The organism is Rhodococcus sp. YH3-3 (assembly GCF_001653035.1).
GTDB classification, from domain to species: domain Bacteria; phylum Actinomycetota; class Actinomycetes; order Mycobacteriales; family Mycobacteriaceae; genus Rhodococcus_F; species Rhodococcus_F qingshengii.
This window is the reverse complement of sequence record NZ_BCWH01000001.1, coordinates 652888-710101: the sequence shown is the minus strand read 5'-3', so window position 1 is coordinate 710101 and position 57214 is coordinate 652888. Positions and strand designations below refer to the sequence as shown.

Here is a 57214-nt window from a genome sequence, read left to right as displayed (position 1 = left end):
CCTTGCCGCTCTTGGCCCGTGTGCGCGAGCAGCACCCGAATATCTTGTTGCACATCAACGAGAACTTCGGTGGCGTGCTCAGCGAAGCGATGATGACCGGTCGCATGGATCTGGCGTTGTTGTACGACGCCGGCCCGATCAAGGGTGTGACGTTCGAACGCTTGCTCACCGAGGAGCTGGTGGTGGTTGCGCCGTTCGGTACCGGACTGGCAGGCGAATCGGGATCCGACATCTCCCTGCCCGAGATCGCCGAACTGCCACTATTGCTTCCGGGTCGGATGCACACCATCCGCAAGGTGGTGGAGCAGGCTTTCGACCGTGCAGAGCAGCAACCGAACGTCGTGGCCGAAGTGGAATCGGTGATGACGCTGTCCGAGGCCGTACGCACCGGATTGGGCGCGACGGTTCTGCCGTGGTCGGTGGCCCGCAGGGTCATGGACGTCGAAGCGCTCGAGCTACGACGCATCGAGCCGGGCATCGAAGTGCATGTCTCCCTTGGCACCCCGGCCAATCAGCCCCTCTCCAAACCGGCCGAGGCGGTGCGCGATGTTCTGCGCACCGTCGTTGCCGATTACGTGAAGGGAACCAACGCGAGCGGTCAGTAGCCCGCCGACGGATCGATCACGGCGGCGAGGTCCTCACCTGCGGCGAATCGGGCGACGTTGGCTGCAACGTGATCTGCCAGGACGCGGGTGAGCGTCGTAGCCGGGTTGGCGACGTGTGGAGTGATGATCGCGTTGGGCAGCTTCCACAACCGATGCCCGTCCGGCAACGGCTCGGGATCGGTGACGTCCAGTGCCGCCCCGCCGATCGAACCGGCTTCCAGTGCGTCGACCAATGCGTCCGTGTCGACGAGGGTGCCACGCGCGATGTTCACGATCCAGCTCGACTCCGACATCTGGTCCAGTTCGGCCTTGCCGACCAGATGCCGCGTCGCGGATGTCGACGGTGCTGCGATCACGAAGTGATCTGCCTTGGACCAGATTTCGCCGGTGCGGTCGGCCGAGAGCGTTTCGGAAGCACCCTCGACAGGGGTCCCGGAGCGGGTGATCGCGATGACCTTGACTTTGGACGCGGCGAGGTACGGGATCAACGCACGGCCGATTCCGCCGCAACCGATGATCGCCACTGTCGAGCCCTGCAAAGTGCCCACCCGCGGGTCGAACTCTTCCTTGCGCCACGACTGCGCCGCCAATTGTTCGGGGAGAGAACGAACTCCGGCGAGGAGAAGCATCATCGTATGTTCGGCAACATTGCCCGCGTACGCTCCGGCAGCAGACGTCCAGACCCGCTTGTCGTCGATCACCTTGGCGTCGAACCAGGGCTCGATGCCGGCGAACGGCAACTGCACCCAGCGAACCGAATCGGGTAGCGACGACGGGAACGTCTCCGGCCCGTGTACCCACACGACGCCCTCGGCGTCTGCCAGTGGAACGAGAACTCCACCGGCTCGGCGTATTCCGTCGGCGACGTGAGGATCCTCGACGGGACCGAGGTGGATGCGAGGGGCGCTGGCGTCTGTCATGTGGGTGCTTTCTGTTCGAGTAGCGGACGATCTAACAGCGGACAATCAGACGACGGCCGTCATTCCGCCGTCGACGTAGAGGATCTGACCGTTGACGAAATCCGAAGCCGGGGAGGCCAAGAACAGTAGCGACCCGATCAGCTCCTCCGTACGGCCCCAACGTCCGGCGGGTGTCCGCTTGGCGAGCCACGCGGTGAACTCCGGATCGTTGACCAGCGCAGAGGTCAGTTCGGTGTCGAAGTATCCCGGTGCGATCGCGTTGATCTGCAAACCGAAGGGTGCCCAGTCGGCGCACATCCCGCGGGTGAGCATCTTGAGCCCGCCCTTGCTGGCTGCGTACGGTGCGATTCCCGCTCGGCCGAGTTCGCTCTGCACCGAGCAGATGTTGACGATCTTCCCGTGTCCGCGCTCGACCATGCCGCGGGCGAATTCACGTCCGACGTAGAACGCACTGGTCAGGTTGGTGTCCATGACACGCCGGAAGTCGTCGTCGCCGAACTCGAGAAGCGGGGCGCGGTGCTGCACGCCGGTGTTGTTGACAACGATCTCGACCGGGCCGACCTCCGCCTCGATGCGTGTCGCCGCATCCCGGACGGCGGCCGAATCGGTGACGTCGAACGCGTATGCGTGCACCGTTGCGCCGGTCGCGTCGGCGATGCGTCGACGCTCGGCTTCGAGCACGTCGGAATTTCGGCTGTTGAGCACCACCACCGCACCCGCCTCGGCGAGACCAGTCGCGAGGGCCGAGCCGATGCCTCGGCTCGAACCCGTCACCAGCGCGACCTTCCCGGAAATGTCGAACGGGCCGGGGCTTGCGGTGCTACTCACGCTGTGACGCTCCTCTGAGATGTATGGATGTAGTCGACTGCCTCGCCCACCAGTGTGCTCGGTTCGGAGACGACATTCAGCGTGATGCCGCGCTCGTCGTCTGTAAGCGGTTCGAGAGCCTCGAACTGGGAGATGAGCAGACTCTCCGGCATGAAGTGCCCGGCGCGGGAACGCATACGTGCGGAGATAGTCTCGAAATCACCGGCCAGGTGGACGAACTGCACGTCGAGACCGTCCGGGCGCAACCGGCCCCGATAGTCCTTTCGCAGAGCCGAACAGGCAACGACGCCTGTTCGTCCCGCATCGGCACGCTCGGAAAGCCAGGCCGCGATCGCGTCGAGCCACGGCACACGGTCTTCGTCGGTCAACGGTGTCCCCGAACGCATTTTGGCGACATTGGACTCGGGGTGCAGATCGTCACCGTCGACGAAGTCTGCCCCGAGAGACGTGGCGAGACCCACTGCCACGGTGCTTTTTCCAGCACCGGCCACACCCATCACAACTACCTGCACGGTCATGCTTCGACCATGCCCGACTACCGAAGGCCAGACAATACTCGAGTGATACCGGTTCGCGAGGGTGCCATAGCGGAACGATCTAGGAACTTCTGCCCGTCCGAGCCCTATCCGTTCGCCTTTGCGATCGAATCCTTGCCCTCGGCCGCTCCACCCTCGATGGTGTCGTGCTGGATGGGAACGAACTTCTTCTTCGGCAGCAGGAACAGCCACGTCGCGAAGACGAACGGGCCCGTTCCGGCCGGCAGGCTGATCGGAGCAAAGGCAGACACCAGCGTGCCGTGGATGACAACAGTCACCAGTACTCCGAAGACGGTGTAGACGAACACACGCCACGACGGGTTGTAGAACACCGATCCGAGAGCAATTGCCGTCAGCACCGAACTGAGCCCGTAGAGACCATTGCCGATGTCGACGGTGTTTGCGCCCAGCGCCAGTACCGAACCCATCGCTATCGCGGAACCGATGAGCGCGAACAACGCCGCCCAACGCGACGCGACCAGCAGCGCGATCACGAAGATAATGCCGGTGACGGTGTTGTTGATCAGAAAGATCTGGGAGACGTTGCGGAACAGCGTGTCCCACAGGAAGCTGAAAGTGATGTCGGCATGAACTGACGCCTCCCCGATGTGCTGGGGAAACTGGCCCGCGCTGAGGTCTGACGTTTCGATCCGCAGGAACTGGAACGCCGCAAGAAGGAAGAACCAGTTGACGAGGTTGAACGGAAAGGTCAGCGCCGGTACGCCCCACGTCTTGAAGACATTGGCAACGGCCAGGAACGCGATCGTCGACGCGGCAGCTCCCACCACGAGGTAGATCCACAGCATCACGCCGCCGGCAAGGAACGTCGGAAAGGCAGCTCCCACAAGAACTCCGTTGTATCCGTACAGGCCGATACGCATCGAATCGTCGTCGGAGTGCAGCATCATGCCGGTGACGGTGGATACCACCAGACCCACCACGGCACCAATTGCGACGGTGATCGTGTCCGCGGCTATCGCTCCCCAGAAGATACCGACCAGAAACAGCAGGCCCGTCAGCGCATTGCCCTGGAACATCACCTGCCCGGAGCCTTTGAGATTGGTGTCGATGAATCTGAGCACGACGTTCTTGTCCGCGACGTCGTCCCAGGGTTTGGTGATGGTGGTCATCGCACGTCCCTCGATCCTTCTCCGACGATCCGCGTCATCCCCACAGCGGGACGGGCGGAATGGTGGTGTCCAGAACTGCCTTTCGCACCAGAGCCCAGAAATCACGAACCTTCGCCTTGACGGGTTCGCTCTCCGGACCGAGGACTTTGAAGATGAGACCGGCGTCGTTCGGTAGCCGACTCGCTCCGGAAACGACCTTGCCGTCACGGCCCGGAACTACCTCTTCGAGAATCGCGTCGGCGTGCTCCTTCGGTGTCAGCAGGATGACATTGCCGAACACGTCGTGGTCGCCCATGATTCCGCCGTATCGCACGGGGAAGCGTGCCGGTTCGATCACCAATTTCTCGGTGAAGAGGTTCTTCCCGTCCGGACGCTCCGCCTTGATCATTGTGGAGTACAGGTCGTAGACGAACATCTCTCCGCCGTCGTGGTACTTGCGACCCGACATCACGATCTCCGAGAACAACAGCGTTGCAGTCGGATCCACCGTGATGTCGGTGCGCGCGTAGTACCTCGCGTTGCGGTGTGGGATCGTCACCCCGGGCATCAGTTCGAGATACGAATTCTCCGCGAGCACCACTTTCTGGAGTTGCGACGCGTGATTGGCATCCATCCGGTGAACCTTGGTGGCCGACTGAGTGGTCACGTGCGCGAGGGAACCCGGTTCCATCTCGATGGTCAGGAACAGTCGATCGCCTTGCAACACACTGCCGGACGTCGAGATCATGTAGACGCACGGCATGGTCGGCAACGCTTCGTCCCAGTACAGCGCCTGCTGAACGAGCAGCGGTGTCTTGCGGTACATGTCCCGCAGAATCGTCTTGTCGCCACGGTCGACAAATCGCATCTCGAGAACGCCGGTCTTCCCGACCTTGCCGGCCGGGGCCTGCTTCGGCTGGTCCTGGTACTGGTCGAGTTCCGGGATGGTCGGGATCGGCCCCGGGAGCGACCGCGATGCTCCCGGGACGGACGTTGCGCTCACGGTGCGCTCGCTCCCACTTCCTCTTCGTCGAAGAGGACTCCGTGCACGATGAGGTCCACCACTTCCTTGATGCCTTCCCCGGTCATGCAATTGGTGAAGACGAACGGCTTGTCGCCGCGCATCCCCTTGGAGTCGCGATCCATGACTCCGAGATCGGCGTTGACGTACGGTGCGAGATCGGTCTTGTTGATGACCAGGATGTCGGACTGCGAGATTCCCGGACCGTTCTTGCGCGGAATCTTGTCGCCTGCGGCTACGTCGATGACGTAGATGAAGAAGTCGACCAGAGCTGGACTGAACGTCAGTGTGAGGTTGTCGCCACCACTTTCGATGAACACCACGTCGGTGTCCGGGAACGTTTTCTCCATGTCCTCGACCGCCGCGAGATTCATACTCGGGTCTTCGCGGACGGCGGTGTGTGGGCAGGCTCCCGTCTCCACGCCGACGATACGTTCCTCCACGAGAACACCTTTGAGAGCCTTGCGCACATGCTTGGCATCTTCGGTGGTGACCACGTCGTTGGTGATGATCAGAACGCTGGTGCCCCGCTTGATGAACTCCGGCGTGATCGCCTCGATGAGTGCGGTCTTACCCGAACCCACGGGTCCGCCGATTCCGATGCGCGTTGTCTTCTTCATCGTTCTCCTTCTAGTTCATGAACATTCGGACGTGCGCCTTGACGTGAACCGCAGCCAGAATGTCGATCATCGGGGCGAAATTGGACATGTCGTCGAGTCCGTAGTCACGCACTGCGGCGTACTCACGGCCGGCGCTCTGATTGACCTCGAACAGAATCTCTTGCGTCGTGAGGTGATCGACTCGGACGATACGAAGGGCAGCGCCGAGCAACGTCATCGCGACACCGTACTGATTGACCGTGAAAGCGTCCTCTTCCGGAGAACCCATCTCCGCGAAAGCAATTCCGAGGCCGACGGGGTAGGTACCCGGCGTCTCCCCCGATGCGATCGCGGCCAACCACTTGTTGAACAGGGTCTCACCGGCCAAGCGCCCGCCGAGTTCGGCCAACTTCTTACCCATGCGGGTACTCATCGTGCGTGCTTCTTCGTTGAGTTTGCGTTCGATCACTGCATGATCAGCGGCGAGGATCGCCGAGAAATCACCGGCTGCCGCACCCCGGTGCGCCGCGAGTACGGCGATACCGTCGCACGTCGCGCCCTGATGGGCGGCCGAGAGCACAAACTCCCGCAGCGACGGACCACCCGTGACAATTCCCTGCGCCACGGCCGATTCCAAACCGTTGGAGAACGAGAAGGAACCGACCGGGAACATGGAATCGGAAAACTGCATCATCCGCATCGCGCGGTTGATGCTGAGCCCGGATCCCTCAGACGAGAGGGTCATGGGTATGCCCCTCGCCCTCACGCGCGGCCGCACCGAACAAACGGCGTGCCTCGTGTGGAGCGATGTAGGGAATTACCTCGGCGCCCGGGATGAAGGTGTACTCGATGCCCTCGAAAGCATGTGTCCGCATCACCGAGCCCATGACCGCCTTGTCGACCGTCAACGGAACGTAGACCTTCATTCCCTTCACCACCGCAGGCCAGTGCTGGTTACCCACGGCATGTCCCAACTCCAAGCACGTCTGAATCATCTTCTCGGGCGTCACCTCGACCAGTGCGCTCAGGTCGATCTCCAACACGTCCTTGAGGTTGATCCTCGCCACGACGACGGTGTTCGCCTGCTCGTCCCACAGCAGAATGTCGCCGTCCTGCAACTGAATACCCCGATCGAGCGAGACGGCCAATTCACGGCCACCGATCGTGGTGCGTCGTAACCGACTCTTCTGCGCTTCCCACTGATCGAGCGACAAGACGTCGACTACCGCATTGTCGAGTCGACCGGCCCACTCCTCGTCGGTCTCCTTCCCGAGCAGCGCGTCGACTCGCGTCGGCTTTCCGCTCGGCGCGGTCATCTCGCCGTGCGTGTGTGGCGTCGCATCGGCGCCGTGCGTGTGTGTGATTGTTCCCGACACTGGAGACCCCTAACTGAAGAAGTAAAGTTGGTTCAAGCGAATGGATTCGGCAGGTTCGACGTATGCGTGGACGCCGTCCGCAGTCACCGCGAAGGTCTCCGGGTCCACCTTGATTTCCGGAGTGGCCGAGTTGCGAACCAGATCACGCTTGGTGACTGTTCTGGTCCCCTCGACAGCAACAACCTGACGTTCGAGACCGAGCCGGTCCTTGATGCCGTCGTCGAGTGCCGCTCGCGAGACGAACGAGACCGAACTCTGCGGCAACGCCTTGCCGAATCCACCGAACATCGGCCGGTAGATCACCGGTTGTGGTGTCGGGAGTGAAGCATTCGGATCTCCCATGGCATGCCAACTGATCAGACCGTTCTTGATGATCGTCTTCGGCTTCGCACCGAAAAATGCGGGCTCCCAGAGAACAAGATCCGCCATCTTCCCGACACCGATCGACCCGACCACATGCGAAAGACCAAACGTCAACGCGGGATTGATCGTGACCTTCGCGACGTAGCGCAACACGCGGAAGTTGTCGTGCGTCGGTGAATCCTCGGGCAGCTTTCCGCGGGACCGCTTCATGCAGTCCGCTGTTTGGATCGCGCGTAGCCAGTTTTCTCCAACCCGGCCCATCGCCTGTGAGTCACTCGAGAACATCGAGATGACGCCCATGTCCTGCAGTACGTTCTCGGCACCGATCGTCTCGGCGCGAACGCGGGACTCGGCAAACGAAACATCCGAGGGCACTTTGGGATTGAGGTTGTGACAGACCATGATCATGTCGAAGAGCTCGGCCTGAGTGTTGATGCCGTACGGCAACGTCGGATTGGTCGACGCCGGAAGTACGTTGTCCTCGCCCGTCACTCGCAGGATGTCGGGTGCGTGACCGCCGCCCGCACCCTCGCTGTGATAGGTGTGAATCGTACGGCCTTCGAAGGCCGCGATGGTGTCCTCGACGTATCCGGCCTCGTTGAGGGTATCCGTGTGAATGGCGACCTGAACGTCCATTTCGTCTGCCACCCGCAGAGACTCACGAATTGTGGCCGGTGTCGCGCCCCAGTCCTCGTGGACCTTCAGACCGGCCGCACCGGCCTTGATCTGTTCGACCAGCGACTGATGCCCGGACGAGTTCCCCTTGCCCAACATGCAGACGTTGACCGGCAAACCCTCGTTGGCCTTGAGCATCATCTCCATGTTCCAGATACCGGAAGTGATGGTGGTGCCGTTGGTTCCGTCGGTCGGGCCGATACCACCACCGATCAGCGTCGTCACTCCCCCACTGAGTGCGTGGTACGCCTGCTGTGGTGACACGAGGTGAACGTGTGGATCGATGCCGGCGGCAGTGAGGATCATCTGCTCACCGGAAATCGCGTCGGTCGCCGGACCGGTGGTCAGCCCCGGGGTGACACCTTCCATCGTGCTGGAGTTTCCCGCCTTGCCCCAGCCGACGATCTTGCCGTCCTTGATTCCCACGTCTGCCTTGACGACGCCGATGGTTGCATCGACGATGACCACGTTGGTGATCACGAGGTCGAGGGCACCGTCGATGCTGCATGACTCCGGATCCTGGCCCATGCCGTCGCGCAGCGTCTTGCCGCCGCCGTAGATCGACTCGTCGCCGATCGTTCGAAGATCTTCCTCGACCTCGATGTACAGGTCGGTATTGCCCAGTCTGATCTGGTCACCCGTGGTGACCCCGAACAGACCCGAATACTCTTGTCTCGAAATGCTTGTCATGGGTGTTGCTCTCCTTCGTCCGCCGTGAACGAGAATCAGTCGGTTTGAGGTTCGGACAGAAAGCCGAGTTCTTCGGCACGCTGGACGGCTCCGGGAAGCCGAGGCCGGTAGGCGGCGTGGGTCGGCGCCCAACCGTCGACAAGTCCGTTGAAGCCTTGCACTCGTTGCTTGCCGCCGAACGGCACCAACGTCACTTCCTTCTCGTCGCCCGGCTCGAACCTGACCGCCGTGCCCGCGGGAATGTCGAGGCGCCAGCCGAAGGACTGTTCACGATCGAAGGACAACGCGCGATTGACTTCCATGAAGTGGTAGTGCGAACCCACCTGGATGGGACGGTCACCGGTGTTTCGGACTCGCAACTTCAAACGTGGACGGCCCTCGTTGAGTTCGATCGGCTCGTCCCGCAACACGTATCCGCCGACCGGCACTTTCTTCTCGCCGCCGGAATCCTTCTTCGTCGATTTGCTTGCCATCTTGGAGTGCTCCTGACATCTCGGTCGGGCTACTGGATCGGAGAGTGCACGGTGACGAGCCGGCTACCGTCGAGGAACACCGCCTCGACCTGCACACGTGGAATCATCTCCGCGACACCGTCCATCACGTCGTCGACCGTCAAGGCGTGCGATGCGTCGGCCATGACCTCCTCGAGAGTCTTGCCCTCCCGAGCTCCCTCCAGGGCGGCTGCAGTGATAACTGCGACGGACTCCGGGTGATTGAGTTTGAGCCCCTTTGCCTTTCGCCTCAGTGCGACATCCGCCAACATGAGGATTGTCAGCTTGTCGAGTTCTCGCGGTGTCAGATGCATTCTGAACGCTCCTTGTCGATCATGCGGTAACTCCCTGTCGTCGAATACATGTCAGCTCCCCTGTTCCGTCGCTTCGGTGAGAGGTTCGGCCGCTTGCTGGACGAAACCGCTCCTCCTGCCGCCCGAGTACTCGTTGATCGCGTCCAGAACCGCCTGTGCATGTTCCGAGGCGACCAGCACCTCGACACGCAACCGCTCGGTGAACACGACGTCGTTGCGTTGTCCGCGGAACTTGAGCGAGGCCGAGTCACTCGCGGAGACATGCGCTTCCGATACGACTATCGACTCCGCTCCGGCGGCCAGCAGCGCCTCCCGTAGCTTCTCAGACTCGATGGTCTGCAATACCGCGGTGATGAGTTCGTGCTTCGGGGCGCCGAGGTTCGGAACAAGTTTTGCCCCCTCGACCAGGACCCCCGAGTCGAACCCGCTGGTCTGCGGCGCACCACCTGCGTCGACGAATGCGGCGTTGTAGCGGTATGCGTCCATGCCTTGCTGACGACGGTCGATGTCCACCTGGTCTTTTGGGGCCAGCTTGAGACCGATGGTCTTCTCGATGCCCGTGGCGATCAGCCAGGTCACCACGAACGAGAAAGCGATGACGACGATCAACGCCAGCGCCTGCTCGCCGAGTAGTCCTGCCCCGCCGCCGAAGAAGAGTCCGTCGCGGCCGATCGAATTGATGGCTTTTTCGCCGAACAAACCGAGAAGGAGTGAACCGAGGATGCCGCCGATGAAGTGGACCGCGATGACGTCGAGCGCGTCGTCGAACTTGAAGATCGACTTGAGCGCGAGCGCGAAGTGGCAGACCAGTCCGGCAAGCGCGCCGATCGCCAACGCGGAGAAGGTGCTGACGAAGCCGGCGCAAGGGGTGACGGTCGCGAGACCGGCTACCGCGCCGGTGATTCCGCCGATCGCCGTGGCCTTGCCCTCGGTGTACCTTTCGATGACGAGCCAGACGACCATACCGCCCGCTGCGGCGATGTGAGTGTTCATCAAGGCCTGTGCCGCAACACCATCGGCAGCCAATCCGTCGCCCGCGTTGAATCCGAACCAGCCGAACCACAGGATGCCTGCGCCGATCAACGCCAGAGGCACCGAGTGCGGGACTGCCTCGGCGTTGGGCCATCCCGGACGTTTACCTACCACCAGCAAGATTGCCAGGGCGGCGGCGCCGGCGGATGCGTGGACGACAATTCCGCCGGCCCAGTCCTGAGCTCCGCGGAGCGCCAACCAGCCTTCGGGATTGAAGAGCCAGTGCGCAATCGGGGGGTAGACGATGATCGACCACAGCACGAGCAGAACGGCCCAGCCCAAGGGCTTGAGCCGGTTTGCGGTCGCACCGGTGATCAGCGCGGGCGTGATGATCGCGAACATCATCTGATAGACCACGAACGCCAGAGTCGGTACCGCGACTGCACCTTCGATCAGGTGGAAGCCCGGGGCGGCGGCTGTGTGTATGTCCTGCAAGCCGAACAATTTGAGGTCACCGAGGAAGCCGGAACCCCAGTCTCCACTGAACGCGAAGCTGTATCCGAACACGACCCAGGTAATCGAGACGAGTCCGAGTGGGACGAGGTTCTGCTGCAACATGACGAGCGCACTGCTACCACGCACCAGACCGGCGTAGAAGAAGGCGAGTCCGGGAACCATGAAGAGAACCAGACCCGCGGAGATCAGCACCCACGCCGTGTCCCCACTGTCTATCACTGCTTCGGCTAACACCATTTCCATCGACATCGACGACCTCCGAGCATTATTCGGACCTGAACAAAGTCATTGGTTAGAGCAGCAATTCGCGATGTTCCGGTTCGCTGCGACAGTTACGCTACGCCCCATAGTTGCACCTTCTCAGCAAAATCGGGGGAACATCCGGTTTTCACGTTTAGTAGAGCATTGTTCTGGGAAAAGATGGGACTTTGCCTAAACATTGCGGACGCTCCACAACCTGCAATTGCGAGACTAAATCTCGCCGAAAGTGGTTTAAGTCCTGCAAAATGGGGAACGTAGCCGCAGGTGAGCGCCACTTTCGGAGCAGAAATGCCGTTTCCAGCTCGGGACTTAGCTCCCTAACCAAGACAATCGCGAGCACCTTATGCGATTACCAACGTCGGTGACCCGCCTATCCAATCGGGTAGGTAATTTCACCGAACATCTTCTCACCTGTTCAGATGATTAACCTTCACCGCACTGAGGGCAATCCTGTCGTTAATATGTTCTTAATCCGTACTGGATATTTCGACTGGAAGATCAAAGATCACCTTTCGATAACCTTTGAAGGTGAAATGACTTTCGCTGTAACTCTTTTGTTATGCAGAACCCTAGAGGGGAGGATTGATCCCACCAGGCGAGCACTCGGATGCCGGACAAAGTCAGCCACTTCGACGGCTCCCCCGCCTTTGTGTCGACCTCGAACCACACCCGCCCCGGTTGGCGACCGGCCTGGAGCCACGTCCCATCCGAGGCTCGAGCGGCCCGGATCATCTCGATCGCGTCCGCCATTCGCGGATCAGGCTCATTTCCATCCGACAACGACGCTTCGCGGAAGTAGTCGGCTGCGTTGAGCACGTTGTAACGCCACCGGAACGGGTACGCGAACCGGCCGATCCAGTCCCCCACCGGTTCCCCGGTCGAGAGTCTCCGGAACAGACCGCGCTGCAGCAAGAATTCCTCACCGGATCGTCGAGCCGCGCGCGTCTCATCTGTTCCCCCGGTCGCGATCTCGTACGCGAGAAGCCCTTTGAGTGAATTGAGCGTCGAATGGAACGACGATCGGGTCGAACCTTCGATCCACTCACAGTTCCACCCACCATCCGGAAGTTGATGCCGCACAAACCAATCAGCCAGTTCATCAACGGGCATGCCGAGCCAAACACCGTTTGCCACCGTCCAGGCGTTGATGCAGCAATCGACCTCACCGTCCCAGTACGGCCGGCCCTCGTACTCCCAGCGACAGTTCTCCGCGAGCAGTTCTGCAGTACGACGCTCCCGCAGAACACTGGCGTCGAGGCCCCACTCACGCAAGGAGTTGAGCGTCCAAGTAGTTGCCGTCCAGGGTTGCGAACCTTCTTCTGCTGCTTCGGGTCCCACGAAGTCGAATTCTGCCGGGAAGAACGCCCCACCCGCCCATTGGCCGTCTCGATCCTGCAATGAAAGCAGGCGTGCACCAAATCCTTTGGTAGCGATCGACGCGCGCGTCGCCGCCCACACAGTGGGCGCTTCGTTCAGCAGGTCGCGCTCCACCTGCCACCGAATCGCCGGATCCGAATCGAGGAGCCACGCGAGCAAGTCGGCTCGGGGTGCCATCTGGCAATACTATCGAAAGGCGAAGCAGGCCATCCGGTTAACACATTTCTCGACGTCTGATGCAATGGTGAACTCCGGACCCGTTGCGTGGCCTACACCGGATAACCCAACGCCGCCCGCACCGCCACGATGTCGGCGGCAGCGACCTGCATAGGCTTGTCCCCCAACCGAATCAACGTGCCAGTGGGCAGTTCCTCTACCACCGCAGATTGGGGCAGCGCGCTGCGATCGAACGTAACTCCTGAATGGAAGTATGTTTCCCATCCCACCTCGACCTCAGCTTTCGACCGCTTCTGAAGATCTATGTAGTCGCCGATGCTCCACCGAGCTCGATCCGGTTTCCAATGCTTGACGATAACTTTCATGATCGCGTCTCCGATGTCAGGGCCGAGCAGCTGCCGGGTGCTGTCGGTGAGCTGCGTCTCCGTCGGCAACGACACCCGGACACTGTTGGGGGCGCTGGTTTCTAAGCCGCCGACCCCGGCGATAATCCGCCGCGCGGTCCCGTCCTCGGGCGACAAACCGATGCTGTACCCCGGTCCGGGGGTGTCCGAATACCCCATCTCCTTCGAGCGGGAATGCTCGAAGATTTTCACCAACCCGTCCACACTGAGATCCGCGGGGCCTTTGTCCAGTTTTTTGGTGTACACCCACGGCAACGCCAACTCCGGGTCGATCTCTTCCAGATCGTCGAGGAAGGCCCGCATCGTCTGCGCCACTTCCTGACTCGACTGCACCCGCGTGCCCCAATATCCGATCACGGTCGGCCATCGCCCGACTATGCTCATCGCCCCGTCCTTTCCAACCACTGCGTAATAGTCTCCGTCCGACTACGTGTCGCGACATGAGCAAGGGTCGGCGGTCACGCGGCGTCTTAGACCGGGTAACCCAGTGCTTCCCGCACGGCCAGGATGTCGTCGAAGTTGACGTCTAACGGTTTCTCGCCCAACCGAATCAGCGTTCCGTTGGGGAGTTCCTCCAGTACGGCGACGACGGGCAGTTTGCTGTGATCAAGATCGATCCCGGACTGGATGTATGTCTCCCAACCGACTTCGATTTCGCTGACCTCATTTCCCTGCGCATTGCGGTACTCCCGCGTCCCCCACCGCGCAGACTCCGGCGACCAATGCTCGATGATCGCTTTCATGATCGCGTCCCCGACGCGTGCAGTCAGCAACTGCGACGCCTCCCCGATTGCTTGTTTCTCCGGGGGGGAGGGTGACGTTGACGAGATTCGGAACCCTCGGAACATTCCGGCCGAGAGAGAATTGGATTCTCAAGAACTGATATCTGTCCGGGTGCAACAAACTCACGATGTAGCCAAGGTCGAAGGCAGCAACGGATTGCCCTTCGACATCCTTCGCTGCCCGGAAGATTTTCGCTAGGCCTTCCACGCTTAGATCGGTCGACTCGAAGGCAGTCTCGGGCGAAAACACCCAAGCTTGTCCAAGTGCTGGATCAATGTTCCTCAGACTATGAAGAAACGAGAACACCTCCGCTGCAATGCCTTCTACCGGTTGCGTCCGAGGGCCCCAATACCCGATCACTGTCGCGCCACGATCCGAATTCATCGACCTTTCCTTTCCAGCAACTCTGCGATCGTCATAGTCGTTCTCGGCAAATCATTGTCATTGAACAGTTGTGGTCCGGGTTGCTGCGGAGCGCCGGGGGCATCCGGATTCACCGGCACCTGACCGACATCAGGCAGAGTCGGCACACTCGGTTCCTCGGCACGACCTGGCGAGGGAGCCTCCGGGGTGGAGTTCTCGGGTCTCGGGTTCGACCCCGGATCGCCAATCCCACCGGGCGAGAATGATTCCCACTCGCCACGATCGGGAACGCCGGGAAAGTGGGTTGCGAGGGTTCCGGAATCGCGGGATCCGGGCGTGCAGGTTTCATTCACGGACGGAACAGAGGGTTGATCATGCTCGGCAGGTTGAACTGTGCCGTCGATGGCGGGTATGCCGCGCGGTGGCACTCCACCCGGAGCGTCGATCAGCTGGTGCGTAGCCGGATCGGGATCGCGGCGCGGTAATTGCGGGCAGGCTGGTCGGTCCGCGCCATCCCTACCTGCAGGCAGCCCCGAGTGCGCCCAATGTAGGGCTCACAGCCGTCTGAAACCTTTGGGTAGAGGAATCTCCGGTCGTTCGGTCGGCAGTCCTGCTGCTGCGCGGATGCTTCGGATGTCCTCGACGGTTAACGGCGTGGACAGATTCTTCTGGATGACGATTGTGCCGTCCTGGTAGGGAAACGCCTCCACGCTGGGCGGGAGCTGCGTTTCCTTGATCGGCAACTCAGGACCGAAGTAGGTGCAACTGCCCACGATCGCGTCACCCGGTACGTTGAACTGAGGCGATGATTCGGTTCGGCGGTAGAGCACGGTGACACGCGAGTCCCAGATGTCGGCTAGTCCCTGTACGAGCTTCAATGCCAGCGAAATCAGTGATTCGTCGGCAAAGGCACATGCGAATGCGCCGGACCCTGAGGTGCCCCCGAAACTGACAACGACTTTGACGTCTCCAGCGGGTGAATACAGGGTCATATGTCGTCCCAATGAGAGGGGATACATACCGCCGGTGGCATCGGGGGATCGTCTGCGCTCGATCAATGCGGCTTCGATCGATTTTTCCGTCGGAGGTACAAGGATCTGACGGAGATTCGACGCCAAGGCCTGCTCGACTCCGGCGCCGTCGGGGAGTGCATCGCCTACTGTTTGGTACAAGTCGACGTCGAAGACAGGATCGATGTCGCGAAGCAATCGTAGCGAACGTGCAACGAGCGCGGCCGTGACGGCCTCGCTTTCAGGCGAACCCTTTCGTGGAATGACCTTCACTGTCAAGCCCGCCGTAGGATTGCGGCGCAGTGATGACGTAGGCACTTTCACTCCCCTCCAAATACGATGATGTTGATGTTCTCCATCCCGATGACCTCGTCGAACGCATCCTCCATTATCTGAGCAGCTTGTTCTTAAGAACACCATCACCTGCGGACGTGAGCTTGGCCGTAACTTCTGGTGTCACAGCCGGCGCGAGCCTTTCGGTAGGCGAACCTCCGGTCGTTCGGTCAGCAGGCCGACTGCTGCACGGATGCTTCGGCTTCCGTCGGCAACCAACGGGGCGCGTGGATCACGCTGGATGACGATCGTTCCTTTCTTGTACGGAAAAGCTTCGACAGTGGGTGGGATCTGCGTTTCGTTGATCGGCATCTCAGGGCCGAAGTAGGTGCAACGTGCCCACCGTTGCGTCGCCGGGCACGTTGTACTGAGGTGTGAGCTCCGCATCCCGGTAGAGCACGGCCGTGGGAGCGTCCCAGATATCGGCCATGCCCTGGACGAGTTTCAATGACAGTGAGATCAGAGATTCATCGGCGAAGCCCCCTGGGTACGGCCAGATGAAGGTGCAAAGTAAGGAACCTGCTCCTGCCGTACCCCCGAATCCGATGAGAATTTCGATGTTTCCGTTGTCGGTGAACAACCTGAGTTGATGCCCGAATGAGAGTGGGTAAATCCCGCCTGCGGCATCAGGAGACTTTCTGCTCTCGATCATTGCGGCCTCGAGGGAGTCCTCTGCCTGAAGCGTGAGGATCCGTCCACCATTCGATGCCAGAGCCTGCTCGACCGTAACGCCGTCGGGAAGGTCATTCCTCACGGCGCGGTACATGTCGACGTCAAAGACTGGGTCAAGCTCTCGAAGGAACTGCAGTGACCGCGCTGCCAGCGCCGCGGTGACCGATTCGGCTTCCGGCGGTCCCTTTCGCGCCATGACTTTCAAGGTCAACCCGGAGGTCGGATCACGACGTAAAGATAAGGCAGACAACGTCACTCCTGTTCGAAGACGATCGACCAATTGGAACAGGCTCTGGCGCTACACCGGGTAACCCATCGCCGCCCGCACCGCCACGATGTCGGCGGCAGCGACCTCCATTGGCTTGTCCCCCAACCGAACCAACGTGCCAATGGGCAGTTCCTCCACCACCGCAGATTGGGGGAGTTTGCTGCGATCGAACGTAACTCCTGAATGGAAGTATGTTTCCCATCCCACCTCCACCTCACCTTTCGACCGATTCTGAAGGTGCCGGTAGTCGCCGATGCTCCACCGAGCCCGAACTGCCCACGATCGCGTCGCCGGGTACGTTGCGCTGAGGCGATGATTCGGTCCGGTGGTAGAGCACGGTGACACGAGAGGCCCAGATATCGGCCTGCCCCCGTACGACCCTTAACGCCAGCGCAATCAGCGATTCGTCGGCAATGGTGCAGGAAAACGAGTCGATGCGTGAGGTACCCCCGAAACCGATCATGACCTCGAGATCCCTTTTGGTCAGACAAATTGATCATCTGCTCTTTGGAGACTGGATCCGAGGCACGTGCCACGTGGGGCAAGACCGCACACAAATTGCTTAGACTGTCTCCAGTCTGGCTATCCAAGGCGCAGGCTCTAGGCACCGAGTCCGACGTTGGTCCAGATATCAAGGTAAGTGGAGTAATCGACCAGTTCAGGGGGTTCCGTCAATGACCACACAACACCCCTTGTCGATTCCTCACCAAAGTACAAGCAAAGATAACCGCCGCCGCCCGATCTGAATGTCGCGATGCAACGAGCCGGATCTGGGTACTCTTCAGGGGACAGCCCGTCCAGAATAGACCATTCAAAGCTGTCAATTCGAAACATATCTTCAAGAGGCAGTGGCCCGACAGTCTTACCGGCAATATAGTACCAACCGTTGTGCAAATTTGAATAGAAATTCTTTAGACTGGAGGGGAATTTACTCCAATACCCTGAAAGTTCATCACCATCCACTACCGGTGGCGTACCCAAATAGTAGAGATCGGTCCCGTCTGCCATTTTAATTTTATATAGAAGAAAGAACCTATTTTCAGACCTGAGCAACCGCACATCAGATAGATTATCTTTAATGTTTCTGTAAGTGTCGCCCAATATCGGTCGCCCAAATACGTCCCATTGGTCCAATATCCCAGAAATTCGAGCTGCAACGTCACCATTTAGTGCATCCAACCAATAATTCGGAAGCGCCATACGTTCAAGTGGTGTCAAGTCGTCAATCTCCGCAAGCACGGGCGAGTCGACACACCGCGAAATCTTGACCAGATCCACTACTGAACTCCATTCAATATATTAGATATCATTAACTATCCAGACGAGGCGGATGCTCGAAAAATGGGATGAGCTGCAGGGACTAGGGGAAGAGGACTACCGCTCGCGATGGCGCTGACAGCTACTGAATTGGGCTGCGCGAAGAGCAGCTTCGAGCCATCGATCATCCTGGTTACTGTACAGCTTGCGCAAACCGGGCAGGTGTACGCCGCCATGTGGAAAGTACTGTTTCCCACGGCATCTCACTACAAGCTGTTCGGGTACGCGCGAGGGTGGTATCAAGGACAAAGCGCTCTACGCGCCGGCTCAGGTGTTGACCTGATTTCCGTCAGAATCGGTATCTCGTGCTTGGCGGTCAGTGTCTTTGTAGTGCAATTTGTCGTACCTGTTTACCGGAGGTGCATCCTTCTGCTCGCGGTAGAGCGCCCGTGTCAGCCAAGCACCGAAAACATCGTTGAATCCGGTGGGATGCCTTCGCGTGAGGAAGGGGGTCCACCACCACGCCACGAACACAGCAGCGAAACCGCACAAGAGGACAGGTCCGAGAATCGACCGCTGTGGAGCGGTGAGCCAAGCGAAAACGATGGTAAGGATCGACGAACTCCAGTAAATCGTTCTCGCATGACTGCGGTACATCACGTAGGGCGTAGATACGATCAACGCCACAGCCCCTGCAGCAATCGCACAAATCGCATAAAAGGTGGTCATGGTGCCGGTTCCGCTTGAGGAACGGTGTGTCGTCGGTATATGGAACTCTTCGGGAGAAAACGCAAAACGAGGACCGCCGCAGTGCCCGCGACAGCGCCGATCCGGGTGGTCGAATTGTCAGTCACGAGGAACACCATCCCACTCGCAGCCGTCAACGAAACGGCCAAGGTTATCGCGCCCCGCATCGGATTGCCTGCTGCGGCATCAAGCGCCGACAGCACCCCCGAGGCTAGGCAGAATGCAATGGCAGCGATCAGCAGGTAATGCACGGTCTCAGTCCCTTCTCTTGGAGCGATCGATCATTGTCTAAGGCTTCAATCAAATGATCGGCCTGCCCGGGTACCCAAGTATGCCCCGAGTAGCGATCCTCCGATTGCACCGATTCCGCCCCCGACTGCGGCACCTATCGGGCCGCCGAGAAACCCGCCGAGTGCGGCGCCACCTTTGCCGCCTGCCCATCCCAATGCGATTGCGCCACCGGAATTTCCCACAGTTTCGCCACGTGGCGCGCCTTCGCGCCACTTGATGACACCCGAGGCAACCTCAACTGCCACCGATAATCTGCTTAAAACAGTACCCACTGCCGCCGACCGAGCGGCCTGCGCAGCGCTCGGGAGCGAACCAGCATGATGCACACCGGTGTTCGCAAGGGCGCCCGCAGATTGCAAGCCCGAGGCGGGGCCACCGAGCGCGGTGCTGCCTTTACTCAAGACAGTTGCGATCTCGGAATCTGTATAGCCGCGGTCTCGCATCTGATCCACCTGCCATTGCAGGTCGTCAAGTTGTTGCTGTGCGGTCAGAGGGACGTTGCCAGTGAAGTCAGCAGGTACGTCGCCATGGGCGAGCGCCCGTTGGTTCGCGGCCCTCTGCGCGGGGCCGATCAAACCGTTGTTGGGATCAGAGTCAAAGATCCCGAATGGTAATTCCATTGGAGGATCTGGCTGCGTCTGCGTTTCCATGTCGAGGTTGTCGAGTGGGTTCCACGGAGGCTCGCTCGCTGTACCCCCGGGTGTATCGGTGCCCGAGTCGGTCGGCGATCCGATATCGAACGGCAGTGGTGTTGTCGGTGCCGGCTGCGTCGGGGCGTCCATGTCGAGGTTGTCGAGTGGGTTCCACGGAGGCTCGCTCGTATCGGTGCCCGAGTCGGTCGGCGATCCGATATCGAACGGCAGAGGCGTTGTCGGTGCCGGCTGCGTCGGCGGATCCATGTCGAGATTGCCCAGTGGGTCGATCCCGCCGACGTCGTTGTAGGGGGAGTCTGTCGGGACGTTGACCATGACCGGTCCGCCGGACTGGTTGACGACCTCACCGCCGCCTTGAAGGGGTGTAGCGGTGACGTCTCGTCCGGTGACCGGGTCGCTGCCGCCGTAGGGGCCGTCAGCAGTGACCGGGTAGATGACGCCCGGGGTCGGGATAACGACTTGGTAGAGCTTGCCGTCACGGATCTCGTAGTAGGTGGGAACCGGATCGCCGTTGACGTCGTACGCCCACGCAGCGGCAACGGTGCCCTGCAAGTCTCCGTTCGCGTCGTAGACACCGACGGACCCGTCGTCGTTGATGCTCATGTGTCCGCCGGGTGGTAGGTCGACCACCATTTCAGCTTCATGCGAGGAGGTTTCGTCGTGAATGAGGAAGATGGTGCGTTGTCCGCCACCTGGGTCGGGGATGACCACGACGTCCTGACCGCCGACGAAATACGGCATGAACGGTTTCGCGACCGTACCGACTACCTGGGAGAGAACCGACTCCCACGGACGCGCGCTCACACGCGCACTGAACGGTCCCGGCCGCCCCCTCACTCTCATACCCGCAGCGGTGAACGCCGCGGCCCCGACGAGGACCAGTTCGAGATACCGGTCACGGCCCGAGTCCTCCCCGGCGGTGGAAACATCTGCTGCCGGGTCCGGAACCGTTTGGGCCGGTGCGATATTCGAATCCGAATCCGCGGGGATCGGTCCGGGACCACGATCGGTGGTGGTTCCCTCACCCGGGGTGGGTGTGGGTGAGGGAACCGCTGATGCCGATGCATTGGGGAATGCACCGACACCAGTTTCCGAGGCCGGGGACTCGGAAGTAATGGGCGGAACCTCGATCGTCGGCACAGGGACGATGGGGGTGCCGTTGTAGGTGGGAAAGTTCGTCGGAGCATTCGCGCCGACATTCGGGCCACCGCCTGGAGCCTGCGCACCGGGGAGCCCGACCGTGGTCGTCGGCGCAACTGTCGCCGTCGTGGACGGCGCACTCAGGCACGGGTTGATGATCTCTGGCGGGATGGGTGCACCAGGTGGCAGCGACGCAATGAGATTCAGGTAGATCTGATGATCACGTGCCCGCACCGCCGCGCAGTCTTCTTCCGGCGTCGCGTTCGCCGGAGCGGCGGAGAGTGCAATTCCCGCACCGATCGCTCCGGCCGCTCCGGTCAACAGCGCCCCAGCGGCAAGCACTCCCGCGAGAGTCCGGCGAAGTCGTCTACCGGACTTCACCGGTGCGCACCACGATTGTCACTCTTCTTCGTTCGGAGTAGCGCGATGAGTTTGTCTGCGCCCCACCAGAACAACCGTCCGGAGATCGACATCCACAAGAAGAACGCCAGGTAAACCAGGATCGTCCCGTAGTCGTTCGCCCAGCCGGCGAGCTTCCCGATCACCGCGAATGCCGCGATCAGCAACCCCAGTCCAACTGCCGTAGCGATCACAGCCTTGGAGAGTGGACTGAGTTCACTGTCCGGATCCCAGTCATCAACGTCTGCAACGCCTTTGCTGACGAGGGCAGCGGGTTCCGTTTGGACACTGCGACGTTCGGCGTTGTTGACGGTCATGGCTGGAACTCCAAACAGGAAGGGAGAGCGGGGACAACGGGTCGCCGACGTTCGGCCTGGTATCAGTTCCAGTACTGCTCCGTCAGCACTATGTGCCCCTCACTGGCGGGGTGATTCGGGTCGGAGACAAAGACATTGGCATGCCCACCACGCGCGGCTGCTTCACCGAGCACAGTTCCTTCGAGGGCGTCGACCTTGCCATCGGTAACAGTTATCGCGGAACCAGGCGCCAACCAGACCCCCCTCAGCGAACCTGGAACGATGTTCGCAATCGCATCAGGAATCGGGCTCGCCGCCAGCGCCGCCGTTTCGGCGTTCGAAAGCGAAAGTCCGATCCGGCCATGTTCCGGTTGCACGATCGGAGTTGCAGCAGATGCCATGCCGGCGCCGAGAACACCGAACAGGGCGATACCTGCGGTGAGAGTTCCGGCAGTGGCCAAGGTACGAATCTTCATGATTTCTCCTTTGTGGGCGTGATGAGTAACCACCCCTGGACGGGACGGATCGGGAATAGTCGCCAGCAGCGCTGACGACGGCTGCGTGGGTTAGAGCCAGGTGGGATCGGAGTACACGAACAATGTGTTGTCGGACGTCGCCGTCGACACCGAGAGTTGTGCGTACGAGCGGATCGTCACCGGCCCCATGCACGCATCAACCTTCACGTGCACGTTCTCTGCCGTGATCGACGCCTTCGACGACTCGAGATCCTTCTTCCCCAACGGAATCGTCGTGATCGTGCCCGGCGCAATCGTCGACTGAATACTCGGATTCACCGACGCATTCACACCCACGTTCGCCGACGGGACACCCGAAATACTCACACCGACAGACGGGCCGAGCGAAAAGCCAAGCCCCAAGCCAAGTCCGGAGGAGACATCGATCTGGCAGCCGATCTGCAATCCCTGCTCGACATAACCGGTCTTCACTGCCGAATCGCCCTGACCACCGATCGTGCCGGTCACCTTCGCCGACACGAACCCCTCACGAGTGAACGCCGTCGTCGCCAAATTCGGCACCGGATTCGCCGACAGTTTGGTGGCGGCAAGATCCAACGTCCAGCCGTCATCGGTGACCGTGCTCGCGAATTTGTCCGCCAACGCCGTCGGCGTTGCCGATGCGCTCCCTGCGAAGACCACCCCAGACGACAGTGTGGCAACCGCACACGCCGCGAGCCCCACTGCGGCCCTCGATCGACGATGGGATATGCCGTTTTGCGATTCGATCGACATGAACTGCTCCTCCACGTGACACAGCAACCAGAGCGGTAGCCGACAACTAACTGAATTAGTTACCGGACGGTACCAATCGTCCTGTTTGCCCGCCAGCGCGCCGATTCCGCCATCTTGGATTTAGGGTGAACTTTCGGTAACAGGTATATATCGACAGGCTTATCAGCAGCAAAAAGGACCTAGGTCCCGCTATGAGCAAGGTCACCGTTTACGGACGAGAAGATCCCTCAGGAACAGTGCGGCAAATCGAATTCAACCCGCATTTCGCGGGCCTCAGAGCAGCTGAAGGCAGAAAGTGCGGGCATCAGCCAGTGCGCGTACTTGAATATGTAACTAACAGGCATTACTTGGCAATCGATCGCAAATCAAGGCCGAGCGGGGCCTGGGAGCGCAACTCTGCACAGCTCACGCGGAGATACTCACTTCGTGGTCGGCGCGAACTCGTCGGACCCACCGGCATCGCATCGTTAGCTTGTCAATCACTGATTCGCGCAGGCGACGCACACAAGTAGTACGCAAGTACGAGAAAAGGCTCTGACCAAGACCGGAGTCCTTGATCAGAGCCTTACCAACTCGGGGTCGAAAGTTATGCCGGTTCTCTCATGATGCCGAGATGCCGTGCAGTCCCGGACACCCCAGGAACCTCTTGCACCGGAGACCAGGTGTTCAGCCCGTCCGTGCTGTCGGAGTAGAGATACTTTCCTTCGGTATAGGCGTCGAGATAGATCCGCCAGTCGCCGCTCGGCAACTGAACCACGGCCGGACCTTCGACAAGCGAACCCCAATTTCCGGGCGGGACAAACGAATAAGGTCCCGTCACCGAAGGAGCGACCGCATGCTCGACGACCTTCTTCGTCTCGTTCTTGGTGAACGCATGATAGGTCGATCCGACTTTGACCACGGTGGTGTCGATGTGGTCCGCACCGATCCCGGCGAGCGGAACAGGCGGGCTCCACAACCGGAGCGACGGTTCCAACGCCGTCATCAGATACGGCACAAATCCTCCACCGGTCGACATCGACAGGATGACGTTGACGCGATCGCCGTCCACAAACCATTCAGGCGCCCAGGCCTTGGTGACGAATGGTGACAGCGACGGTCCGTCGCTGAAACCGGCCGAACCCGAGAAGCCAGGGGGGCTCGCAGAACCGGTGCCATCTCCCGTACCAGGCATCAAGGCGCAGCAAAACGGAACCGGATAGTTCCCCAGCGGCGTCCAGTTGATGCGGTCGCTGCTGCGTGCAAACCCGATGTTCGCCCCACCACCCGTCGTGTAGGTGAGGTAGTACAACCCGTCCGTGTTCCGGAAGATGCTCGGATCACGCACGAGCCCAGATGGCGGCCTGTACGCCGACTGCTGGACGAGTTGAAAGCCGGTGCCGTCAGCCGACTCGTAGACATCCATGTCACGGTCGCTGGCATTGCTGAACGCCACCATTGTGTATTTCCAGTCAGGCGGCGGCGCGGCGCTGCTGGCAGGGGCTGCGACCAGCAACCCCGCGACGACGAGGATCACCAGCGATACAACCGAAAGGCCGGTCCGTTTTGTCGGAATCACCGATGAAGTATGTACGACAGCCGGCCCACCATGGGTAACTTCGGTCGGAGGCAGAGCAGGATCGTTACCTAAGTCGATTCGTCTTGTAGTGACGGCGGGACGGCGGCAGGTCGGCCGTTAGCATCACGCCATGGAACTTGGGGTGCATTTCGCGCTGTCAGACAGCGTGGCAGCGGAACTTCTGGACGCGCGCGGCGACGACGACAAACTCGGCGCTGTGGTCGAGGACATCGAGGAGACGGGCCGATCCGAATTCTCGTGCGACACGGACAAGGCGTGGGATCCGATCCTGTGCGCCCTCTCCAGCACGGGGTACGAGCGCGTGTCCGAGAACTGGCCGGCCTACGGCGTGATCTTGGGGGACGAAGACCTCAACACCGACACCGACGACCAACTCGTCACCTACCTGGCACCCGATCGGGTCGCCGAAGTCTCCTCGTACCTGGCGGAAATCACCGAATCCGAGTTCGGCGCGCGCTACGACGCGATGCCTCTCGACGACCGCAACCCGGAGTACGGTCCCGACGAGCGCCGGTACGCCTGGGGCTGGCTTCAGGAAGTGGCGGACTTTTTCCAGCGCGCGGCCCGAGAGAATCACCACGTGGTGTTCACGGTGCGGTTCTGACGCCCACCACCCAAGCAGTGTGACTTCCGAAACCGGTAAAGGGTCTGACCTGGAGAAGTCCTAGGTCAGAGCCTTTGCTTTTGACGGAAGCGGAGGGATTTGAACTCTTGCGCGTCCGCAGGCCGGGGATCGATTTTTGCCCTACCTGCGGTAATGGGTCAGGTGCGGTCACGCCGAATCACCCCCATTTTGTAGTAGGTGTGCTCATTTGTGCTCAGGGAACGCTCGACTACGGCTCGTTCCTTCCTCACCGTTCGATGTGGGATCCGACGTAGAACGTGACGACACCCGAGACATCCCTTCGGGCTAACGTGTGCCCTCATGATCGATTTTCTGAACTCGTCTGCTGGGATCTACCTGCTGTACTCACTGGCGGGCGTGTTCCAACTCTTCGGCATCGTGATCGTGGTGCGCGAGTTCCTGCGTGCGCGGCGTAACGACCAGTTGTTGCAGGGCAATCTTCAGGTGATTTGGAAGGTCTGGAATGAGATCGACGAGGATTCAGGCCCGCTTTCTGTCGAATACGCAGGCGGTGATGAAAGTTTCGCGGCGATGATCCGCCCCTCGGTCGAAACGGATATGCGAGTACGAAACGTCCGCCTGGCGCTCGAGCAAGTAATCGGACACAGAGAAGCGATGAAGGAGCCAAACAAATGGCTTGAGCGAGCGGGGCTACTGGGCCTCGTGCTCGGCATCATTCTCGGTCTGGCTGCGAGTCTCTTCTCAGTGACGTAGGTGAAACGGTCAAGGGTACGCGCTGAGTGAGTACCCTTTTCGCGCCACTGCGAAGAAGGGCGTGCGGTGAACGCACACCCTTTGTGAGATCCCGCAACGTTTCCCGGCGCCGGGAAGCGTTGGTGGGAGTCTTCGCCGATCGGCGAAGACTCAATGGGTGTCAGTACTACCGACACCCTTTTAGCTGATGTCGGCACAGCCGACATCAGGGTCTTGGGATCTGATCGCCAATCAGGCGTTGTTCACCTCAGCTTCTTTGACGACCTCGGCGCCCGTCCATTCATTGCGCCGGCGGATTTCGACTCCTCCGTCGAGGCTCACACCGATAGTGGTGAGACCGCGGTTCCCAGCGTTGGTGGCGATTGCATTGGTCAGAGGTTCGATGAGAGCTGTGAGTTGTGCGATTTTCGCAGCGTTGCGCGCGTCTGCCTCCGCGTCAAATTCGGTGAAGCCCGGTCCGCCGGCGAATTCACTGGGCAGCTCCAAGAGATGGAGGGCTTCGGTCGTTGCTGCATTGTCCCTGCTTCGAGGGCCATTGACGTGGACTCGTAGAACGATGAGGCTGCCACGGCGTCCCAAATCGTAGAAATCCGGCTGGACGTCGAACCTGACGGCCAGTGACGGCCGAACTACGGTGCCATCCAGAGTTTTGAGCCAGCAATTTTCGGTCATCGCGAGCCTCTCGTCTCAGCGTGGAGCTGACGAGCTCCACCTGACAGAGATTACTGTTCGCTATCGACATCCACTGCGGCGTGAGGCCCAGGTTCGACTGGGTCTGTTTTGCCGCACTCACTACTGATGAGGGCAGACCTGGCGATGAGGCATGCCAGACATACCCCATCCGCGACCTGACCGTGTTTCAAACACGGTCAGGTCTGCGAGGGTGTCCACGTCGACGGACGCCCTTTCCGATGACCGGTTACTGGTTCTCTCCCTCCTACGCGCTGAGCGGGCTCGCGCACGCGTTGCACACGACGCTGGGAGGCGTCAACGCCCAGGGATTTCGCAGTCTCGGCTCGGAAGTGGTCCGTACGGCCAGGCCCCAGCGATGCCAACGCCCCTTGGCTTGGGAACCTTCCGAACAAGGTGACCGTTCAGTTTGCACGGACCGATCCGCGTCCGCTGTCTCAACCGTTTCTAGGGGCTGTTAGTGAATCTCATCCCGATCCCACAATCCACCAATGTCCGAGCCGCTGGCTACGATCCGGCAACGAGCACTCTGGTTGTCGAATTCCGTCAGAATCGCCGCTACTCGTACGCTGACGTGCCCATTGCGCTGTTCCACGAGCTCACCGATGGGCATCCCCATCCTTGGACGCGAACCGGTCGGCGGATCAAGGCTCATGTCCCAACGCGAATCAATTAACTACCTCGGTAGTAGTGAAGCACCCCGACTCGTTTCTGAGGCGGGGTGCTTCCGTTGTGCGGCCTGAGTCAGGCTGCGGTGGCGATCTTCACGACGCCGAGCGGCTGATACACCGCCAGGTGGTAGCGGGACTCGACGCGGGCACGCATCAAGTTCTTCTCGAAGTTGTCGCCCGAGCTGTCCCACTTGAGTTCCACGTTCGCGTCAGTGTCGACGGCGAGTGCGGTCGGGTCGAGCAGCACTGCAGTCTTGGCCGGCAGTGCCGTGCAGATCGCAATGTTCACGCCCCAGAGGGTGCGCTTGGCACGATCAACCGGACCACCGAGTTCGAGACTGCCGGCTGAGTCGGTGCGGGCAAGCTCGAGCTTCTCCCAATCGGCAGGGCTGAGAACGAACGTGCCAGCGGTGTGGCCGATGCTCTCGACTGCGGTCACGGCCTTGCGACAGCGCATGCTCGGACACGCGTCGGCCGCGATGACCCTCGACACCTACGCGGACCTCTTCGACGACGATCTCGACGCCATTGGAATCTCACTGAATCAGGCACGTTCAGAGACGGGTGTGCTCAAAACGTGCTCAAAGAATGCGAACTAGTGGCTGACTTTGATCGAAAAAAGTCCCTCACCTGCATGAACAAGTGAGGGACTTTGGCGGAAGCGGAGGGATTTGAACCCCCGGTGGGTTTAACGCCACGCTCGCTTTCAAGGCGAGTGCATTCGGCCGCTCTGCCACGCTTCCGTGGGCGATCCTATCGGGTGTTCCCACGGACCGCGAAAACGGCTCCGACGTCAGCGCTCGCCGATGGCTTTGTCGACCTTCTCGAAGACGTCTGCCAGCACGTCCAGTTCCTGAGGAGTCAGCAGATCGACCAGATTGTTCCGCACGCCGGCCACGTGAGTAGGCGCTGCCTCGGCGAGGCGACGCCTACCCTCTTCCGTGATCCGCGCGAGCACGCCGCGACCATCTTCGACGCAAGTGTCGCGCACGACGATGCCCTGAGATTCCATCCGCCTGATCTGGTGCGTCAGGCGGCTGCGCGAAGACAGCACGCCGTCTGCCAGGTCACTCATCCGCAACGACCCGTCAGCTGACTCCGAGAGCATGACCAAAATGCGGTAATCGGCCAACGACAGGTCGTGTGAATCCTGCAGTTCGCGGTTGAGAACCTCCATGAGGCGCTGATTACCGTCCATGTAGCCGCGCCATGCACGCATCTCGCACGGCGTCAGCCACGGTGTCTCACCGTGCGCCGCCTGCGATGTCTCCTCGGTTGTCGCTTCAGCTGTCACAGGTTCCAAGTTTAGACCTGTGTCCGCCCGTCACAGTAAGACTCACCCTAAAGTCACGAATTGGACATGAGGATCGAGGAATCGATTTCGGCGACCGATGCCAGCCCCGCCAGCCCCATGGTGAGATCCAGGTCGGCCAGGAGACTGCGCAATGCATGACGCACTCCGTCCGCTCCGGCCAATCCCAACCCGTACACCCACGGCCGCCCGTACAGCACTGCGTCGGCACCCAAGGCCAGAGCCTTGATTACGTCTGCGCCACAACGAATTCCGGAGTCCATCAGGATGTTCACCTCATGCCCCACCGCATCAGCGACGGGACCGAGAGCATCGAGTGCCGAAATCGACCCGTCAACTTGACGCCCACCATGGTTGCTCACGACAATGCCGTTGGCGCCGGCTGCGACGGCCTCACGTGCGTCGTCGGGATGGACAATTCCCTTCACTGCGATCGGAAGTGTCGTCCACTGGCGAAGTTTCGCGATATCGGCAATCCGCACCGCATGATTGCCGAACAACGACACCCACGTGAGAACCGCGATCTGCAGCGCTTCTGCGCTCTCCTCGGGCGGCGTGGCCAGTTTGGCGCGGAACACCGGATCCGACAGGTAGTTGGCAATACCCTTCGCCTGCAGGAACGGAAGGTGACCGAGTTCGAGATCCCTTGGACGCCAACCCATACCGGGAGTGTCGGCAGTCAGGACGATAGCCTTCGCGCCCGCCGTCTCCGCTCGGCGGACAAACGACTCGGCAAGCTCGTCGTCGGCCGGCCAGTACAGCTGGTACCACCAGTTCTCGCCGGAGGCCGCCGCTACGTCTTCGATGGTCGAGGATGCCGCCGTCGAGAGAATCGATCCGATCCCCAACTCGGCAGTGACCGAACCGACCGCAACCTCGGCGTCGTCGTGGACCAAGCCGAGCACGCCCACCGGAGCCGTCAGGATCGGTGCAGCCAACCGCGTCCCCAACACCTCGACGCTCAGATCGCGTGCGTCCGGCGCCGCAGTCCCCCGCAACATCCGCGGCACGATCGCATGCTTGTCGAACGCACGCAGATTCGACTCCGCGGTTCGTTCGGTCGACGCGCTACCGGCGATGTACCCGAAGGCCTCCGGTGAGAGTTGCTCGCGCGCGGCATCTTCCAAGCCTGCCGCAGTCATCGGCAAAGCCGGCTTCGCGCCGCTCAGTCCCGTCAGATAAATCTCGTTCTGCATGTTCCCGAAGTAAGTCACGTCCGCGACGGTAGCGGCAAAACACCCGTCAGCGGGGAGATTCGCTAGCGTCGTATCCATGTACGCCATAACGATCGATCAGCCCGGCGGTCCCGAGGTCATGAAATGGGCGCAGCAGCCCGATCCTGAACTACCTCGCGGGCACGTACTCGTCGAGGTCGCCGCGACCGCAGTCAACCGCGCCGACCTGCTCCAACGTCAAGGCTTCTACCCGCCGCCGCCCGGCGCGAGTGACATTCTCGGCCTCGAATGCTCGGGTGTGATCACCGAACTCGGCGAAGACGTCACGGGTTGGTCCGTCGGCGACGAAGTCTGCGCACTGCTGGCCGGCGGCGGTTACGCCGAGAAGGTCGCGGTCCCGGCAACACAACTTCTCCCGGTTCCCGCGGGCGTCGATCTCCGTGTCGCAGCGTCTCTGCCGGAAGTTGCGTGCACGGTGTGGTCGAACGTCGTGATGCGCGGCGGCCTACGACGCGGACAGGTACTACTCGTCCATGGCGGTGGCGGCGGAATCGGCACCCACGCCATCCAGGTCGGCAAAGCCCTCGGCGCCCGCGTCGCAGTTACCGCGGGTTCGGAGGACAAATTGAACCGCTGCCGCGAATTGGGCGCGGATATTCTCATCAACTATCGCGACAGCGACTTCGTAGCATCACTCGCCGAAGCCACCGACAACCATGGCGCCGACGTGGTTCTGGACAACATGGGAGCGTCGTACCTCGGGCGCAACGTCGACGCACTCGCCATGGACGGCCACGTCGTGATCATCGGAATGCAGGGTGGCCGCAAGGGCGAAGTCGACATCGCCAAGCTGATGGGAAAGCGCGGAAACATCACGTCGACGGGCCTGCGCGGGCGTCCGCTCACCGGCCCAGGCGGTAAAGCGGACATCGTCGCCGACGTCCGTGCGAAGTTGTGGCCGTTGATCGCAGACGGATCGGTTCAACCGATCGTGTCGACCGAACTTCCGATCACCGAGGCGCCATTAGCCCATCAGTTGCTGGATTCGCCGGAAACCGTAGGCAAGGTCATCCTCACCGTGAAGTGAGCCGAGCGGGATCGATCAGCCCAGGGCGCCGAGTTCGGCGACCAGCTGATTGATCTCGTACCGCGTCGTGTACGGCGCAAGGCCGACGGTGACCGCGCCGCCCTCGTCGTTGACACCGAGGGCGTCGAGCAGCCTGGAACCACCATGCGTACCGCTGACCGTTGCGATGCGCTTGTCGGCCAGGTGCGCGGCGACCTTGTCTGCCGCCATGCCCTCGAGCGTGAAGCTGAGCGTCGGCACCCGCGTGGGTGCGCCGCCGATCACCATCACGTTGGGCAGGGCTGCGAGAGAACGCATGAGGTGATCGAACAGACCGTCCTGATAGTCCTGTAGCGAGCTGATCGAGGTTTCGAGGCGCTCACGCCTGGTTCCCGTTGCCGATTCGTCCAACCCGGCCAGGAAATCGATCGACGACGTGAGACCGGACAGCAGCGCGAACTGATGACCGCCCACCTCGAGTCGCTCGGCGCCACGCGCGTACGGGTTGAGCGACACGGCCGGAATTCGGTCGAGCAGTCCGGGATCGCGGAAGACGAGTGCGCCCACCTGCGGACCGCCCCACGACGGCGCGCTGACGGCAACGATGTCCGCCCCGAGATCAGCCATGTCCACATGCGCATATGGCGCTGCACCGACGGCGTCGACCACCATCAGTCCGCCGAATTCGTGCAGACGATCAGCTGCGGCGCGGACGTTCGGAGCCGAACCGACGACCGGTGATGCTGCCGTCAAGGCCACCAATCGAGTGGTCGAGGTGATGAGATCGTTGAACTGCCAACTCGGGAGCTCACACGTTTCGATTTCGACCTCTGCCCATCGCACCTGAGCGCCGTAGCGACTGGCCACACGAAGCCAGGGCGCGACGTTCGCCTCTTCGTCGAGGCGCGAGAGTACGAGACCGGTTCCGAGGCCCAACCGCGAACTGAGCGACTCAGCGAGCCAAGCCAACAACACCGCTCGGTCTGATCCGAGAACGACTCCCGCAGGATCTCCGCCGACCAGATCCGCGACCGCGGTGCGCGCACTCTCGAGAATGGCAGCACTACGACGGTTCGAGACGTGGCGACCGGAGGAAGAAGATGCAGAGGCACGGAACGCGGTGGAGACCGTCCGCGAGACGGCGTCCGGGATCTGCATTCCGGCCTGCGGATCGAGGTGGATCCAGCCGTCACCGAGTGAGGGAATCAACCCCCGTACGCGGGCAACGTCGTAAGCCATGCTCGACACTCTAGGTGCAGACGCCCGCTTAGTCGAAGGCAGTCACCCAATTACCCGTCAGTACAGTTATTCGATAGCTAACTTTTTGGGGGTTACGCGGCGTTTGTCGCCCACACACGACAAGATGGAAGCATGACGAACCCCGACAAAGAGCAGGTACTCGTTATCGGACCCGACGGTCGACCCGTCGCAATGCCGGCGGCCGAGGCAGAGGCCTCCACATCCGGCACCACCGAAGGCGCGGAATCCGAAGCCGAGTCCGTCGCCGAGATGGTCGAGCAGCCGGCCAAGGTCATGCGAATCGGCACGATGATCAAACAACTCTTGGAAGAAGTGCGCGCCGCGCCGCTCGACGACGCCAGCCGCAAGCGCCTCAAGGACATCCACACCTCGTCCATCCGAGAACTGGAACAAGGCCTGGCACCCGAACTCCGTGAAGAACTCGAGCGACTGAGCCTCCCGTTCACCGACGACTCCATTCCCTCCGACGCCGAACTGCGAATCGCGCAGGCCCAACTCGTCGGCTGGCTCGAAGGACTGTTCCACGGAATTCAAACCGCACTGTTCGCGCAGCAGATGGCAGCGCGCGCCCAGCTCGAACAAATGCGGCAGGGCGCACTGCCTCCCGGCATGAGCATCGGGGCTCCGCATTCGCCTGCCCATCCGGACCAACAGAGCCCGGGAACCGGCCAGTATCTGTAACCCGGACCACCACGAAGTCCGCGGGAAAACCGGCTCCGACGCCAGGCCGGTAGGCTCGACCTCCGTGTCAGCATCCGCAATCGAATCCGAGACGCCGGACGCACCCGCGCCCGTGTCCGACTCCCAGACGTTCCGTCGTGCGTTCAAAGACCTTCGCGACGGTCTGAATCAGCGTGAGTTGTGGCTCAGCCTCGGCTGGCAGGACATCAAACAGCGCTACCGCCGGTCGGTGATCGGACCGTTCTGGATCACGATCGCCACCGGCGTTCAGGCCGCCGCGATGGGTCTTCTGTACTCCGCGTTGCTGAACATTCCGCTCAAGGAGTTCCTGCCGTACGTCACGGTCGGGCTGATCGTGTGGAACCTGATCAGTGCAAGCATTCTCGAAGGTTCCGAGGTCTTCATCGCCAACGAGGGCCTGATCAAGCAGTTGCCGTCGGCGTTGAGTGTGCACGTATATCGCCTGGTTTGGCGTCAGGTGCTGTTCTTCGCGCACAACTTCGCGATCTACATAGTTCTTCTGTTCGCGTTCAGTATCTGGCAGAACATGAGCTGGACGGCGCTCGCGGCAATACCGGCATTCGTGCTGATCGTCGCGAACACGCTGTGGGTCTCGATCGTCTTCGGTATCTTCTCCACCCGGTACCGCGACATCGCCCCCATCCTCGGCAGCCTCACCCTGCTGCTGTTCGTGCTGACGCCGATCATGTGGACAACTCAGGCCCTCAAGGACCAGGGTGGGCAAGCCATGGAACGGGTCCGGCTCGCCGAACTCAATCCGCTGTACCACTACCTCGAGATCATCCGAGCACCACTCATCGGGGCCGACCAGCAGGCATACCACTGGTACATCGTCATCGCCTTCACCGTCGTCGGCTGGGCCGTCGCGATTCTGGCACTCCGCAAGTACCGGGCACGCGTGCCCTACTGGGTCTAGAGGAAACACATGAGTCAGCCAGTCAGCATCCACACGCAGAACGCGTGCGTCGACTTCCCGATCTTCGACGCGAAATCCCGCTCGCTCAAGAAGGCCTTCCTCGGCAAGGCCGGAGGATCCATCGGCCGCAACGACTCCGATGTCGTCGTCGTCGAAGCGCTCCGCGACATCACGATGACGCTCAAGGAAGGCGACCGCATCGGGCTCGTCGGCCACAACGGCGCCGGCAAATCCACCCTGCTGCGCCTGCTCTCCGGAATCTACGAACCGACCCGGGGATCCGCCAGCATTCGCGGACGCGTCGCACCCGTCTTCGACCTCGGTGTCGGCATGGACCCGGAAATCTCCGGGTACGAGAACATCATCATCCGCGGCCTGTTCCTTGGTCAGACCCGCAAGCAGATGCTCGCGAAGATGGACGAGATCGCCGAATTCACCGAACTCGGTGAATACCTCTCCATGCCGCTGCGTACCTACTCCACCGGTATGCGCGTTCGCGTTGCCATGGGCGTCGTGACCAGTATCGATCCTGAGATCTTGCTTCTCGACGAGGGCATCGGTGCCGTCGACGCGGAATTCATGAAGAAGGCCCGCATCCGGCTGCAGAAGCTGGTGGAACGCTCCGGCATCCTGGTATTCGCCAGCCACTCCAACGAATTCCTCGCTCAGCTGTGCAACAGTGCGATGTGGATCGACCACGGCCAGATCCGCATGCAAGGCGACATCGAAGACGTCGTGCGCGCCTACGAAGGTGACGACGCCGCCGAACATGTGCGCCACGTGATCAAGGAAATGGAACGGGAGAACACCCCGTGAGCGCACCCGAGAAAATCATCGGGGTCGTCGTCACTCACAAGCGTCGTGAACTGCTGGCTGAATCCTTGAAGGTTCTCAGCACCCAGTCGCGTCCGCTCGATCATCTGGTTGTCGTCGACAATGCCGACGAAGCCGATGTGAAAGAGCTCGTCGACAACGCTCCACTGCCGACCAGTTACATCGGTTCTCAGCACAACCTCGGAGGTGCCGGAGGATTTGCTCTTGGCATTCTCTACGCGCTTTCACTCGGCGCCGACCGCGTCTGGCTCGCCGACGACGACGGCCGCCCGGACGGCCCCGAAGTCCTGGAAACACTGCTCGACTGTGCAATTCGGAACGACCTGGCCGAGGTCTCCCCCGTCGTCTGCGACATCGACGACCCCGACCGCCTTGCTTTCCCACTGCGGCGCGGCACGTCGTGGCGCCGGTTGCGTTCCGAGCTCGGCGACGAGGATCTCCTGCCAGGCATCGCGTCTCTCTTCAACGGCGCACTGTTCACAGCCGACGCGATCGATGCCGTCGGAGTTCCGGATCTACGCCTGTTCGTCCGCGGCGACGAGGTCGAGGTACACCGTCGCCTCGTGCGCTCCGGCCTGAAGTTCGGTACCTGCCTGCAAACTGCCTACGTCCACCCCAACGGCGCGGACGAGTTCAAGCCGATCCTCGGCGGACGCATGCACACGCAGTACCCCGACAACGACACGAAGCGCTACTTCACGTACCGCAACCGTGGATACATCCTCTCCCAACCGGGAATGCGGAAACTGCTTCCGCAGGAATGGGTTCGGTTCGGCTGGTACTTCCTGATCACACGCCGCGATCCGGCCGGACTGCGCGAGTGGATGCGATTGCGCAAGCTCGGCCGGGAAGAGAAGTTCGAACGTCCGAGTTAAGTCGGCCGCCCCGAGTTAAATCAGTTGCACAGTCGCGACCGCGGCTGAGACGATTCTGATCCGACGCATGGTGCGTCCTGAGATTTTCGAGGAGTGAGTATTGATGACTGTCGTGTTCCGCAGTTTCAGCGCCGTCAAAATTCACACTTCTTCGCACTCGAGGACACACTCACCATGTCGGAAAACAGCACGCCCCTGACCGAATACGGTTGGAACGCAACACTCTCGAACACATTCACTGACCTGGCCCCACCGGACTCCGCACCCGGGCGCATTCTTCGCGTCGACCGCGGCCGATGCGACGTGGCCGTCGCCGAAGGCACAGTTCGCGCACTCAGCGGCAGCGATCCACTCTGTACGGGTGACTGGGTCGCCGTGGCCGAGTTACGGGACTCACGCGAACCCGAGATGCACACGGTCACTTCGATACTCCCTCGATCAAGCAGCATCGTTCGATCCTCGGCATCCGGAAAATCGGAAGGCCAGATTCTGGCGGCCAATGTCGACACCGTCGTCATCGCCACGGCTTCGGACGGCGACGTCGATCTCGGGCGCATCGAGCGACTACTCGCACTCGCCTGGGAAAGTGGTGCAACCCCTGTCGTCGCACTCACCAAATCGGATGCAGCTCACTATATCTCCGACACTCTCGCCGAGGTCACTGCCATTGCGCCCGGCGCAACAGTGCTGGCCGTCAGTGCCGAGACCAACGAAGGAATGGATGTACTCGATGCAGTTCTGGACGGCACCGTGGCGATACTCGGTCCATCAGGCGCCGGTAAGTCGACGCTCGCGAACGTCCTCCTCGCGGACACCACAGACGCCGATCGACTCGAGACCGGTCGCGTTCGGACCGGTGACGGAAAGGGACGCCACACCACCGTCACCAGAGAGTTGATCTCATTCTCCGGCGGCCGGACACTGATCGACACACCCGGCCTGCGAGGGGTCGGCATGTGGAACGCGGCGGAGGGGATCGAGAAGACGTTCCCCGAGATCGAGGAGCTGATTGCAGAGTGCCGGTTCTCCGATTGCGCACACAACTCCGAGCCGGGATGCGCAGTCCTGAGCGCACTCGGGCGTGGCGATATCGATGAGCGGAGGCTCGCGAGCTACCGGAAACTACAGCGAGAGAATGCATGGAACGCCGCGCGAAGCGATGCTCGTCTGCAGGCAGAGAGGACGCGGGAGATCAAGGTGATCTCCCGCCAACTCAAGAGTCACTACCGCGGTCGGGACCGGTAGCGAACAAAGCCTGGCAGCATGGGGGTGATCCCGACGAGAGGTTGCCATGTTCGAGCAGTTCCGTTCCAGCGCCAGAACCAAGCTTCAGCGTGCGGTATCCGAGGTGGTCGAGGCCGCCGACCGGCGCAACGCAGATCGCACGCAACAGATCCTCGACGCGCTGGCACTCTCACGTGACGAACTGGCCGAGGCCCGCGGTGACATCGCGGGCCTCCGGTCCAGGATCGACGAGCTGGAATTTCGCCAGCGTCGGGATCTGGCCTACGCCGTGGATCTGGAAGCGACAGCGTCGACTGCCGAGTTCATCCTCGAACACCTTCGCGTCGCGGAGACATTCGGCCACCCGCACGACACGCTGCGCCACGCATTGGGCTTGATCGAAATACCCGGCATGGCACTCGAATTCGGCGTCGCCAGCGGAACCACACTCAGGATCGTCGCGGAGGCTTTCACCGAACGCGAGGGGACCGTCGCAGGTTTCGACGTGTTCTCCGGCCTTCCGGAGACCTGGCGCACCGGGTTCCCGGTCGGCGAGTTCGCTCAGGAATCCATCCCCGAAGTGCCTGGAGCGCAACTTGTTCCGGGCCTCTTCGAGGACACCTTGCCCTCGTTCCTGAACGACGAATCCGGCCCCGTTGCGTTCCTGCACCTCGACGCCGACCTTTACTCGTCCACCAAGACCGTGCTCGATCTGCTCGGCGACCGACTGGTACCCGGGTCGATCGTCGTCTTCGACGAGTTCTTCAACTATCCCGGGTGGCAGCAGCACGAGTACCGGGCGTGGACGGAGTTCGTCACACGCACCGGCATCTCGTTCGAATATCTCGGGTACACCGTCGACAACGAGCAGGTCATCGCCAAGATAGTGCGTTGAGGCTCACTTTTCGTACAGACGGGCCCAGTTCTCGCGGCTGGTGAGCTGCGGGAACTCACGAGCGAATGCTTCAGCCACACTTGGCGCTTCGGCGAGGAACCGCTTCATGACGCCGGCGAGGCGACCGCTCATCTCGGCGGCCTTCTCGCTGTCGAAGCGGCGTTCACGCACGCCTCCCTGCGAAGCATCGGTGACGAAGACGTGATCGAAACGTCCGACGTGCCACCACTGCGCATCTTCGTACGAGATCGCCACCGGACCCCGCTCCAGATGATTGCGCGCCTGCATCACAGCGCGTTTCGCCAAAACGAGGTCTGTCCACAAACCGGGTTTCGGGCTGGGCGCAACGCGACGGATCGGCAGCCTCCCCGGCAACTCCGACGCCGGGCGAGTTACCGTCTCGGGGAAGCGCTTACGTTCCTGGTTGATCGCGGCAAGCGCCTCCTGCCCACCGTCCGCCAAACCTTCCGGCCCCTCGAGGAATCCCTCGATCGCCCGGAGTTGCGTGTGTGCAAGGCCGTACTGCAACCCGACGATCGAATGCGAAATGTCGCGAGAGAGTTGCTTCGCGAGCGTTTTGGGCGCGAACCCCGGGTCGAGCGAAGCGGTGATGAGTCCGTTGCGCGTACTGAAGTAGTGCGCAAAACCGTCGACGTCCTTCCAATAGAAGTCCGCATGCCAGACAGCAGCCGACGGCAACGTGATGGTGGGAATCCCGGCCCGCCCAGCCCGCAAGCTGTACTCGACGTCGTCCCACTGGAAGAAGACCGGCAGTGGCAAGCCGATCCGCTCGATGGCTTCAGCAGGGATCAGGCAAGACCACCAGCCGTTGTATTCGGCGTCCACGCGACGTTCCGGCAGCTTCTCGAGCACACTCCGGTTGCGAACACCGTGTTCGTCGGTCGGCACACCACGCTGCAGGGTGCCCAGATCGACGCGTTCACCCGAAGCCAACAGGAAGTCGGGGTTGAACAGAAAGAGCATCTGGGCGCCGATCAAAGCCGGCTCCGTCGTCATGTTCGCGAACGCACTCAGTCGAAGAACCGATTCGGGCTCGCACAGAATGTCATCGTCCATCAAGATCACGTCGGCGTGCGGTCCGGCCGCCGAAGCCTCGTACAGGCCCCGGGTGAACCCGCCGGCACCACCCAGATTCGCCTGCCGCAGATATTGCAACCGCGAACCGAACTTCTTCGACACTTCCTGGAACAGCTCACGGCTCTCTACCGGATCCGTTCCCTGATCGACGACGTACAGAGCGTCGAGCAACGCGAGTACACGCTCGTCGGACGCGAGGGCCTCGACCGTGCGCGCACAGTCGTCCGCACGATTGAACGTGCAGATCGCCACGGCTACCGGGCGAATCGACTCCGGCGAGACGACAGTCCATTCCACATCGTCGACCACTGCGCCGCCACCCTGCGCTTCGAACTGCAGCCACAGTGCCCCGCCGTCGACGAAAGTATCGAGCGGGGCGGTCATGGACACTCGCTCGTCGCCGGTCACGACGACGTTCGTCACGATACGACGGTGGCCACCGATGTCCGAGGCCTGGATCTGGATGCGGCAAGCGGTATCGGCCACGACATGTGCAGTGACGGTGACCTCGGTGACATTGGTCCAGCGCTGCCAGTAGCTGGCCGGAAAACGACCGAAGAAGGTATTGGTGTGCGCGACCGCGCCCGGCTGAAGCCGCAACTCGAACCGCGATCGCGTCGACATACCGACCTTGGTCACCGCATACAGTTCGTCACTGGCGACGGGCGAAGTTCCGGTGAACAACGTCCGCTGCGCCAGCAGTCGATCCGACGTCGCGCTGCGTTCGATCAACTCGACTCCGGAATCGGACTGGTCATCGGTCGTGTTCACGGTATCCACGCCCCGCAGGGTATCGCGAATCCGCACCTCGGCGCCCCGGGCACCGAGTCACACCAGGTCTACCCGTGATTACTCACTGCAGCGGCGGAGCGCAGCTCGGTCTTTCGCCGACGAAGCGACAACAGCCCCTTCGCCATCTGGACCACGTCCTTGGGCGAGATACGGCTCGCGTGCGCCAGATGATCGTCGCTGAGTCGGATCGGGACCTCGACCGGGCGCACCCCAGCCAATTCGAGCGCGTAGTCCAATTCGGTGGTGAAAAGGAATCCACGCTCGGTCAGCGAGGGTGCGATTCGACGCAGCAAAACGCCGTCGACGATGAATGTCCCCTGGGGGTCGCCCGTGCGGGTGCCCAGCACCACCCGTCGTAGCGTCGCGAATCCACCCGTCATCACCGAACGCAGCAAGCCACGTTCCACCTCTGATTCCGAATGAGCCTTTGAACCGATGACCACCGGCGGGACGGACCCTAGATCCGCCATCACGCGGTCGGCGCCTTCGATGTCACCGAAACCGAACGGAAGGTCGTCCGCGGTGAGCAACACGCGTCGTCCACGAGAAGCAAGCGTCCCGGCGCGAAGCGCTGCGCCCATCCCTTTGTCGCTGCTCATCGGCAGGAAGGTCACTCCAGGCCAAGACCAGGAAGCTGCCAGAGCAGCACACACGTCGGCAGTGTTGTCCGTCGAACCGTTCTCCACGACGATGATCTCGACCTGACCGGCGCTCTCGGCCGGGCGGCTGGTGAAGTACTCGGCGAATTGACGCACCGTCGACTCCAGCACCTCGCCTGAGTTGTATGCGGGGATGATCACCGAGAGTTCCGGCGTAGCTGATTCCCCACGAACGGGTTCCGTTCGCGATGTCGCCACGTCCCGATCTCCTTACTTCCCCGACTGCAGTTCGAACTCGTCGGAATACTACGCTCCGAGAAACAAGGCGCAGCCCAGGCTCCGAGAAAAAGAGCACGACCCAGGCTCCGAACAACAGCCATCGACTCGAAGACGAAAGCACATCGTGAAATCTGACTTACCGCTCGCACAACGCGTGGTGCCGCCAATTCTTCTCGCCGCTCTGGTGTCGATCGTCGCCGCCATCCCACTGATCTCCAATCGGTGGTTCTACTACTGGGACGACAGCGCAGCAGCTTTCACGCCTGGTTGGCACACGATCGGCCAGCGAATCCTGTCCGGGTCATGGCCGACGCTCATTCCCGAATTGTGGGCCGGCGGCAATGTCACAGCCGAAGCCCTTTACGGGACATACAATCCCGTGATCCTTCTGGATTCGGTTGCCATTGCACTCATTCCGAACCTGGGAATCGGAATCACCCTGGTCAAGATGCAATTCATGGCGATTCTCGCGGTAGGCGTTTATCTGGTGGCCCGCCAGTACGGCGCCAATCGGTCGATGGCTTTCATCGCCGGATTTGCCATGCCGTTCGCCGGATACACGCTCTATTTCGACGCCTCCAGTTGGGCGTCCGGGCTGATCGCCTTCGCCTGGATCCCCCACGTCTGGTGGTCTACCCGCGCCAGCGCCCTCGGCCGAGTGAACCCCCTGGTACCGATCGTTTTCGGCTATCTTGCGATGACCACCGGAAACCCGTACGGCGCTGTCGGTGTCGCGGTCGTCTACCTCGCTGTCATAGCGGAATGCATCGCAATCAAACGCGCAGGCAGCATCAAATCACTGATGATCAGCGCGGCAGCGATCATCATGATGTCGCTGATCGTGTATCTACCGTTGCTCTTCACCACCGGTGTGTCGGTGCGTACTCAGTCCGGAATCGCGAACGACGGTTCGCTTCGACCCGATCTCGGTGACCTGCTCAACCTCTCCGGCCCGTCGAACCAGCCGTACGTCACCGCTTTCGCTTCGCCTGCCATGACGATTCCGCTGGTGTACCTGGCTTGGTTCCTCATACCGCTCGCACCGTGGATTCAGTGGAAGTCACTGAAGAAGTTGGGCCGCCACAGCGTCTCGCTGTTCGTCTTCGGCGGAATTTACGTCGTACTACTTCTCGGACCGTCGAATCTGTGGCTTTTCCGTTGGCCCGCGCGACTGCTCGAGTACGGTCAACTGCCCGCCATCGTGGTCACGGCGGTCGCCCTCTCTGCCGGACTGCATCGTGATCGAATCCGGACAAGATCAATCATCACCGCGGGATTGTTGGCACTTCAGTTCTATCTTGCCTGGTCGAATGTCCCGGAAGACATCGGTATTCACTCGGCATCACTGATAATCACCGTGGTTCTCACCGTCTTCGCGTTGGTCGTGGCCTACCGAAAGCCCCGCTACCTCGCCGGTGCACTCGCTGTCGGCATCGTCGTCGTGCTCAGTGCTCAGACCAATTTCTGGTTCACCGGAAACTACAACGTGACACCGTGGAAGTTCCCCCGGCAGGTGGCATTCCTGGAGTCCAAGTTCGAGGACCGTTACCAGGGAACCACTTTCGCGATTGCCGACCCCGTCAACATCCCGCCGGACAACGAAACCGGGCAGTGGGGTGACCTCCTGTTCGGCAACGCCTGGCAGCCTGCCGGAGTCAATGCCGTCAACAGCTACGCCGGAATCAGCTACAACGATTTCGTTCAAGCACTGTGCTTGAACTACTACGGCGGTGTCCAGTGTCCGGACGGCGTCGACCGACTGCTCGCTGAATCGCCGGGAACGGGTGTGTCCTGGCTCGACGCGATGCGAGTCGACACGGTCGTCGTTCAGAATTCCGGACCGTACGGCGGAAAACGCGCCCTCGACGCCCTACCGGAGGGCGAGTGGACCGTATCGCCGGATCGGGTGGTCACGGTCGGCCATCGCACCACCGAGCATCAGTGGCCCGACGGTCGCGTATCGGCAACGACGCCTGGTCTCGACGTGCGTGGCGATGCCGCCGCTACGGACACCAGGGAAACCGTCGAATACACCGGATCAGGCACGGTCACATTCGCCCTGCTGGCCTGGCCGGGTTGGAGCGCGACCGTAGATGGTCAGACGGTCGAGACGAAGGCCAGCCCCGGCGGGTTGTTGCAGGTCGATCTACCGCCGAGTGCCACGTCCGGATCTGCCCTCACCATCGAATTCAGTCCACCCGGAAGCACTTTCGGCTGGACTGTCGCCGGCGTCGGATTGCTCCTGGCACTGTCTCAAGGAGCGTGGGCCTTCCGACGCCGACGCAGCGGTCAGGACGACAACGCTGCAGCCAACGCAGATTCCGTCACCTCGTGAACCGCGCGGTGAGCGGGCAGAATCGACGCTCGCTCACCGTCTGCGTCACCGGTGCCCTGCACCAATCCGAGGAAATGCGTCAGCTGCGCGGCAAGCGGTTCCTCGCTGTAGCGGATCGTCGGAATTTCGATGACCGTCTGCTGCTGGTAGCCGTCCCGATCGGTGGGCATGTTGTCGTCGATGTGCCGGTAGATCGTGATGTCGCGACGCAGGAGATCGATCTCGATGAGTCGATCGGCCTCGAGCAACGACAGCTGGCGAATCTTGCGCTGACTGATCCGGCTCGCGGAAATCGTTGCAACAGCACCTGATCCGAAGCGCAATACGGCGTCGGCGCAATCTTCCGACCGGTTCTGCACGGACGTCGGGTGGAAGTAGCCGAACTCCCCTTTTGCCAAACTGGGTTCCGAGCCGGCAAATCCGATGGCAAGGTCGATATCGTGAATCAGCAGGTCCGTCGCGACACCCGTCGGAATGCGGGAAACGAACGGCGAGTGGCGGATACCGTTCACCTGCCACACATCGCCGGAGAACTCACGGGCGGTGCGGACAGCGGGATTGAACCGTTCGAGCAGTCCACACATCAGGGGAACACCGGACGCGCGTGAACGATCGACCAGGTCGACGCTCTGCTCGTACGTCGCTGCCAACGGCTTCTCCACCAGGACGGGCTTCCCCAGATCGAGAACCCGCCCGGCCAACTCGTAGTGCGCCGGCGTAGCAGCAGCGATCACGACAGCATCGATCTCGTCGAGGGAGTCGAAATCGGCGGCCCAACGCGTATCGAACCGCGCAGCAACAGCTTTGCCCTGCTCCTCGCGCGGCTCGATCAGCAGATCCAACTCGCACAGCGCCGACTGCGCGATGACCCGCGCATGCAGCGAGCCCATCTGACCGGATCCGACAAGAGCGATACGTGGCTTGCTAGCAGTCATTTTTCAGGCCTCCATGGCGCCGCGTACCGCGGCAACGATCTGATCGACGTCGCCGGCGGACAACGCAGCGTGGACGGGGATGCTCAGGCACCGCGACGCGACCGAAGTGGCCACCGGCGTCTCGTCGATGACGACGCGCGGATGTTCGCGGTAGCACTCGTAGTCGTAGACGGCCTTCGGGTAATAGATGCCGCTACCGATGTCCTTCGCGGCCAGACGCTCACTCAACTGGTCGCGAGTGATCGGTGCGTCTTCGGCCAGCAGCAAGGTGAACTGATGCCAGACATGTCCACGACCGGACAGTTCGCTCGGCAGGATCAGTCCTTCGACGTCCTTCAGGCCGACACGCAAGGCCTCCGATTCCGGCGGCGCGCCTCGACCTGCTGCATGTACGTCGCCATCTGGGGCAGAGCCAAGCTCGCCTGGAGGTCAGTCATCCGGTAGTTCTGGCCGACCATCTCGTACTGGTAGCGCGCCCGCATGCCCTGGTTGCGCAGGACCCGAAGTCGATCGGCGATCGCGTCGTCGTCGGTCGTGATCATTCCGCCCTCGGCGGTCGTGAGGTTCTTCGTTGCATAGAACGAGAAGCAACCCACACCGAAACTGCCGGCGCCTCGCCCGTCGTACGTCGCTCCGTGGGCCTGAGCGGCGTCCTCGACGACAGTCAGACCGTTTTTCGATGCCAGCGGCATCAATGCGCCCATGTCCGCCGACTGTCCGTACAGATGAACCGGCATCAGCACCTTCGTGCGGTCACCGATTCGATCGGCAGCGACTGCCGGGTCGATGTTGAAATCGGACTCGGAGATATCGGCAAACCTCGCGGTCGCGCCTGCCTCGAGAATTGCATTGAGGGTGGCCACGAACGTGAACGGCGTGGTCAGAACCTCGTCACCTGGCTGAAGATCCTGGACCTGAAGAGCCGCGATCAATGCGGTCGTGCCGTTGTTCACCGCCACCGCGTGTCGCGTTCCGACCAGCGCCGCGAACTCGTCCTCGAGCCGCTTCACCTTGGGTCCCTGCGCGACGATTCCCGATCGCAGAGTGTCCAGCACCTCGCGCTCGACTTCTTCCCCGAACGAGATACTGGATATCGCGATCACTGAGTTACCTCCGATAGATTCATCCGACCGTCGTCGGAACGAAATACCCCGACAACCCAGGAAGCGTATCGAAACACGATTCGATACTTCGAGAGGATTCCGGAACCTGCATGTCTGAACGAGCCGACTGCCACATCCATCCGACCGCCGTGATCGGCGCCGACGTACTGATCGGGGCGGGAGTCACGATCGGACCGAACGCGGTACTCACGGGCCCACTCGAGATCGGCGACGACTGCTGGATCGGCTCGGGAGCGGTCTTGGGAGCTCCCCCCGAGATCCTCGGCGCGTTACATCCGACGTCCTGGTCCGTCAGCGCCGGTCTGGGAATTCGAATCGGTGCTCGAACGACGATTCGCGAATTGAGCACAGTCCATCAGGGAAGCGAACGCCGCACCGAAATCGGCGAAGACTGCTTCGTGATGAACAGAGTGGGAATCGAGCACGACGTGCAGATCGGTGACCGCTGCGTCGTGTCCTCCGGTACGACGCTTGCCGGGCACGTCAGCGTCGGAGACGGCGTCAACCTGGGCATGCACACTGTCGCGCACCAACGACGCGTCGTCGGCTCCGGATCCATGATCGGCATGGGAACCGTCGTGGTCAAGGACGTCCCGCCCTTCTCCAAGGCCTTCGGCAACCCGGTGTCGTTGCACGGTGTCAACCGGGTCGGAATGAGTCGGTCGGGAATCGCGGAGGAGGACATCGCCGCGATCGAAGCCGTGTACGCCGCGGGAAGCTTCGGCACGTCACCGGCCATTCCGGACTCGCTGTCGGAGGCCTTCACCTGGTGGCGGGAACGCGCCGACAAACCGCTCGTGGTTTAGCGAGACAAATCCTGGTTGGTATCGTCTGCGAAATGACGAACGGGCGGGATGCAGGCGCGTGAGTACCTCTCCCGAATCTGAACAACCGGTCGAAGACGTCGAACCGGCCGCAGAGCCGAACGCTCTACGCGGCCTTCTCGTCAACGGATTCAAGGTCCTCGTCACCCTCGCGATCGTCGTCGCGATCATCTTCGCGGTGAAGTCCCAATGGTCCGAGGTCAAGAACACGATCACCGAGCTGAACTGGTGGACGCTTGCCGCCTCGTCGGTGTTCATCTTCCTCGGTATGGGTGCCGCAGTGCGGGCCTGGCAACACGCACTCGGCGCCCTCGAACAACCGATTCCGGCCTTCGACGCCGCTCGCGCTTATCTGGTCGGCCAACTCGGCAAGTACCTTCCCGGCAGTGTCTGGGCCTTCGTTCTGCAAACGGAACTCGTGAGGCGCGCCGGTGTGTCCCGTGCCGCAGGCTTTGTCGCAGTGCTGGTCACGGTGGGGTTGAGCACAACTTCGGCGCTGGTCGTCGGCCTCTTCGGTCTACCTGCCCTGTTCGAGGTCAGCACGGCGGCAGCGGTCGGCGTGATCATCCTCGTACCGATCGCATTGGTCTGCGCCTACCCGCCGGTGCTCACACGCCTGGTGAACCTCGCGCTGAAACTGCTCCGCCGCACGCCGCTGCACAAGCCGCTCACGATGCACAAGATTGCGCTCGCGTTGGGCTGGTGCGCAGCAAGCTGGGTGCTCTACGGCATCCAGTTGTGGCTGCTCGCGTCCAGTTCGGCCGGCTTCGAAATCCGTGGGCTCGTCCAGTGCATCGGCGCTCTCGCCCTCGGTATGTGCGCGGGGGTCCTCGTCTTTGTCGTCCCGTCCGGAATCGGTGTCCGCGAAGCCGTCATCGTCGCAGCGCTTTCACCGTTCATGGATGCCGGCGTCGCGCTCGGCCTCGCACTGGCGTCGAGGCTGCTGTTCACCCTCTGTGAGGTCTTTGCCGGCGTCGTGGCTGCACTGTCGGGATCACGAGGCCTGCGCAATGCACTCGTGCACGAGCGCTCGCGGGTGCCGGACCCCACCAAAGCCTGACGTTCGGTCAGACCACTTTCTCGGACGCGGAATACTGCGTCTCGACGCCGGCCTTCTGCGGACGCCACCACTGCTCGTTGTCGCGATACCACTCGACGGTGGCTTCCAGTCCGCTTCGAAAATCGCGGTACTGCGGCTTCCACCCGAGCTCCTGCTGCAGTCGCGTCGAATCGATCGCATACCGCAGATCGTGACCAGGGCGGTCGGTGACGAAGTCGAAATCGTCCGGCTTGCGTCCGAAAATTTCGAGCAGAGCCGCAATCACCGTCCGGTTGGCGGTTTCACCGTCGGCGCCGATCAGATAAGTCTCGCCGGACTTTCCGCGGTCCAGAATGTCCCAGACGGCGCGGTTGTGGTCCTCGACGTGAATCCAGTCGCGGACGTTGCGGCCTTCCCCGTACAACCGTGGACGCACTCCGTCGAGCAGATTGGTGATCTGGCGTGGGATGAACTTCTCCACATGCTGGTACGGGCCGTAATTGTTGGAGCAGTTCGAGATGGTCGCCGCGATCCCGAACGAGCGCACCCAGGCGCGCACGAACAGATCACTCGACGCCTTGGACGCGGAATACGGGCTCGACGGGTTGTACGGTGTCGTCTCCGTGAACTTCGCCGGATCATCCAGTTCGAGGTCGCCGTACACCTCGTCGGTCGAAATGTGGTGATAACGGACCCCGTGCGAACGCACAGCCTGCAGGAGCGAGAAGGTTCCCATGACGTTGGTGCGCAAAAACGGTTCGGGGTCGGCGAGGGAATTGTCGTTGTGGCTTTCGGCCGCGAAGTGCACGACTGCGTCGGAGCGCGAGACAAGATCGTCGACCAGCGGCTCGTCGGCCACGTCGCCGTGGACAAACGTGATCCGGTCCTCGACGGACGCCAGGGACTGGCGATTTCCGGCGTAGGTCAGAGCGTCGAGAACCGTGACTTCCACGTCGGGACGCGTCGCCACCGTCTGATGAACGAAATTGGCACCGATGAAGCCGGCACCCCCGGTGACCAGTAGTCGCACGTCATCTCCTCAGGCTCATCGGACGAACCCCACTTTAGCGGCCGGGCGTGTCATGTCCGTTTGCGTCGGCAGGCAGGAGTGCAGGACACTGCACGCATGCGCGGAATCATTCTGGCCGGTGGCACCGGGTCGCGGTTGCACCCGATCACCCTCGGAGTGAGCAAGCAACTCTTGCCTGTCTACGACAAGCCGATGATCTACTACCCGCTCTCCACTCTCATGCTCGCCGACATTCGCGACATCTTGATCATCACGACCCCACACGACGCCGAACAATTCCGCCGGGTTCTCGGCGACGGCTCACAATTCGGCGTCAACCTCACCTATGCAGTGCAACACGAACCGAACGGCCTCGCAACGGCATTCACCCTCGGCGCAGAGCACATCGGATCCGACTCCGTGGCGCTCGTCCTCGGCGACAACATCTTCTACGGCCCCGGCCTCGGAACCCAACTCAGGCGTTTCTCCGACATCGACGGCGGAGCCGTATTCGCTTACTGGGTCTCGAATCCGACCGCCTACGGCGTCGTCGAATTCGACGACTCGGGTCGCGCCGTGTCCATCGAGGAAAAGCCGACGTCGCCGAAATCCAATTACGCAGTCCCCGGCCTCTATTTCTACGACAGCGACGTCGTGGACATCGCACGCACTCTGAAGCCCTCTGCGCGTGGCGAATACGAAATCAGCGACATCAATCAGCACTATCTCGAAGCTGGCAAACTTTCTGTCGATGTCCTCCCCCGCGGAACCGCGTGGCTCGACACCGGCACACCCGATTCCCTGCTCGAGGCAGCGAACTACGTGCGGACCATCGAACACCGCCAAGGCCTCAAGATCGGTTCCCCTGAAGAGGTTGCGTGGCGTCAAGGATTCATCAGCTCCGACCAATTACGCACTCAGGCAGAAGCATTGGGAAAATCCGGGTACGGCAACTACCTACTCGAGCTGCTCGAGCACGGCAAGGAATGGTGACGTGGAAATCCGTCCACTGAAGATCGCCGGAGCTTGGGAAATTACACCGAAGCAGTTCGGCGACAACCGCGGTGTCTTTCTCGAATGGTTCAAAAGCTCCGCCTTCACCGCCGCGACCGGCCGCACTCTCGACCTCGCGCAGGCCAACTGCTCGGTTTCCGAAGCCGGTAGCCTCCGCGGGATCCACTTCACCGACAATCCGCCCGGACAGGCGAAGTACATCACCTGCGTGAAAGGTGCCTTCCTCGACGTTGTCGTAGACCTGCGCGTCGGATCACCGACCTTCGGCGAGTGGGATGCGGTGGTGATCGACGACGTCGATCGACGAGCGGTGTTCCTGGAGGAAGGCCTCGGCCACGCGATCCTTTCACTCGAAGACGGATCGACAGTGATGTACCTGTGCAGCATCGAATACTCGCCCCACCTGGACCGCGACCTCGATCCCTTCGATCCGGAACTCGCGATCGAATGGCCGAGAACAGACCGTAAGGGCAACCCTCTGACCTACGAGCTCTCCGCAAAGGACGCTGCCGCGCCGTCCCTGGCAACGCTCCGCGCGGACGGCATGTTGCCCGGTTTTGTGGCCGAAGATTCGCCGAATCGGTAATCTTCACCTTTCACGACTCGATGGCATGACACCGGCGGGACGGACGGCTGGATGACCAAACGTGCGAGCAGACGCGGCCTGTGGACGGCCGTCGTTCTCGCAGCCGGCCTCGGTGGTCTCGCGCTGGTCGCGCCGCCCCTGACTCCGGGAACGATCGAGTCCGCACCGGTCACCGTCATCACGACCACCCCACCCGCGCCGGTTGTTCCACTCACGCCGGAGGAGCTCTCGGCCCGGGTGGTCCCCACCATCGTCACCATCACGGCGCCGGCCGGATTCACCACCACTGCTGGGACCGGGATCGTGCTCTCCCCTGACGGAGTGGTGCTCACGAATCACCACGTCATCAGCGGAGCTTCGGACGTCACTGCCGTCAGCATGTCCAACGGGCTGATCTACGACGCCGAGATCCTCGGGTACGACAGCGTCAGCGATCTTGCCGTCCTTCGACTCGCGGGCGCTGACGATCTGCCGGTGGCTGTGGTCGGCAAATCAGCAGAAGCCGCTCGCGGGGACTCCGTCACCGCAATCGGAAATGCGGAAGGCGGCGGAGTACCCGTCCCTGCTCCCGGCGTCATCACCAACCTCGGTGTCACCGTCAACACCCGCAACGTGTCCGACGGATCGCGAAACCAGTTGAAGGGCCTCATCGAGGTCGACGCGGACATCCGGCCTGGCGATTCCGGTGGCCCCCTGGTCAACGCCGTTGGCGAGCTGATCGGCGTCAGCAGCGCGGGCAACGCCGTCACCGACCGCACCGAAACCTCACCGGCGCCTCAGTCCTACGCGATACCGATCGACACCGCACTACCGATCGTCGAGCAGGTACTCGGTGGCCGCTCCTCCGAGACCGTGCGTGTGGGACCGACACCCGTACTCGGTGTCGCGGTGAAGGATCACGCGGACATGCCGGCCGGCGCCGAAGTTGTTGCCGTGAGCTTCGATTCGCCGGCCGAGCGGGTGGGGCTGACCAAAGGTGCGGTCATCACCGAGTTCGGTGGCAGCCGGATCGCGTCGTCCGCTGATCTCAACGCGGCGATGAGCTCGCGCCGCCCCGGCGACACCGTCGCGGTGACGTGGGTGGACGCAACCGGGCAACCCGGGACCGGTTCGCTGGTCCTCGACGAGGGGCCACCTCGCTAGTCGTACAGGGCGCCAGCCGTGAAAGCATCGTGGCATGACCACGGTTCTCCTGCTCACCTGTGACGGCGCCGCCCGCGAGGCGGATGTCGAAAGCAAACTCGTCATGGAAGCTCTCACCTCCTACGGCATCGCGTCGACGATGGCGCCGTGGTCGAGCCCGTCCCTCCTCGATATCGACGCCGACCTGGTTCTGATCCGCTCGACCTGGGACTACACCCAGCGCCTCGACGAATTTCTTGCCGTTCTCGATCAGCTGACCGCTCCGATCGCCAATCCACTCTCGATCGTGAAGTGGAACGCACACAAGGGATACCTCACCGAACTTGCCGCGGCCGGCGTACCTATCGTCCCAACCGCTGTGATCGCTGCCGGACAGAGCGAAACACTCACCCTCCCTTCGTTCGAGGGTGCCGACGTCATCGTCAAGCCGGCAGTGTCCGCCGGCGCTGTCGGAGTGGGAAAGTTTGCCTCGGGGTCCGCGCAGGCCCACGCTCACCTCAGCTCGATCCTCGAGAGTGGCAACGACGCGTTGGTCCAGCCATTCGTCTCGGACGTCGTCGACGGCGAGCGCTCGATCATCCACATCGGCGGACGCTACTCGCACGCTGTCCGGAAGATCCCGGCCGCCAACGACTTCCGCGTGCAGGAATTTCACGGCGGAACCAACCACCTCCACGAACCGTCCGCCGCCGAACTCGCGGTGGCCAACGCGGCACTGGCCGCGACCCCATGCGGCCCCGGCGAATTGCTTTATGCACGTGTGGACGTCGTGGGCCCGGTGGATCAACCACTGCTCATGGAAGTGGAATTGATCGAGCCAGAACTCTTTCTGCCATTCGCCCCTGGATCTGCCGACGCCCTCGCACGGGCAGTTGTCGCGTCACTAGGTCGGTGACGCGCCACGGAGTGCCTTCTTGTCGATCTTCCCCAAAGCAGTGAGCGGCAGCGCTTCCAGAATCGAAATCTCCTTGGGCGCCCAGATCGGACCCTTGTGCGATCTCACGTGCGCGATGAGTTGATCGGGTGTGACCGACCATCCCGTCTTCAGTACGACTGCGGCGGTAACAGCTTCTCCCCATTGAGAATCGGGGACCGAATACCGCACATGCTGCCACCGCGGGATGATGTCCGAGTGAGTCCTCGACTTCGCGCGGGTAGACGTTGAATCCACCACTGATGATCGTGTCTTTGATGCGGTCGACGATCGAGATGAGCCCACTTTCGTCGATTCGAGCAACGTCGCCGGTGTGCAACCACCCATTCGCGAGCGCTGCAGCGGTTTGTTCAGGTTTGTTCCAATAGCCGTCCATCACGAGCGGACCTCGCACACAAAGCTCGCCGGGTACGCCCGTCGCCGTCTCGTTTCCCTGCTCGTCAAGCAACACCACTTCGACACCTGGCATCGCGCGCCCACAACTCCCCAAAACTGCGGGATCGTCCGTGTGCTCACGTGTATCGAGTACCGTCAACGCATTCGGGGCTTCGGCCTGACCGTAATGCTGGCTCAGGATCGGCCCGAACACCGCCCCTGCCTGCTCGAGCCTGGTGGGGTCGATGGGTGCAGCACCGTAAAGCATCCAGTTCAGCCCAGACAGATTCGCATCCGACAGGCGTGGATGGTCGAGTAAGGCATAGAGCATCGTGGGAACCACGAATGTAGCTGTGACTCCGCCATTTTCGATGGCGTCGACAACTCTGTCCGGGTCGAACGACCTGTGCAACTCGAAGCTTGCACCTCGCAGCAGACCGGGTGCGACGAGCAGACCGGCAGCATGAGACATCGGCGTAGTGAGCAGCATGGTGGTTTCAGCCGGCCACTCCCACGTGGTGCAGGCCCAGGCATTGGCGACCAAGGATCGGTCCCTGAGCATGACGCCTTTCGGCTCACCGGTGGTTCCACCGGTGTAGAAGAGATACAAAGCTCGACCCTGACCGCCTAAGCCTGAACCTATTCCCGCCGTACCCAATTCACACGCTGATTCGAGGGCTGACAGTGACATCACTCGAGTCTGTGCCGCTTCGGCGCGTACCTGGAACTGTCCGTCGGCAACCAACAGGAGATCGGTACCACTGTCTTTCAGCACCATCCTGTCGTTCTCTTCGGTCGCGAGCGGATGGAGTGCCGTGTAGCGCACGCCCGCCAGACACGCCGCGGCCATGACCGTGAATGCTTCAGGACACGGCCCCGCAAGCAGGGCGACCCCGGCTCCGTCCGGCAGAGCGAAGCTACTGAGGACACCTGCAATCCGCTCGATCTGTTCCGCAGTCTGCCAATATGTCAGCTCGGCCCGATCACCGTTCCGATCCGTGAATCGAAACGCGATGTGGTCTGGTCGGCGTCGCAGCGCCGACAGAATCAGATCCGCATATCCCGCTTGCACCTGCAAGCCTGGCGCCATCGGTTCATCGTTCATGATGTCCGCGTTCATCGTGGCCCTCCCAAGATCGTGACCGCGGCGACGGCTTCCTCGATGCCGTAGAGACCTCCGCCGTTCTCTGCGACCGCGATTCGAGCACCCGGAACTTGTCGCCGCCCTGCTTGTCCACGCAACTGCGTGACAAGTTCGAAGACCTGCGCCAGTCCCGTTGCCGAGACCGGATGACCACGGGACTCGAGCCCACCTGACGGATTGACCGGACGCACGCCTCCCAACGAACTCGCACCGGACGCCGACCACGCGCCGCCCTCACCGATCGGGCAGAACCCCAGATTCTCGACCTGCTGCACTTCACCGAAGGCCGTGGCGTCGTGGACCTCTGCCACATCCACATCGCCTGGCCCGACTCCGGCTTCCTCGTATGCGCTCATTGCTGCACGGCGACCGATGTGACTCTCCACGTCATCTGCGGTCCGATCCGTGCCTGACACCAAGCTGCAACCGAGTACCTGCGCCGCCCGCCGAGAGGAATCGTGCCTTCGAGCAAAGTCCGCACTGGTCACAATGACCGCCGCTGCACCGTCACTGACGGGCGAGCACATCGGAACTGTCAGAGGCCACGCGACTCGCCTTGCGGCAAGCACCTCTTCGACGCTGAAGAGTTTGCGAAAGTGCGACCGCGGATTGTGCACGGAATGCGCATGATTTTTGGCTGCTACGGACGCGAGCTCGAACTCGGTGGTTCCGAATCTCTCCATGTGCGCCCGGGCAAGAGAAGCGTAGATCTCCATGAACACCGACCGCTCACCCTGCGATCCGAGTGCATCCGGCAGCGGAGCGGACAGCGAAGCAAGGCCCGCGAGCGTCTCGTCGCGATGCGCAACGTCGAGTGCACCGTCGAACACCTCCAGACTTCGAGCCGGATCCGAGCACACCAGCTTGTCCACCCCGACCGCCAACGCGACCTCGGACAGACCGGCGCGAACGTGGGCGATCGCCAGCCAGAGTGCAGTCGCGCCGCCGGCGCAGGCATTTTCGACATTGACGACCGGGACTCCCCCGAAACCGTATGGCCTCAAGGCAATCTGGCCTGGGATCATGTGCTGCCGGTCGATCGCCTTCTGGCTGACTGTCGCGTAGAAGACCGCACCGACGTCACCGCGGGTCAGGCCCGCGTCTTCGACGGCATCGATCGCCGCACGCCCCGCCAATTCCGAGGCCGCGGTATCCGCGTGCCGCCCGAAGAGAGTCGCGCCGACACCGAGAACCATGACTTCGCCGCTCACGCCACCACTCGATTCCTCAATACACCGAGGCCGGTGACCTCGAGTTCGACTACGTCTCCCGGTTCCAGGAACCGCCCGTGCTCCAAGCCGCATCCACTCGGCACGGTGCCGGAACAGAAGACTTCACCCGGGTACAGCCGCGTGGAAGTCGAAGCGAACGAAATCACGTCCTCGAAACGATGGTCCATGTCGGCGCTGGTTCCTCGGCTCACCTCGTCTCCGTTGATTCTCGCGGTCATCTCGAGTTGGTAGGGGTCACCGACTTCGTCGGCCGTCACGATCCAGGGCCCGAGGACATTCGCGTTCGAAAAGTCCTTGCTCTTACTGAGACCGAGTCCGGTGGAGATCTCCTCGAGCTGAGTATCGCGGGCGCTGAAATCGTTGAAGATGGTGTAACCGAAGATATGCGCAGGGGCATCCGCGCGTGAGATGTCGGTTCCACCGCGCCCCAGCACACAGGCGAATTCGAGTTCGTAATCGCGCAGGCTCGAGTACTCGGGCCACACGACGTCAGATTTGTGTCCGGTCACCGCCAATCGGTTCGCTATGTAATACAGCGGGCGCTCCAACTGGATCTTCGGCAGTTCGACGTCCTCGAGTGCGACCCCTTGAATTCGGGCGCGAGCGTTGCGGAAGTGATCCATGAAGCAGCCGAAGTCTCGGATCTGGACCGGCTGAGGAAGCGGCGACATCCAGCGCACATCACCTGCGTCGACGATTGCACTTGCCGGCGGCTCGTCTGCGAGCCGATCCAGGGTCTCCCGTGCCGCCGGACCACCTTCGATGATGGTTTGCATGGTTTCCAGTTCTGGAGCCGGTTTTCCCGTCACATCATGATGAGCTCGCTCGAGTAACAACAGTTGCTCGCCGCTGCCCGTCACCAGAGCCGTCTGCTGAGTCTTTTCGTATTCGACGGTCGCAAGTTTCACTGTGAGTCAATACCTTTCACTGAATTGTTCGTTAGGTGAGGCAGGAATTTTGCTCAGACGAACGCGACCACACGAGCCGGGGCAGCGCTGGCTCGCGCAAGCTTGATCGGGAAAAACGCCACGTGAAATCCCGAGGGCGGAAGCGCGGCGAGGTTCGCCAGTTGCTGAACGATGAATACTTCACGTTCGCGTCCGGCCCGGTGCCCGTCCCAGAGAACCGAGTTGTCCACGGTGTCACGAAATTTCTGCGCCATGACTGCAAAGCTCAAGTCCCAGCCGGCAGCGTCGGTGCCCAGCACCTTCGCGCCTTGCTCGGCGAGAAACAGCGTGCCTTCGCGACTCATCCCTGGATACTGAAAGAACCCTGGATCAGCCAAGGTGAAGCTCTCTTGTCCGGTACGGAGCAACACGGCACCACCCTGGGGAACGGACGCACCGTTTTCCGCCAGGGCAGCTTTCAGCGCGTCCACCGAGATCGGCTGATTCGCCTCGCACCGGCCGCGCAGGTCGAGCACCACTGTCTCGCAGAACAATTCATCCAACGCGATGTCTGTGATCGTGCGAGAAGGCTTACCCTCCGAGGTTGATCCGTAGTGCAACGGCGCGTCGACGTGTGTGCCCAGATGGCTGTTGAACTCACTCAACATCTCCGATCCCCACCCCTCACCGTCCGGAAGATCATGAACTCCGCACTGCAGTGCTGCCGCGAACTCGTCGCGTCCGGCACCTGCGGGGTGCGAGTAGGTCACCGAGGGGGCAACGACGGAAGCCAGTGCCTTCAAACCCTCGGGGAGCAATTCCCGATCGGCCGGATCGAGAGTTCTAGTCAGATCGATGAGTTCCATGTCCGCCCATTCCGTTAAGTTATTGGACGCTCAGCATAGAACTGGACGATGAACATAGGCAAGAGGGTGTCGCGAGAGGAATACGGCCGGCCGATGGCCGGCCTCGTAGCATGAGTGCGGTGCGCAGGTCTCGGCCCCGACGGGCGCGTCGACGTCACCGCGTGCCGGAATTGGCTGCACTCGAGAACGAAAGAAGGCAGGAACACCGAATGGCGTCGACACGCAAGCAGGAGATTTCCGAGGAAACCAGACGGCGACTGGTGAAAGCCGCGGCCGAACTGGCTGCCGAAGGCGGGTCGACCGCGATGTCCGTACAAGCCGTGGCAGAAAGATCCGGTATCAGCAGAGGGTCCGTGGCCTGGCACTTCGGATCGAAGGACGGGCTTCTACGAGCCGTCGTCGAGGACGCATTCCGGTGGGGCATGGAAAAGCTACGCGCAGAGTTGGCATCATCCTCGGCGACTGGAATCGAAGCATTGATCGAAGCCAACTTCGTACTGATGTCATACCCCGAGGCACGAATTTTCTCGACCATCTTGATCGAAGCCGTGATTCCCGGGTCCACCATCCGCGAGACCTACGCAGAGCAGTACGTCGCAATGCGAACGCTGTACGCGGACTACCTGCGTTCGATCGACACCCCGGTCACCAATCCGGAGTTGGTTGCCGTCACCCTTCTGGCCGGCACTCTCGGGATCAACCTCCAACATCGCCTCGATCCCGACAACGTCGATCGACGTTCAGCAGTAACCGAGCTCGAATCGATCTATGCCCGCGCGATGGCACCTACCACAACGTCAGGACACGAGAATCCCTAACCGGACCGGAAGTTCAACTTCCCGAACAACTTTCGCCCGCGACCTGGGGCGGGACCGCATCCAGCCTGGTGCGAATGAACCTGGCAACGTCACGTAGCGCTGCCCGGCTCTCCGGCAGGCCAGGCCAGACGGCGGGAAACGCGTGAACCTGGCCGTTCCAGATCTGCAGCGAGCACGGCACCCCCGCGGCGGCGAGCCGTTGCGCCATCACCTCCGAATCGACTCTGAGCACCTCGGATTCGGCGGCGATCAGCAACGACGGCGGCAGAGCGGCCAGATCGCCGTCGACGGGTGAGTTCGTCTGTCCGCCAAGCTTTCCGATCGCCATCAATGCCGACACCGGGGCGATGACGTCGCGTCGAGCGTTGGCGTGGACTGATTTGGTGGTGCAATCGAGATCGAGGAGCGGTGAGAGCCCGACCAGGCCGGCCGGAACCTCGAGCCCCGCGGAAACTGCTGCAAGCGCCGTCGCGAAGACCAGGAAACCTCCGGCCGAATCACCAACGAAGACAACCTTTTCCGGCAAGGCTCCCTGTTCGAGGAGCCACCGGTATGCATCGAGACAGTCGTCGACGGACCCGCTGATGCTCGTGCTCGGCAACTGTCGATATGCGATGTGCAGGACCGGAAGGCCGGTTCGCTTGGCGATGCTTGCAACGACCGGCCGATGCGTGTTGAGCCCGCAGCACATGAACCCGCCGCCGTGCAGGTAGAGAACAACACCGTCGCGCAGATCAGCCGTCGAGCCTGCCGTCCGCACGAGTTCACCGTCGAAACCTGGAAAGCGAATCGCTTCCCGATCGATCCCGGACGGAATGCGTACACCCGCGGCCGAGTCCAGCACTGCGGCGCGGCGCATGGCGCCAGGCGTCAGCGGCGCGATCCCGACCACGGGCCGAAGCATCCATCGGCACGCGTTGTAGAGGACCTGCGATTCGATACTCGGC

The 57214-nt window shown here is 61.7% G+C and carries 60 protein-coding genes, 1 tRNA gene and 2 pseudogenes (1 of these 63 cut by a window edge); 20 read left to right on the top strand and 43 right to left on the bottom strand.

The features are described from left to right. Positions 1-605: the 3' portion of a nitrogen assimilation transcriptional regulator NAC gene (gene nac, locus YH3_RS03355; protein ID WP_030535780.1), read on the top strand. Its footprint begins 319 nt before the window's first position; only the last 605 of its 924 coding nucleotides appear in the window; its start codon lies beyond the left edge, outside the window; it ends in the stop codon at positions 603-605. Here the strand turns inward: nac and YH3_RS03350 are convergent. The 21 genes from YH3_RS03350 to YH3_RS03250 form a co-directional block, all read right to left on the bottom strand. Next, positions 599-1525, bottom strand: coding sequence for a D-isomer specific 2-hydroxyacid dehydrogenase family protein (locus YH3_RS03350; RefSeq protein ID WP_030535781.1), 927 nt, complete (start codon positions 1523-1525; stop codon positions 599-601). The genes nac and YH3_RS03350 overlap by 7 nt on opposite strands. A gap of 45 nt (positions 1526-1570) precedes the next feature. Beyond that, positions 1571-2353, bottom strand: coding sequence for an SDR family oxidoreductase (locus YH3_RS03345; protein WP_007731708.1), 783 nt, complete (start codon positions 2351-2353; stop codon positions 1571-1573). Continuing rightward, complete coding sequence (locus tag YH3_RS03340; protein ID WP_064442978.1) at positions 2350-2871, bottom strand: gluconokinase; 522 nt, start codon at positions 2869-2871, stop codon at positions 2350-2352. The genes YH3_RS03345 and YH3_RS03340 overlap by 4 nt, the downstream gene beginning before the upstream one ends. A 104-nt stretch (positions 2872-2975) precedes the next feature. Then, positions 2976-4019, bottom strand: coding sequence for an urea transporter (gene yut, locus YH3_RS03335; RefSeq protein ID WP_042447682.1), 1044 nt, complete (start codon positions 4017-4019; stop codon positions 2976-2978). Between the two features lie 34 nt (positions 4020-4053). After that, on the bottom strand, positions 4054-5001 hold the full coding sequence (locus YH3_RS03330; RefSeq protein WP_007731712.1) for an urease accessory protein UreD: 948 nt from the start codon (positions 4999-5001) through the stop codon (positions 4054-4056). Next, positions 4998-5639, bottom strand: a complete 642-nt coding sequence (gene ureG / locus YH3_RS03325; protein WP_007731713.1) for an urease accessory protein UreG — start codon at positions 5637-5639, stop codon at positions 4998-5000. The genes YH3_RS03330 and ureG overlap by 4 nt, the downstream gene beginning before the upstream one ends. A gap of 10 nt (positions 5640-5649) precedes the next feature. Then, positions 5650-6363, bottom strand: coding sequence for an urease accessory protein UreF (locus YH3_RS03320; RefSeq protein ID WP_047271507.1), 714 nt, complete (start codon positions 6361-6363; stop codon positions 5650-5652). Then, positions 6347-6994, bottom strand: a complete 648-nt coding sequence (gene ureE / locus YH3_RS03315) for an urease accessory protein UreE (RefSeq protein WP_050655600.1) — start codon at positions 6992-6994, stop codon at positions 6347-6349. Before ureE ends, YH3_RS03320 begins: the two co-directional genes overlap by 17 nt. A 9-nt stretch (positions 6995-7003) precedes the next feature. Beyond that, positions 7004-8722: an urease subunit alpha gene (locus YH3_RS03310; protein WP_003943847.1), complete on the bottom strand. Its 1719-nt coding sequence runs from the start codon at positions 8720-8722 to the stop codon at positions 7004-7006. A 35-nt stretch (positions 8723-8757) separates the two neighbouring features. Further along, positions 8758-9195 (bottom strand): urease subunit beta, encoded by a 438-nt coding sequence (locus YH3_RS03305; protein WP_003943812.1) that lies wholly within the window; start codon positions 9193-9195, stop codon positions 8758-8760. A gap of 29 nt (positions 9196-9224) precedes the next feature. Beyond that, positions 9225-9527: an urease subunit gamma gene (locus YH3_RS03300; RefSeq protein WP_007731718.1), complete on the bottom strand. Its 303-nt coding sequence runs from the start codon at positions 9525-9527 to the stop codon at positions 9225-9227. Positions 9528-9578: 51 nt separating this feature from the next. Next, positions 9579-11264, bottom strand: a complete 1686-nt coding sequence (gene amt, locus YH3_RS03295; protein ID WP_007731720.1) for an ammonium transporter — start codon at positions 11262-11264, stop codon at positions 9579-9581. 510 nt (positions 11265-11774) lie between these two features. Continuing rightward, on the bottom strand, positions 11775-12830 hold the full coding sequence (locus YH3_RS03290; RefSeq protein WP_238592514.1) for a squalene cyclase: 1056 nt from the start codon (positions 12828-12830) through the stop codon (positions 11775-11777). 92 nt (positions 12831-12922) lie between these two features. Further along, positions 12923-13618 (bottom strand): Imm52 family immunity protein, encoded by a 696-nt coding sequence (locus YH3_RS03285; RefSeq protein WP_228232375.1) that lies wholly within the window; start codon positions 13616-13618, stop codon positions 12923-12925. Between the two features lie 86 nt (positions 13619-13704). Beyond that, positions 13705-13977 (bottom strand): hypothetical protein, encoded by a 273-nt coding sequence (locus YH3_RS36550; RefSeq protein ID WP_238592513.1) that lies wholly within the window; start codon positions 13975-13977, stop codon positions 13705-13707. A gap of 957 nt (positions 13978-14934) precedes the next feature. Next, positions 14935-15708 carry a hypothetical protein gene (locus YH3_RS03270; RefSeq protein ID WP_223304698.1) on the bottom strand — a complete coding sequence of 258 codons (774 nt, stop codon included), beginning with the start codon at positions 15706-15708 and terminating at the stop codon, positions 14935-14937. A gap of 138 nt (positions 15709-15846) precedes the next feature. After that, positions 15847-16035: a hypothetical protein gene (locus YH3_RS36545; RefSeq protein WP_007731733.1), complete on the bottom strand. Its 189-nt coding sequence runs from the start codon at positions 16033-16035 to the stop codon at positions 15847-15849. Between the two features lies 1 nt (position 16036). Beyond that, positions 16037-16591 (bottom strand): hypothetical protein, encoded by a 555-nt coding sequence (locus YH3_RS03265; protein ID WP_007731734.1) that lies wholly within the window; start codon positions 16589-16591, stop codon positions 16037-16039. A 102-nt stretch (positions 16592-16693) separates the two neighbouring features. Continuing rightward, positions 16694-16870 carry a hypothetical protein gene (locus YH3_RS03260; RefSeq protein ID WP_228401677.1) on the bottom strand — a complete coding sequence of 59 codons (177 nt, stop codon included), beginning with the start codon at positions 16868-16870 and terminating at the stop codon, positions 16694-16696. Positions 16871-17263: 393 nt separating this feature from the next. Further along, on the bottom strand, positions 17264-17941 hold the full coding sequence (locus YH3_RS03255) for an SMI1/KNR4 family protein (RefSeq protein ID WP_007731739.1): 678 nt from the start codon (positions 17939-17941) through the stop codon (positions 17264-17266). Positions 17942-18247: 306 nt separating this feature from the next. Next, a complete protein-coding gene (locus YH3_RS03250) occupies positions 18248-18649 on the bottom strand; it encodes a hypothetical protein (RefSeq protein WP_007731740.1) in 402 nt (133 codons plus the stop codon). An 81-nt stretch (positions 18650-18730) separates the two neighbouring features. On the opposite strand from YH3_RS03250, the gene YH3_RS35500 reads away from it, so the two are divergent. Then, positions 18731-18913 carry a hypothetical protein gene (locus tag YH3_RS35500; protein ID WP_154100278.1) on the top strand — a complete coding sequence of 61 codons (183 nt, stop codon included), beginning with the start codon at positions 18731-18733 and terminating at the stop codon, positions 18911-18913. A gap of 50 nt (positions 18914-18963) precedes the next feature. Here YH3_RS35500 and YH3_RS03240 read toward each other — a convergent pair whose 3' ends face one another. The 5 genes from YH3_RS03240 to YH3_RS03220 all read right to left on the bottom strand — a co-directional run bounded on the left by YH3_RS03240 (position 18964) and on the right by YH3_RS03220 (position 24134). After that, positions 18964-21132 (bottom strand): hypothetical protein, encoded by a 2169-nt coding sequence (locus tag YH3_RS03240; protein WP_193777145.1) that lies wholly within the window; start codon positions 21130-21132, stop codon positions 18964-18966. Continuing rightward, positions 21129-21467 (bottom strand): hypothetical protein, encoded by a 339-nt coding sequence (locus YH3_RS03235; RefSeq protein ID WP_007731743.1) that lies wholly within the window; start codon positions 21465-21467, stop codon positions 21129-21131. Before YH3_RS03235 ends, YH3_RS03240 begins: the two co-directional genes overlap by 4 nt. Positions 21468-21529: 62 nt before the next feature. After that, entirely contained in the window at positions 21530-21922 is a 393-nt protein-coding gene (locus YH3_RS03230) for a hypothetical protein (RefSeq protein WP_007731744.1), read from the bottom strand. Positions 21923-22012: 90 nt separating this feature from the next. Further along, on the bottom strand, positions 22013-22696 hold the full coding sequence (locus YH3_RS03225) for an MspA family porin (protein ID WP_007731745.1): 684 nt from the start codon (positions 22694-22696) through the stop codon (positions 22013-22015). A gap of 586 nt (positions 22697-23282) precedes the next feature. Beyond that, on the bottom strand, positions 23283-24134 hold the full coding sequence (locus YH3_RS03220) for a glycoside hydrolase family 43 protein (protein WP_223257880.1): 852 nt from the start codon (positions 24132-24134) through the stop codon (positions 23283-23285). A 250-nt stretch (positions 24135-24384) separates the two neighbouring features. Here YH3_RS03220 and YH3_RS03215 point away from each other — a divergent pair, with 250 nt between their 5' ends. Together YH3_RS03215 and YH3_RS03210 are read left to right on the top strand one after the other, a co-directional pair. Beyond that, positions 24385-24879, top strand: coding sequence for a YfbM family protein (locus YH3_RS03215; RefSeq protein WP_064442977.1), 495 nt, complete (start codon positions 24385-24387; stop codon positions 24877-24879). 321 nt (positions 24880-25200) lie between these two features. Further along, entirely contained in the window at positions 25201-25614 is a 414-nt protein-coding gene (locus YH3_RS03210) for a hypothetical protein (RefSeq protein ID WP_007731749.1), read from the top strand. Between the two features lie 231 nt (positions 25615-25845). Here YH3_RS03210 and YH3_RS03205 read toward each other — a convergent pair whose 3' ends face one another. Then, positions 25846-26286 (bottom strand): hypothetical protein, encoded by a 441-nt coding sequence (locus YH3_RS03205; protein WP_007731752.1) that lies wholly within the window; start codon positions 26284-26286, stop codon positions 25846-25848. Positions 26287-26764: 478 nt separating this feature from the next. Between YH3_RS03205 and YH3_RS37260 the strand changes: the two genes are divergently transcribed. Continuing rightward, the gene (locus tag YH3_RS37260) at positions 26765-26980 is read left to right on the top strand and encodes a KTSC domain-containing protein (protein ID WP_054827089.1); all 216 of its coding nucleotides are present in this window, start codon (positions 26765-26767) and stop codon (positions 26978-26980) included. A gap of 68 nt (positions 26981-27048) precedes the next feature. On the opposite strand, the gene YH3_RS03195 is transcribed toward YH3_RS37260, so the two are convergent. The 4 genes from YH3_RS03195 to YH3_RS03180 form a co-directional block, all read right to left on the bottom strand. Then, the gene (locus YH3_RS03195; RefSeq protein ID WP_156511698.1) at positions 27049-27468 is read right to left on the bottom strand and encodes a phage major capsid protein; all 420 of its coding nucleotides are present in this window, start codon (positions 27466-27468) and stop codon (positions 27049-27051) included. Positions 27469-27628: 160 nt separating this feature from the next. After that, a tRNA-Ser gene (locus YH3_RS03190) sits at positions 27629-27718 on the bottom strand. A 50-nt stretch (positions 27719-27768) separates the two neighbouring features. Then, positions 27769-28194, bottom strand: coding sequence for a MarR family winged helix-turn-helix transcriptional regulator (locus YH3_RS03185; RefSeq protein ID WP_020968140.1), 426 nt, complete (start codon positions 28192-28194; stop codon positions 27769-27771). Positions 28195-28322: 128 nt separating this feature from the next. Continuing rightward, a complete protein-coding gene (locus YH3_RS03180) occupies positions 28323-29561 on the bottom strand; it encodes a lactate 2-monooxygenase (RefSeq protein ID WP_052027919.1) in 1239 nt (412 codons plus the stop codon). On the opposite strand from YH3_RS03180, the gene YH3_RS03175 reads away from it, so the two are divergent. Continuing rightward, entirely contained in the window at positions 29560-30549 is a 990-nt protein-coding gene (locus tag YH3_RS03175) for an NAD(P)H-quinone oxidoreductase (protein ID WP_007731765.1), read from the top strand. The genes YH3_RS03180 and YH3_RS03175 overlap by 2 nt on opposite strands. Positions 30550-30564: 15 nt before the next feature. Here the strand turns inward: YH3_RS03175 and YH3_RS03170 are convergent, their stop codons facing one another. Continuing rightward, on the bottom strand, positions 30565-31767 hold the full coding sequence (locus tag YH3_RS03170) for a cysteine desulfurase-like protein (RefSeq protein WP_007731767.1): 1203 nt from the start codon (positions 31765-31767) through the stop codon (positions 30565-30567). A 132-nt stretch (positions 31768-31899) separates the two neighbouring features. Between YH3_RS03170 and YH3_RS03165 the strand changes: the two genes are divergently transcribed. The 6 genes from YH3_RS03165 to YH3_RS03140 all read left to right on the top strand — a co-directional run bounded on the left by YH3_RS03165 (position 31900) and on the right by YH3_RS03140 (position 37234). After that, positions 31900-32469, top strand: coding sequence for a bacterial proteasome activator family protein (locus YH3_RS03165; RefSeq protein WP_003943894.1), 570 nt, complete (start codon positions 31900-31902; stop codon positions 32467-32469). A gap of 64 nt (positions 32470-32533) precedes the next feature. Continuing rightward, a complete protein-coding gene (locus YH3_RS03160) occupies positions 32534-33406 on the top strand; it encodes an ABC transporter permease (RefSeq protein WP_064442976.1) in 873 nt (290 codons plus the stop codon). A gap of 9 nt (positions 33407-33415) precedes the next feature. Next, entirely contained in the window at positions 33416-34222 is an 807-nt protein-coding gene (locus YH3_RS03155) for an ABC transporter ATP-binding protein (RefSeq protein WP_007731776.1), read from the top strand. Next, positions 34219-35115, top strand: a complete 897-nt coding sequence (locus YH3_RS03150; protein WP_054188649.1) for a glycosyltransferase — start codon at positions 34219-34221, stop codon at positions 35113-35115. Before YH3_RS03155 ends, YH3_RS03150 begins: the two co-directional genes overlap by 4 nt. Before the next feature lie 174 nt (positions 35116-35289). Further along, positions 35290-36360 (top strand): ribosome small subunit-dependent GTPase A, encoded by a 1071-nt coding sequence (gene rsgA / locus YH3_RS03145; protein ID WP_064443461.1) that lies wholly within the window; start codon positions 35290-35292, stop codon positions 36358-36360. Positions 36361-36406: 46 nt separating this feature from the next. Beyond that, positions 36407-37234, top strand: a complete 828-nt coding sequence (locus YH3_RS03140) for a TylF/MycF/NovP-related O-methyltransferase (protein WP_019746442.1) — start codon at positions 36407-36409, stop codon at positions 37232-37234. Positions 37235-37237: 3 nt separating this feature from the next. On the opposite strand, the gene YH3_RS03135 is transcribed toward YH3_RS03140, so the two are convergent. Beyond that, positions 37238-39103, bottom strand: coding sequence for a glycosyltransferase (locus YH3_RS03135; RefSeq protein WP_024487670.1), 1866 nt, complete (start codon positions 39101-39103; stop codon positions 37238-37240). 68 nt (positions 39104-39171) lie between these two features. After that, positions 39172-39981 (bottom strand): glycosyltransferase, encoded by an 810-nt coding sequence (locus YH3_RS03130; protein WP_064442975.1) that lies wholly within the window; start codon positions 39979-39981, stop codon positions 39172-39174. A gap of 145 nt (positions 39982-40126) precedes the next feature. On the opposite strand from YH3_RS03130, the gene YH3_RS03125 reads away from it, so the two are divergent. After that, positions 40127-42337 (top strand): hypothetical protein, encoded by a 2211-nt coding sequence (locus YH3_RS03125; protein WP_064442974.1) that lies wholly within the window; start codon positions 40127-40129, stop codon positions 42335-42337. Here the strand turns inward: YH3_RS03125 and YH3_RS03120 are convergent. Both YH3_RS03120 and YH3_RS37105 read right to left on the bottom strand, forming a co-directional pair. Beyond that, positions 42292-43272, bottom strand: coding sequence for a Gfo/Idh/MocA family protein (locus YH3_RS03120; RefSeq protein ID WP_063315249.1), 981 nt, complete (start codon positions 43270-43272; stop codon positions 42292-42294). The two genes, YH3_RS03125 and YH3_RS03120, sit on opposite strands and share 46 nt — an antisense overlap. Positions 43273-43275: 3 nt before the next feature. Next, a pseudogene (locus tag YH3_RS37105) lies at positions 43276-44375 on the bottom strand (DegT/DnrJ/EryC1/StrS family aminotransferase). 110 nt (positions 44376-44485) lie between these two features. Between YH3_RS37105 and YH3_RS03110 the strand changes: the two are divergent. Continuing rightward, on the top strand, positions 44486-45202 hold the full coding sequence (locus YH3_RS03110) for a DapH/DapD/GlmU-related protein (protein WP_058038038.1): 717 nt from the start codon (positions 44486-44488) through the stop codon (positions 45200-45202). A gap of 58 nt (positions 45203-45260) precedes the next feature. Then, positions 45261-46280, top strand: a complete 1020-nt coding sequence (locus YH3_RS03105) for a lysylphosphatidylglycerol synthase transmembrane domain-containing protein (RefSeq protein ID WP_058038039.1) — start codon at positions 45261-45263, stop codon at positions 46278-46280. Positions 46281-46287: 7 nt separating this feature from the next. On the opposite strand, the gene rfbB is transcribed toward YH3_RS03105, so the two are convergent. After that, positions 46288-47289 (bottom strand): dTDP-glucose 4,6-dehydratase, encoded by a 1002-nt coding sequence (gene rfbB, locus YH3_RS03100; RefSeq protein WP_064442973.1) that lies wholly within the window; start codon positions 47287-47289, stop codon positions 46288-46290. Between the two features lie 96 nt (positions 47290-47385). On the opposite strand from rfbB, the gene rfbA reads away from it, so the two are divergent. The 4 genes from rfbA to YH3_RS03080 are packed head-to-tail and all read left to right on the top strand — an operon-like array spanning position 47386 to position 50906. Further along, positions 47386-48261 carry a glucose-1-phosphate thymidylyltransferase RfbA gene (gene rfbA / locus YH3_RS03095; RefSeq protein WP_003943968.1) on the top strand — a complete coding sequence of 292 codons (876 nt, stop codon included), beginning with the start codon at positions 47386-47388 and terminating at the stop codon, positions 48259-48261. A 1-nt stretch (position 48262) separates the two neighbouring features. Further along, on the top strand, positions 48263-48868 hold the full coding sequence (locus YH3_RS03090) for a dTDP-4-dehydrorhamnose 3,5-epimerase family protein (protein ID WP_042921219.1): 606 nt from the start codon (positions 48263-48265) through the stop codon (positions 48866-48868). A 51-nt stretch (positions 48869-48919) separates the two neighbouring features. Beyond that, on the top strand, positions 48920-50011 hold the full coding sequence (locus tag YH3_RS03085; protein WP_003943984.1) for a S1C family serine protease: 1092 nt from the start codon (positions 48920-48922) through the stop codon (positions 50009-50011). Between the two features lie 34 nt (positions 50012-50045). Continuing rightward, positions 50046-50906, top strand: coding sequence for a RimK family alpha-L-glutamate ligase (locus YH3_RS03080; protein WP_064442972.1), 861 nt, complete (start codon positions 50046-50048; stop codon positions 50904-50906). Here YH3_RS03080 and YH3_RS36535 read toward each other — a convergent pair. The 5 genes and pseudogenes from YH3_RS36535 to YH3_RS03060 all read right to left on the bottom strand — a co-directional run bounded on the left by YH3_RS36535 (position 50895) and on the right by YH3_RS03060 (position 55449). Continuing rightward, positions 50895-51272: a hypothetical protein gene (locus YH3_RS36535; RefSeq protein WP_238592582.1), complete on the bottom strand. Its 378-nt coding sequence runs from the start codon at positions 51270-51272 to the stop codon at positions 50895-50897. The genes YH3_RS03080 and YH3_RS36535 overlap by 12 nt on opposite strands. 94 nt (positions 51273-51366) lie before the next feature. Next, positions 51367-52410, bottom strand: a pseudogene (locus tag YH3_RS03075) (AMP-binding protein); the annotation flags it as partial. 26 nt (positions 52411-52436) lie between these two features. Further along, positions 52437-53675 (bottom strand): thiolase family protein, encoded by a 1239-nt coding sequence (locus YH3_RS03070; protein ID WP_030535807.1) that lies wholly within the window; start codon positions 53673-53675, stop codon positions 52437-52439. After that, on the bottom strand, positions 53672-54604 hold the full coding sequence (locus YH3_RS03065; RefSeq protein ID WP_030535808.1) for a fumarylacetoacetate hydrolase family protein: 933 nt from the start codon (positions 54602-54604) through the stop codon (positions 53672-53674). The genes YH3_RS03070 and YH3_RS03065 overlap by 4 nt, the downstream gene beginning before the upstream one ends. A 53-nt stretch (positions 54605-54657) precedes the next feature. After that, positions 54658-55449: a cyclase family protein gene (locus YH3_RS03060; protein ID WP_064442971.1), complete on the bottom strand. Its 792-nt coding sequence runs from the start codon at positions 55447-55449 to the stop codon at positions 54658-54660. A 209-nt stretch (positions 55450-55658) separates the two neighbouring features. Between YH3_RS03060 and YH3_RS03055 the strand changes: the two genes are divergently transcribed. Next, entirely contained in the window at positions 55659-56267 is a 609-nt protein-coding gene (locus YH3_RS03055; RefSeq protein ID WP_158170230.1) for a TetR/AcrR family transcriptional regulator, read from the top strand. Positions 56268-56280: 13 nt separating this feature from the next. Here YH3_RS03055 and YH3_RS03050 read toward each other — a convergent pair. Further along, positions 56281-57214, bottom strand: a 934-nt coding sequence (locus YH3_RS03050; protein WP_064442970.1) for an alpha/beta hydrolase, incomplete at its 5' end; no start/stop codon positions are given.

What these genes read in the sequence shown, in the direction of transcription:
- YH3_RS03350 (WP_030535781.1), bottom strand. Translation starts at nt 1,525, where the DNA reads ATGACAGACGCCAGCGCCCCTCGCATCCACCTCGGTCCCGTCGAGGAT.
- YH3_RS03340 (WP_064442978.1), bottom strand. Translation starts at nt 2,871, where the DNA reads ATGACCGTGCAGGTAGTTGTGATGGGTGTGGCCGGTGCTGGAAAAAGC.
- yut (WP_042447682.1), bottom strand. Translation starts at nt 4,019, where the DNA reads ATGACCACCATCACCAAACCCTGGGACGACGTCGCGGACAAGAACGTC.
- ureG (WP_007731713.1), bottom strand. Translation starts at nt 5,639, where the DNA reads ATGAAGAAGACAACGCGCATCGGAATCGGCGGACCCGTGGGTTCGGGT.
- YH3_RS03320 (WP_047271507.1), bottom strand. Translation starts at nt 6,363, where the DNA reads ATGACCCTCTCGTCTGAGGGATCCGGGCTCAGCATCAACCGCGCGATG.
- YH3_RS03310 (WP_003943847.1), bottom strand. Translation starts at nt 8,722, where the DNA reads ATGACAAGCATTTCGAGACAAGAGTATTCGGGTCTGTTCGGGGTCACC.
- YH3_RS03305 (WP_003943812.1), bottom strand. Translation starts at nt 9,195, where the DNA reads ATGGCAAGCAAATCGACGAAGAAGGATTCCGGCGGCGAGAAGAAAGTG.
- YH3_RS03300 (WP_007731718.1), bottom strand. Translation starts at nt 9,527, where the DNA reads ATGCATCTGACACCGCGAGAACTCGACAAGCTGACAATCCTCATGTTG.
- amt (WP_007731720.1), bottom strand. Translation starts at nt 11,264, where the DNA reads ATGTCGATGGAAATGGTGTTAGCCGAAGCAGTGATAGACAGTGGGGAC.
- YH3_RS03290 (WP_238592514.1), bottom strand. Translation starts at nt 12,830, where the DNA reads ATGGCACCCCGAGCCGACTTGCTCGCGTGGCTCCTCGATTCGGATCCG.
- YH3_RS03285 (WP_228232375.1), bottom strand. Translation starts at nt 13,618, where the DNA reads ATGAGCATAGTCGGGCGATGGCCGACCGTGATCGGATATTGGGGCACG.
- YH3_RS36550 (WP_238592513.1), bottom strand. Translation starts at nt 13,977, where the DNA reads ATGAAAGCGATCATCGAGCATTGGTCGCCGGAGTCTGCGCGGTGGGGG.
- YH3_RS36545 (WP_007731733.1), bottom strand. Translation starts at nt 16,035, where the DNA reads ATGCCGATCAACGAAACGCAGATCCCACCCACTGTCGAAGCTTTTCCG.
- YH3_RS03265 (WP_007731734.1), bottom strand. Translation starts at nt 16,591, where the DNA reads ATGGCGCGAAAGGGACCGCCGGAAGCCGAATCGGTCACCGCGGCGCTG.
- YH3_RS03250 (WP_007731740.1), bottom strand. Translation starts at nt 18,649, where the DNA reads ATGACCACCTTTTATGCGATTTGTGCGATTGCTGCAGGGGCTGTGGCG.
- YH3_RS03235 (WP_007731743.1), bottom strand. Translation starts at nt 21,467, where the DNA reads ATGACCGTCAACAACGCCGAACGTCGCAGTGTCCAAACGGAACCCGCT.
- YH3_RS03230 (WP_007731744.1), bottom strand. Translation starts at nt 21,922, where the DNA reads ATGAAGATTCGTACCTTGGCCACTGCCGGAACTCTCACCGCAGGTATC.
- YH3_RS03225 (WP_007731745.1), bottom strand. Translation starts at nt 22,696, where the DNA reads ATGTCGATCGAATCGCAAAACGGCATATCCCATCGTCGATCGAGGGCC.
- YH3_RS03220 (WP_223257880.1), bottom strand. Translation starts at nt 24,134, where the DNA reads ATGGTGGCGTTCAGCAATGCCAGCGACCGTGACATGGATGTCTACGAG.
- YH3_RS03215 (WP_064442977.1), top strand. Translation starts at nt 24,385, where the DNA reads ATGGAACTTGGGGTGCATTTCGCGCTGTCAGACAGCGTGGCAGCGGAA.
- YH3_RS03210 (WP_007731749.1), top strand. Translation starts at nt 25,201, where the DNA reads ATGATCGATTTTCTGAACTCGTCTGCTGGGATCTACCTGCTGTACTCA.
- YH3_RS03205 (WP_007731752.1), bottom strand. Translation starts at nt 26,286, where the DNA reads ATGACCGAAAATTGCTGGCTCAAAACTCTGGATGGCACCGTAGTTCGG.
- YH3_RS03185 (WP_020968140.1), bottom strand. Translation starts at nt 28,194, where the DNA reads ATGCGTGCATGGCGCGGCTACATGGACGGTAATCAGCGCCTCATGGAG.
- YH3_RS03175 (WP_007731765.1), top strand. Translation starts at nt 29,560, where the DNA reads ATGTACGCCATAACGATCGATCAGCCCGGCGGTCCCGAGGTCATGAAA.
- YH3_RS03180 (WP_052027919.1), bottom strand. Translation starts at nt 29,561, where the DNA reads ATGGATACGACGCTAGCGAATCTCCCCGCTGACGGGTGTTTTGCCGCT.
- YH3_RS03170 (WP_007731767.1), bottom strand. Translation starts at nt 31,767, where the DNA reads ATGGCTTACGACGTTGCCCGCGTACGGGGGTTGATTCCCTCACTCGGT.
- YH3_RS03165 (WP_003943894.1), top strand. Translation starts at nt 31,900, where the DNA reads ATGACGAACCCCGACAAAGAGCAGGTACTCGTTATCGGACCCGACGGT.
- YH3_RS03155 (WP_007731776.1), top strand. Translation starts at nt 33,416, where the DNA reads ATGAGTCAGCCAGTCAGCATCCACACGCAGAACGCGTGCGTCGACTTC.
- rsgA (WP_064443461.1), top strand. Translation starts at nt 35,290, where the DNA reads ATGTCGGAAAACAGCACGCCCCTGACCGAATACGGTTGGAACGCAACA.
- YH3_RS03140 (WP_019746442.1), top strand. Translation starts at nt 36,407, where the DNA reads ATGTTCGAGCAGTTCCGTTCCAGCGCCAGAACCAAGCTTCAGCGTGCG.
- YH3_RS03120 (WP_063315249.1), bottom strand. Translation starts at nt 43,272, where the DNA reads ATGACTGCTAGCAAGCCACGTATCGCTCTTGTCGGATCCGGTCAGATG.
- YH3_RS03110 (WP_058038038.1), top strand. Translation starts at nt 44,486, where the DNA reads ATGTCTGAACGAGCCGACTGCCACATCCATCCGACCGCCGTGATCGGC.
- rfbA (WP_003943968.1), top strand. Translation starts at nt 47,386, where the DNA reads ATGCGCGGAATCATTCTGGCCGGTGGCACCGGGTCGCGGTTGCACCCG.
- YH3_RS03085 (WP_003943984.1), top strand. Translation starts at nt 48,920, where the DNA reads ATGACCAAACGTGCGAGCAGACGCGGCCTGTGGACGGCCGTCGTTCTC.
- YH3_RS03080 (WP_064442972.1), top strand. Translation starts at nt 50,046, where the DNA reads ATGACCACGGTTCTCCTGCTCACCTGTGACGGCGCCGCCCGCGAGGCG.
- YH3_RS36535 (WP_238592582.1), bottom strand. Translation starts at nt 51,272, where the DNA reads ATGGGTGGTTGCACACCGGCGACGTTGCTCGAATCGACGAAAGTGGGC.
- YH3_RS03060 (WP_064442971.1), bottom strand. Translation starts at nt 55,449, where the DNA reads ATGGAACTCATCGATCTGACTAGAACTCTCGATCCGGCCGATCGGGAA.
- YH3_RS03055 (WP_158170230.1), top strand. Translation starts at nt 55,659, where the DNA reads ATGGCGTCGACACGCAAGCAGGAGATTTCCGAGGAAACCAGACGGCGA.